The following is a 57,671-nucleotide window of genomic DNA, read 5'->3' as shown; positions in this document are numbered from 1 at the left end:
TTATATTTTGAAAGAAGCGGCAGTATTGGGAAATGGTAACACGTTGGGACCTTTAGGAGGGAAAATAGTAGCCGAAACTTTTGTGAAAATGCTTAAAAGAGATGCAAATTCATATTGGAATGTACCAGGAGGTTTTACGCCTTTTCTACCTTCACAAAACTCAGGTAATTTTACGGTAACCGATATCATTATTTTGTCAGGAGTATCTCAGCCTTGATACAATTTTAAAGTCGTAACTAACTGGCCTTAACCATTCAAATTCGAGTGGCTAAGGCTGTTTTTATTAGAATGAATTAAAAGTATTAAAAAATAATAATGTTTTTATTGTGGGAATAAATCAATATTATTGCAAGAACAACAGCTTGATAGTATTCTAATAGTTGTTGTGATGACAAAAACCTAAACCTCATACACATGCATTCTAACATTTATCAACCAAGTGGTAAATCCTCTGCTTTAATCTATGTGATTGCTTTCTTTTTCTTGCTTATTGGAGTTCCACTGTTAAGCTCCGTCTATTCACTGCTCCTTTGGTACATCCCATTTATTTATGTACACTTTCTTTTTACGGCTGGTCTCGGGATTGTTTTAGCCTTGACTTTGAACAAAATTCTTAAAATCGGAAAAGTCCGCAGCAAGAAACTAGCAAATTGTTTAGCTTTGATTGCGGCATTATTGGCGCTATATTTCGTTTGGACAAGCTATATTACACTACTTTTTAATGCAGGTGAAACTATTACCTCTAACTTAACTAGACATAAGCTTAGAGGAGGATTATCTATCACTAAAACTTTTTTTAACATTGAAGACTTCATTAATATTAGCCTAAATCCCCGTGTTGTATCTGAAACCATGTCATATTTGTATGCCGTAGGGGCATGGAGTATCTTTAAAATTACCGTCAAAGGATTTGTATTAGGTTTGATTTGGTTTTTAGAAGCGATTGTAATCGTAGGTTTTACATTTTTATTAGGAACAAGCCAAGCAGAAGAACCATTTTCGGAAGAAAGTAATGAATGGTTTGATAAAAAAATATTGCCTTATTTTATCAAACAACCTGAAAATCTTGAAGAATTTGTCGAAGATTTAAAAAATGGGAAAGCCTCAGTGTTGAGTTCATTGGAATATGATAGCCAAAGCAGCATGGATTATTATCAAATTACCACTTTCGCTCACTCTAATGAACCTGTTGCTTATATTAATTTTTCAAATGTTAAAGTATCTTTTGATGATAAGGGAAAAGAATCTCAAGATGTTCAGGATTTGGCAAAAAATGTGAAGGTATCTTTGTCTGACTTGCGAAGGTTAGAAGAACAATTTGCCTAAAAGAATCATTAGCTAAAAATTTTAAAATAACCGCAAAGAGTCTCGATTGTAGAATTTTTGCGGTTATCAATTACTTTATTTCTTTCCCAGTCGTATCAATCGTTAATTTTTTCATGCCTAACTCTACTTTTGCTTTGCCTTTTCGGAAATCGTTGGCTTTGGAGTATTGAAAAGGAATCACCAATTTACCTTCTTTATTGATATATCCCCAAAGTCCCACTCCATCTTGACAAACAGGGGCAAGACCTTCTTCTTCAGAAAACATCCCTATTTCACAAAAAGACGGTTGAACTAGAATACGTTTATCGTTGTCATCATCTTTCAATAATCCCCATTTTTCATCTATGTTGAATTTTTTTAAGAGAGGCTTAAGACTAATGATTTTTTGAGGTGCTTTGACCACTTCTGAGTTGTAATAATCAAATATTTGAGCTGATTCGGTATTGTCATTAACGATTCTTATATCATAAGTATTGTCATTGTCGAGGATGGGGTCAAAAAAAGCCAGTTTTTTAATATATACTTTCCATGCTTTTCTTTCTTTTTCTATTTGTAATAAAGCTGTTCTTTGTTGAGGAGACCGAAACGCAAACCCGTTGCGAGCTACCCCGTCGTAATAAATATCAAAAGTTGCTTTAATATATAAATAGTCTTGAGGAGATTTTTGCATTATTTTTTTAAAACCTATATCTGTTAGTCTTACTTTTTTGGTAGAGTTAGGGTTTTCTCCGTTATCACTTTCTCCAAAGTGTCTACTTATTTCTGAGAAATATTTTTCAACAATATAATCCCTCTGGTCGGGTCGTAAATTGGGAGTTTCGTCAATGAAAAAATCATTTTCAATAATCACAGAATCATTTACAAATTTACGCGCTTCAACAAAAGGCATTACTAAACTTTCTATTAACTTAGGTCGCTCATGGGAGGTAGAAAATAAGAAACTATTGTAATCATCTTCTAAGCTACGAATTAAATCATAAGCTTTTTCTTTGATTATTTTTTCTTCCGATTTAGTGAGTGTTCTTTCTACTTGCGCTTGCAATGAAAAGCTGCAAATGCTAAAAACTAAAGATAATAAAAACGCCTTTGTAGGAATAAAGATGTTGTCTAAAATAAAATAAAGAAAAATTGTACTGATTTTCATTTGGATTGGCTAACAGTGTTTTCTGAAAATTTGATTTCAACTCGCCTATTAAGCGCTTTTGACGATTCGTGGGTGTTGTCGGCAGCAGGAAAATTTTGTCCCATAGCATACCATTTTAATTGTGCTTCAGATACGCCATGTGAAACTAAATAATTGACCGCTACTTTTGCCCTAAACTCCGAAAGGGTTTTGTTTAACATACGGTCACCTACGTTGTCGGTAAATCCCGTTATTTGCGCTGTAATGGTAGGGTAAGTTGCTAAAAATAAGGCTATTGAGTCTAGCGATGTTTTGGCTTTTGGTAGGAGTTGATACTGACTTTGCTCAAAATGAATAACCATCATCGTCGGGATAGATGGCAAAGGCTGTGGGGCAACGGGCGGCTCGGGAACAGTAGTTGTTAGGCTTGTTTTGGGGATGTCTAACGAAATAAAATTAAGACCCTGCTTAGGTTTTATTTTTTGCTCAAAAGGCTGAGCGTTGAAATTGCCTTTTAGCGTATAAGTGTCGTCGGGTGAAAGTTCTAAAAAACCATTCGAGTTTCCGATTAAAGTAGGTCGGAGCTTTGCCCCTGTTTTGCTGATAAATTCGAGTTTTAAAAGGTCAGAAGATGCTTTGCTTTCAGTTGAGAATGCTACAAAAGTTTGCATTTTGCTCAATGCAATTTCATAGACATTACTTTTGTTGTCTAATTTATCAATAATCAGATTTCCGGTGTATGTTTGATATCCTTGAGCGTTGACGATGACCGCAATAATGTCTTCTTGATCAAATATTACTTTTTCGCCTTTGGAAGAAGGTAAATACGTAAAACATTTTTGATTGGCTACTTTTGTGTAAAGCAAACAAATTTCTCCCTTTACATTTTTTTTAGTTTGTACATCTATTAATTTAAAGTAGCGGGTGGCTGTGCCATTAGAGCTAGTGCCAGCATTTTCTAAAACAAGTTGACTTTGTTCGGATTGAAAATAAGGTTTATCACTCCCTTGCTTATCGACCGCATAAAGTTCTAGGTTGAGAAAATAAGCAGCCATTCTGTTGTTCCCAGAAATGGGTAACTCAAGCATTCTAAATTCACTTTTTTCTACGATTAAAGATGTTGCAGCGCAGGGTAATTGAATTGTAAAAGTGCCATCCTGAGTGCTAGTGCCTATGGATTTTCGATTTTCGCTGGTTCTGACCGAAAACCGTACCAATAATGGTTTTTTTGAAGATGCATCCACGATTGTTCCTTTTAATGTGATACATTGACCCAATATACGCGAAGAAAAATGTAGGATGATACTTAAAATTAGTACTGCTCGACCCATAGGTTGTTAATTGATTAATCGACCACTACATTTACATCACCAATCAAAATTTGATAGGTTCGTTCATTCTCTTTTTCTGCTTTTTTATAAGGTTGGAGTTTTATTTTATAATTTTTTTTGGTCACATCTCGGAAAACCCCTGCATCAAAAATCTGCTCACCCGTCACAATACCCCAGTGATTTCCTTTGTCGTCGGCTTCAAAATCTTCTACTACGGCTAGGTTAGCCATTGTTATTTCAATTTTGGGGTAATTCAATTTACTGAGTCGTACCAAATAATCTTCCACATTACGAGAAGTACGCTGCGAAGGGTCTTTTATTGAGCTTACCTGCATTTTAGAGCCAGGTACAAATATTTTTAAAGCTTCTCTGATAGCTTCATTTTTTTCTGATTGGCTCCGGCTTTTATCCACAATTTGATTGAGTAAGCGATTCAGCTCTTTTACTTTGTCAACGGACTTGGCTTTATAAAGTTTCTGCTCTTCGGGAGTCAGTTTTTGGGGTGATTTGGGTTCGACAACTTCGGCAATAGGCTGAGTAGGAACAACCGGTGGAGGGGTAGGAGCGGGTTTTGGAGTGATAGAAGGTGTTTTTTTTAGGGTTCGTAATTGCTGAATTTTGGCATAATTAGTCCTCAAATTCAAAAATACTTCAGGGGCTTCTGACTCCAATTGATGACTTCCGTCTTTTCTAATAATACCCAATAAATCCTCTTTGCTGATAGAAGCGGATTTTCCTTCCAAGGTAAGATAGTTGACCGCATCTTTTTCGCTTTGAATCGTGCAAGCAATGATTTCAAAAGGAGCTGCTTTTAGCAAAATATCATTCACAAATCCTTTCTTCTCTTCCCCATAAAAGGCATTGATTTGTTCTGCTGCTTGAGTCTCATCTGTGGCAAGGTCTCCAATAACTAAATAATTGCCCACTTGGTTGAAAGCTACTGCTACTTTGTCACGACCTGTATTCCAAGATTTGGTTCCTTCCAAGAGCATACCTATTTTCTCCTCATTGGCCGAAACCAACTTCCCAACGGTTTTAGAGCCTGTGTTGAAATATATATATTCCTGAGCTGAGCTTTCAGTCCAGAGACTTATAATGAGGAGAAGCCCGATGCTTATTTGTTGTAAAAATTTCATAATACATTTTGGGGTATTTTCAGTGGGTTATTTTTTTATTTTGAAGCGCCAAATTTGGTATTTTGAGGCTTTGGCACCACGGTCTGAACTAAAATAGATGAAGTCGTCGATAGACCAATACGGTGCAAAGTCATTGGATTTGTTGACGGTATATTGGCGTAGATTTTCTCCATTTACGTCGATGACATAGATGTCGGCATCGATTTTATTTTTTTTGGTTAATTGAAAAATGAGATTTTTACCATCGGGACTCCAATTGGGGTTGGTAGCATAGCCAAGACTAACATCTGTAATTTGGCGCGGAGAATCTCCTTCGATAGACATAATCCAGAGGGTTCCCATTTCTTTTGATTTATTTTTATCTAAATCGTATTTTACAAAAGTGATGTTTTTGCCATCGGGAGATATTTTGGGGAAGCTTCCTTCGCCAATCATTTTTAGCTCTTTAGTTTTGAGGTCTTTGATCCAAATTTGATTTTTTTTGACTGCTACGCCTTCATATCCTTTAGAGGTAGCCGAAGCGTAAGTGCGAGGGGTAGCGCCTTTCTCAAAAATAATCAGGTTGCCATCTGGTGACCAAGAAGGGTTGTATTCGTTTTCGTCGGTATTGGTTACTTGTGTGATAGCTTTTCCTTTTCCTGCTTCGATATAATAAATGTCGAAGTTGGTTTTATCAAAGTATTGAAACACGATGCGGTTGTTGGCATTACAAAAAGCGGGGGCTAAGTTTACATTTTTACCGCTGGTTTTTTGTACTACCGCTTTTGGGAGTACTTTTTCTTTCATGTAGAGATTGTAAGAACCGTCGTCTTCGCGCGAGACAAACACAAGATTTTCGCCCAAATCCCCTCCATAGGGATATAGACAAGGTTTTTCGGAGTCGCTTATTTTGGTAAGGGCGTCAAAATCTTCGCCTTCAGAGGTGATTTGAAAGGTTTTGGGGGCACACCCTACCAAGAGGGTAGATGTGAGTGCCACAGAAAGCACAATTTTTGAGAATAGCCGAGTGCAAGTTTGAAAAACAGGCTTGAGGGATAAAGGAGTCATCGAGCTTTGAGGTTGGTTATAATAGTTTGATTTCTAGGTACTTTAGTGTAAGGGATTCGTTGGGGGCATAGGCCTTAAAATAAAAGCCAATGTTCCAAGTTTTGGATTCTTTTTCGAACTGAGGGAACTTTACTTTGGCAAAAGGAAGTGCTTGGTCGTTGACCAAATAGATAAACTCATTGTCTGCTACTTTTTTCAAAGTTAATTTGAGGGAGGTGCTTGTTTGTTCGGGCAGCTGAGGCTTTACGCCTATCATCAAATTATCGGGGGTATTGTCGGTAATGTCGTTGATTTCGAAGGTTTTATTTTTTGTGTTTACTTTAAAATAGGCATAAGTTTTAGGGTCGGTGTATTGCCATACAATGCCTACTTCTGACATAGGCCGGGCATTAGACAATTCAAAAATGGCTTCTATTTCAAAGTTTTTTTTATAAAAATCGTGCGTTATGGGAGTATGCAAAAAGCCCACCTGCCCTTGTTGTCCGGGGGTACTGCGAATGGTGTATTGCTGATTGTCTCTAGAATGAGTAGTAGTAAAATAGCTGCTATTCGAAAACTTCCATAGTTTGCTGTATTCGGGATTACAGACAAAATCTTGAAATACAGCTTTGTATTTGTGGTCGTTTTCGGTCATAAAATCCCCTTGGTGATTGGGGCATCCTGCTATGTATTCGACAGAAGACCGAAGCTTGTTGTTCTGAAAAATTTGGCGAAGAGCTTTCTCTTGTCCTAAATCTGAATCATAACCTCCTATTAATGAGCCTATTTGCTTGCCATTGTTGTCGAAAATAAATTCTTTGAAGTTTTTTCGTTTCCCGTCAAAGAGGTACATTGCTTCAGCAATCTGCTGCCCTTCTTTATTAAATTGGAATTCTGCCTCTAGTCGTCCCTTACTGTATATACGAATGCTCTTGGCACCGTCTTCTTCATAAAACTCACATCGCCCGTCGTACTTGTTGTTACGGGCTTCGTCATCGTTGTTATAGCGTTCATACTGACCCTTAAATTTAGGCTTGTTGGTATCGCTATAGTAATCTTCCACCAGCCCTTTGGGTTGCTTTGTAATGGGGTCAAAACTTCCCTTCCTCACAAAATAAGCCTTTTCTTTATTGGTGTAGCGGTTTTGTTTTGTAAAGTACATGGTTTCTACCGCCGTAGGTGCCTGAAGTTCGGTTTTCACTCCCTCCACAGCCTGAAAAGCCAGGGTATTTTCAGTGACAATATTATTGACTTTGGGTTCTGGGGCTTTTTTCTTAGGAAGAACTACATTTTCATTTTTGACGGGCTGTGTAGGCTGTTTAGTCTCTGTACTCGCCAACTCTTTTGAATCACGGTTTTTTTGTTTTTTGGACGATTTTTTTGAGGAAATATTCTCTTTAGCGGGTGTTATATCTGTCGCTGGTTCAGCAGGAAGTGAGGTTGGATTTTCTTCAGTTTTTACCTCTGCCTTTGCTACTTGTGGAGAGGGATTTTTTTCGGTATTCGCTTTTTTTGCTCTTTTTTCAGGTTTGGGCACATTGTCGTTTTCAGCGTTTTTTTTGCTGACAACAGCAGGCGAAGTCTCGGACTTGGTTTCAAATAAAGGCAAAGTGTTGATTTGCTTCCAACCGCTGGTAGCAACCAATGTTTTTAGTTGCTCTTGGCCGATAGCCGAGTTACTAAAACACCAGATGAGGGTTACTATTTTGTAAAAAAGTTTCATTATTTTTCTATGATTCTAACATCCCAACAAGAGGCGTATAGAGCGTTTCATTGTTTTACAATTTTTTTGGTAACTGTTGTATTCCCGTCCTTGATTTTTAGATAATAGACCCCTATAGGAAGGTGACTCACCTGATAACTTTCACGGGCTTTTTGCTGACTAAAACGCTCAAGTTGTTGGCCATTTTCACTCCATAGTTCAATCGTAGTGGAGGTAGTATGCGCCTTATTTTCAATTGTTAGGGCTGTACTTATGGGATTGGGGTACACCTTCCAATCATCGTTGAGCAGAGGTGAGGCCGCCGTAGTGACATCCACATGATACACGAATGAGTACTTGGTGCCACAGCCGTTGCGATTGGCACGCACCATGTAGGCACCGGGTTTGGCACCTAAGAAGATACGACCCGTAGCTCCTGTTTCGAGGGTATAACCTGTGGAATCTGCTAAAGAACTAATACTGCCTGATTTATAATACCATTCATATTTACCGTCGCTGCTTTCGGAAGCTTCGAGGGTGTTGTAGTCTAAGACCGCAATGCTTGATCGAGCAGGTTTGAGGGTGAGTTTGTTGGTGGGAGAAGTGGCCTTGCAGCCGTCTTTGAGGATAGATACGATATAGCTTGACTCATTTCCTAACACGAGGGTATTGCCATCGTAGTTTATTACTTTGCCTGTAGTTAGGGTATTGGCTTTTAAGCCTTCATCCATTTTGACGGTGCGGGTATCTTGTTTCCATTCATATTTATAAAGCTCTGTATAACGAGGCTCGGAAAGTTGGGCAGTAAGCAGGATAGGGCGGTCGTCGCACAAGGCGGGTGGATTGGTAGGGGTGATATTGACGGCAAAATTGCTCAAGGCTTCGATAGCGATAGTATCGGGCGAAGTAGCTAGGCATATATTGTTGAAGTTGGCCGTGGCAAAATACCTTCCTGTTTGGGAGGGAGTATAGCTATTGCCTGAGTTGGTGCCAGGGGCGTTGCTGCCGTCGCGTTTCCAAGTAATGACCGCCGTGCTTAAATTGGAGGTGGCTTGGAGTACCATCGGAATGCCGTTTTCACCACTACAGACAATAATCGGCTTGGAGGTATTGGGAGGCGTAACGTTTACTTTTAGTTCTTCTTCTCGTGGGCTGACACTCGCCTGCGCATAACACGCGCCCCTCGTCAAATTGACGCTATAAGTACCTTCATTGGTTACAATATACTTAGAAGGGTCGTTGTTGGACTTGCCACCGCCACTCCATTGGTAGGTGGTTCCGGCGCTGCTATCACTCAGAACGGCGATTTCTAAGCCCGTAGCTTTGTTGCAAATAATGGCGGGATTGGGCGTGATTTTAACATTTTTGAAAGGAGGGTCAACGGCGATTTTGATGCTTTGGACCGTTTTTTTCTCCGCACAACCACTTCCTGTAAGGGTGACTTCTAGTCTATAAACCCCTGGTGTAGTGACCTGAAGGGTATTTTCTTTTTGATTGGTAAGTTCAGTATTGCTTTCTCCTCCCCCAAACCATTTGTAGGTAAAGTTTTCGGTATTGTTTGGAATATGGGTGCCTTCGATGGCTGTAGTGATGAGGGAAGATTCACCTCTACAAATCCGAATATCGGTAGGCGAACTAATGACCGTGCCTGTAGCAGCAATGCTGGGCACAAAAAATCCAGATTCAACTTTTACCGTAACGTCTTTGCTACATACGCCTCGATTGAAGATGACTTTATAATCTCCTGCTTGGCTTGCTTTAGCAACCGCCTCCACTGCCGTAACCCCCGGCCCTTGCCATTGATAAGTGATGTCGTTGGTGGGTGAGTCACTGACGGCTGTAAGGTCAATGGAAGTTTCGGGTGCTCCGCAGATGATGGCACGCGTTTTATTGGGGGGAAGTGTGATTTTTTGACCCGTAATAGCTCGGTCCACTCTTATCGCTACTTCAGATGAAATCTTTGCTTGACAGCCCGTTCCTTTGGTCGTAATTTCTACTTTATATTTAAAGGTACCAAGTTCATTGGGCAGAGTAAGGGTCGGGGCGTTGGTTCCGATATCGGCGTTGTCGCGTTTCCATTTATAATCAAATCTGTCGGGGTCGTTGGAGTTGGCGGTGAGTGTAATAGGGGCATCCGAACAAAATGCCTCAGGGGCCGACGCGATATTTTGATCGTAAGCATTTAACTCAATATGGATTTCTTTTTGCCTGAAGCAAGCTCCCCGATGCATGGATACCGCATATCGTCCAGGCTGACTTATGGTTAGGGTCTTGTTGGTGGCATTGCTTATACCAGGCCCCTCCCAGTTGTAGCTCACATTGTCTTGAACTGCGGTGAGTACGATAGAAGGTTCTTCTGGTGCTCCACAAATGATAGGTCTAGTTTTGTTGGTGGGGAGCAAAATACCATCATCTTTGATAGGCTCATCCGATGCGATGCGTTTGGGTTGGGAGGTCTTAGGCGAACACCCCGTACCCTTCGATTGGATTTCGACCGTAAAAGTCCAGGCACCGATTTCGTTAGGAGTGAGGGTTAGCGTGGGAGAATTGCCGCCTATATTATTACCATCGCGTTTCCATACATAATCGAAACGCCCGCCATCATCCGTATTGGCGCGTAAGGTAAGAGGCGAATCGGCACAATAGGCATCGGGTACAGAAGCGATGTTTTGGTCGTAATTGTTGTCTCGGATGTCAATGGCTTTTTGTCTAAAACAAAGCCCATTACGGTTCATGTTTACCACATATCGCCCTCCTTGCCCTACGGTGATGCTCTTGCTGTTAGGATTGCTTACGCCCGGCCCTTCCCATTGATAATTTACATTGTCTTGGGCAGCCGTAAGTACAATAGTAGAAGCATCGGGTGCGCCACAAATGATATTGTTGGCATTGGAGCTTTGGATTTCCCCGTCGGCAATGGGAGTTTCAAAATGGAGACTGAAAGAGGTAGAAGTTTGCTTAGAGGGGCAATTGACCGAAGGCTTCACCTCTACGCGGTATTGTCCGGGGTCGCGTGCTTGGATGGTTTGAGAATTGCCAACGGGCGTGCCGTCTGATTTTGTCCAAGCATAGCTAAATGAGCCTGAGCCATTAGGGTTTACTGTAAGGTCTATGGCCTCTCCTTGGCATTTGGCCGTTTGGGCGGGGGCGTTTATGGTAGGATTGAAGGTGAAAACTTCAACGTTAATGCTTTTGGTGACACTTGGACAGACACTATATCCATTTACCATTTTTTGAACAACTGCTCGGTATTCTTTCGTAGTGGGATTACTTATAGCAGCACCTCCATCAGGCCAACTGACGGTTGAATTGGCGGGATTGTTGATGCTCAAAGTAAGAGGTTCAACATTGCAAAGAGGAAGTACCTTGTTGGCCGTAATCGTCATGTTTGAAGGTAGGGGAGTACCTACCCATATGGTTCCACCTGAATTGCCATAAGGAGTTTCTATATCGATTGCAATTCCTTGATTATCAACATTGGGAAGAACGTAAGATACGGGTGTGAGTGCGTAGTTAAAACTAAAAGAATTATTGATGGGTAATGTTCCAATTTGACTTCCACGTGCTTTCACAATGGCATCACGAGGGCTATCTCCTGAAACATCAATAGTAACTACATTGCCTGCACAGCCAGCTACGTTAGATAAAATAATTCGAGGTAATGAACCAGCAAAATCTAAGGTAACAGTGGTTGAGCCACTTCCTGTATAAGCACCAGTCATTCTTACTGAAAGAGCACAAGTAATTCGGTTGGCTCCCGTAAAATTAATATTACTTAAGGTAGCTTGAAAATAACCTCTTCGCGAAGCATTGTCTGGGGGGCAATACACATAGCCGCTTGATTGTGAAAAAGTAGCGCTGTTGCCACTAATAGAACCTGTACGGTCATAATCCATAGGAGACCCAACACCGCTAATGGTAGAAGAAAATTCTGCCGCACTTCTGCTAGTAAATTTGACAGTGATATTAGAAATAGTTATGGTGGCATCAGTACAATCTAGCCCTCTAATCGTGAAACTAAAGGAGGGCGCACTTCCTCTATACTCTCCCGCAAGTGCTTGATAGCTTTTGGATAGGATGATTAGAGAAAATAATAGATTAACTAATTGAAGTTTCCTCGTAAACGTTTTCTTCATAACTATAAAGTTCAAAGCGAGTAAATGAGTAAAGTCGAGTGTGTATTTTATGATACAAGATTAGAGAAAAAGAAAAGGCCAAAAAATACGTCATTTGACGTATTTTTTGTTTTTAGGGATTTCTCGTATTTGCATTCACTTTGCCGAACTATGTTTTTTTTAATGTAAGTGTTGCGCTTTTTATGAAATATATAAGTAGATATAAGTCAGTTGTTTGGGGAGGGATGTTGGCACTTGTGGGGTGCGATACATTCCAAAAAGTGGATTTCCAAGAAGAACGCTGTAAGCAGGCACCCACAGGCGAAATTGTGGCGGCAAAAGGAGAAAGTTTACGCTGGGATTTTGAACTAAAAGATATAAGCAATACCACCGAAACAGAGGCTATCAGAGTAGTGTGGGACATCGACGGAAAAACTTTCGCGGCTCAACGCGTATCGTATCAGTTTGACAAACGCGGCGAGCAAAAAATTACAGTCATAATGACCAACCGATGCTTAATGCAAACTACCAAAGAAACCACCATAACCGTCAATTGATATGAACGAGTGGTTACTCTTTTGTATGGGGCTGTGTGTGATGGCGACGACCGTAATGGCACAGCCGCGTATCAGCAAAGTACGTTTTGGAATAGACCCCAAATCCAAAGTTGTTGAAATCAAATATGATGTATTTGGTATCAGAGCGTCTGATTCGGTGTATGTATCCGTGGCAGGAAAAAAATCTGGCAATATTGTTCCAAGGGCGTTGAGTGGGGCGATAGGACGAGGTATAAAGCCTGGTTCTGATCGAAAAATCGTGTGGGATGTGGTGGCCGATAGCCTCAGAATAAACGAAGAAATTGAAATCAAAGTCTTGTTGTCTTTAGGAGAACCTATGACGGTGGCATTGCGCGATACTACCAAGCGTGTGCCTAAGCCCGTAGTTAAAAAAGACCGAAAGCATCTCAACGGCGGAGCCTTGTTGCTATTGGGCGGAGGCCTTGCGGCAGGCGGGGGGCTTTATTATTGGAGTACATTGATGAAAACCAAAAGCATCGAATCATATGATCTTTACCAAGTGCGTAATTGGAATCATAAAGAAGACATAACGATTGGCTCTGATACCGAACTTCAACGACGACTCTCGGCGTCGATGGAGCAATCTAATGCCGATTTTAAAAAAGCAAAAACCCAACAAACTCTTTCTAAAGTAATGCTAGTAAGTGGTATTGTGATTGTGGTAGCAGATGCTTTTTTTACGATTCCTTCCCTGTTGCAAAAAGGCAATAATCGCGTCGGACTGCATCTAGAAATGAACTCGTGGGGAGTAGCCTCGGCAGGAGTAAAAGTTAAATTTTAAGCAGAATACCTATTTATGACCGCTGAAGAATTTTATAATCGTTTTGAATTTAATCCTTCTGTCTCAGGAAGTTTGCTGGGAAGAGGGGGCTTTAGTAGTGTTCATAAAGTGTACGATAAGGTTCGCAAAAGGTACGTTGCTGTTAAGCGAAGTGAAGTAGGCGTTTATCAGAAATTTGATTTGGAGAGAGAAGTCAAGCTTGCGCATGAGATAGATATTCATCCCAACATCATGCGTTATGAAAATGTCTATCGAATTTCAGATCGGGCGGGCGTTTTTGATTATGCTATCATGAAATTTTATGCGGAAGGAAATCTCGACGATGTATTGCGAAAATACCAGCTCAATGATACCGAACGTAAACAGATATTGAAAGGAATGCTGAAAGGACTGGCGCATTTGCACCAAGTGCCGATTATTCATCGCGATTTCAAAGCTGCTAACGTGCTCATGGACAGGGATATAAAAGGAGTCTGGGTGCCTATTATTACGGATTTTGGGTTGAGCCGCCTTATCGATCCCGATATGAGTTATGTCTCCAACAATTCTCAGATTGCCCACACGCCCAATTATGTTGCTCCCGAACAATTGCTAGATAATGCCGCAATCCGGCCTAATACTGATTTATGGGCGTTTGGGATAATTACGTATAAAATGCTCACGGGGCGTTTACCTTTCAGAGTAGAAGGGGTAAAAGGGGAATGGGATATTTCTAATAAACTGCGAAGTTTGATTCTGGAAAATAGGTTGCCTGCCGATATTAATACGCTTCCCGAGCCTTACAAAAGCATTATCTTGCGGTGTTTGGTAGCTGACCCTGAAAAACGTATCAAAGATGCAGAAGAAGTATTGCGTATGTTGGATAAGCGGCGTTTGCCTTCCGCACCCTTATCCACTCCTATTATTCCTTCTTCCATAGGAGACCAAACTGAGATTTTTATTGCCCCCGAAGAGCCTGTTTCCGCTCCCAAGGTTGTTGCACCTGAAGTGGTAAAGCAACCAAAACCCTTGTCGCCTCCCAAAAAGTTGTTGTGGAATTGGCTCGTTTTTGGGGGAATTGGAGTAATACTGCTAGGCGGGCTTGGTTATTGGTTGATTAATAGGCCAAAACCCAAAGAAGTAATACCTCCACCTATGATTGTAGAAGCAGACACTGTTGTAAAAACGGTGCCTGTCATTAAAAAAGATACACTAGCTCCCAAAATACAGCCTCTAAAGACTAGTCAAAAAGAAACGGATTTTGTCGGCCCTAAAAAACTAAAAGAAAAGGAAGAGAAACCAATTGCTAAGGGGTATTTGATTATCGAGACTGTCCATGATATGAATGTTTATATTGATGGACAATTACAACCCAAAACAGCGATGTCGGGTCTCAGAAATAAGTATGTTTTACCCGCAACGGGTCAGGGGACTTTATTGAAAGTAGAACGATTAGATCTGCCAGTAAGTCGTTCGGAAAGTATTACAATCGTAGCAGGAAAAACAACAGTCCGAAAATATGACGATTGATGAAGAGATTATAAAAAGTTGGCTGATACAATCAAGCTATCATTTCGGGATTCGTCTCACAAATTTGGCAATAGCTTCCCTACTTCCTTTTACTTGCAATTTTTCATAAATATGTTCTAAATGTTTTCTCACTGTTTTTTCTGAGACAAACAATGCGTCACTTATTTGGCGTACACTCATGCCTTTTACCAACAAATCTAACACGTCATTTTCCCGAGGAGATAGTTGCTCGGTTACGTTTATTTGTTTGGAGTTGTCGTTTTGTAATAATAATTCAAGGGCTTTTGAGGCAATGGAAGGCGACATCGGAATTCCGCCATCTAAGGTTTCGGAAATCGCATTAATCAACCTAGCAGGTTTTATATCTTTCAATAAATAGCCTGATGCGCCTGCTTTGAATGCTTCGAGCAGTTTGTCATCATCATCCAAAACCGTAATCATTAATATTTTGACGGAGGGGAATAGCCTTTTTACTTCTCTTGTGGTAGTAATTCCGTCCATGTTGTCCATTTCAATATCCATCAAAATCACTTCTGGTAAATTGTCATGGTCTAGGTAGTCAAAAAGTGATTTTCCATCAAAGACGTGAAAATTCAATGTCAACTCTTCGCTTAGGGCCAATTTGTCTTTAATGCCTTCGGCCAAAAGGTGATTGTCTTCAACGAGTCCTACTTTTATCATCATTAAGTTGCCAAATATTTTTTGTTAAATACAAAGATAAAACCTGTTATTATATGTTAAAATACGTCATTTGACGTATTTTAACATATTCGGGCGTTTGATTTCTGCCATCACATTGCGACAAAAATGTATTTATCTTTTTGTTAATTCCTGTGTTTTACAAACGCCTCTTTCAAAAGTGACGTTACTTTCCCAGGTGGTTCCGTCGTCAGCTACGGCTTTGAATCGGTAAGTTCCAGCGTTGAATTTTGCATTTACATTTCCGCTACCACAGTTGACGCCATTTGTGTGGTATTGCGTGATATTTCCTTGATTAACACCGTTGACAGTGACATTGATTTTTCCTACTTTTAAATCGCTCCTAGTCCAAAAAGTAATGGTACCGGTGTTGTCAACTTTTGTTAATTCTTGTGTTTTACAGACTCCCTTTTCAAAAGTTACATTACTTTCCCAAGTAGTTCCGTCGTCAGCTACGGCTTTGAATCGGTAAGTACCAGCGTTGAATTTTGCGTTTACATTTCCGCTACCACAGTTGACGCCATTAGTGTGGTATTGCGTGATATTTCCTTGATTAACGCCGTTGACGGTGACATTAATTTTTCCTACTTTCAAATCATTTCGAGTCCAAAAAGTAATAGTACCCGTGTTGTCAACTTTTGTTAATTCTTGTGTTTTACAAATACCTTTTTCAAAAGTTACATTATCTTCCCAAGTAGTTCCGTCGTCGGCCACGGCTTTGAATCGGTAAGTGCCAGCGTTGAATTTTGCGTTGACATTTCCGCTACCACAGTTGACGCCATTAGTGTGATATTGCGTAATATTTCCTTGATTAACACCGTTGACGGTGACATTGATTTTTCCTACTTTCAAATCATTTCTAGTCCAAAAAGTAATAGTACCGGTGTTGTCAACTTTTGTTAATTCTTGTGTTTTACAAATACCTTTTTCAAAAGTTACATTATCTTCCCAAGTGGTTCCGTCGTCGGCTACGGCCTTGAATCGGTAAGTGCCAGCGTTGAATTTTGCGTTTACATTTCCACTTCCACAATTGACGCCATTAGCGTGATATTGCGTAATATTTCCTTGATTAACGCCGTTGACGGTGACATTAATTTTTCCTACTTTCAAATCATTTCGAGTCCAAAAAGTAATAGTACCAGTATTGTCAACAACATTTGGAGCATTAACGGTAATGTCTATACTACTTGAAGTGGAGTTTGTTTTGTTATAGGCGGTAAGCTTTACTTTGAATGTCCCTGCTTTTGTAAATTCTTTGATAGGGTCAGTATTTGTGGAGCTAGTACCATCGCCAAAATCCCACAGATATGACTCCGCATTTTTTGAAGTATTGGTAAAATTAATTTTGATAGGAGCTGTTAAGTTTTGGGTAGGAGAATACGTAAAACTTGCGGTCAATTGGGGTGAAGTATTGGAGTTTGGGTCGTCTGCTACGGTAAAAGACCGCGAATAGGTGTCGCTCCCTCCTGCTCCTTTTGCAGTGAGAGTCATGGTATAAGTTCCCCCTTTTTTTATATTCCATACTACATCTTTGTCGGTGTTTGATAGTCCTGAGTTGGTTTCCCAAATATAAGTGTTGGCATATTTAGAGGTATTAGTAAATGTAATGTCAACTGGTGCGACTAGGTTGGATTTAGGGCTAAAATCAAAACTGGCAATAGGCTCTGGTTCAGGCTCTTTCTTGGATTTGCACGAAGCTAGACAAAGAGCAAAAATGAGTAGAATACTAAGGCTAGTAATATTTATAAAAGGCTTCATGAATTTAAAATTTTGAGTAGTTAATCATTTTTGTTGCCACTTAAATATGTTTCTAATTCTACTGGAGGAAGTTCAAAAAGAATGGCAGTGCCTGTGCTGTTTGAAACTAAAAATAGTTGTCCCCCCAATTCATCGCATCTCTTTCTTATGTTGTCAAGCCCGTAGCCTTTTTGTATTTTTGTTAATTCAAAACCTTGGCCATTGTCTTTTATTTCAATCCGTACTTTATTTGGCTTTTGATGGAAGTTGATTTCAATACAGTTTGCATTTGAATATTTTAAAGCATTGTTGACCACCTCTTGACAAATTCTGAAAATATTAATAGCAATGATAGGCGAAATCAGAAGTGATGAGCCTGTGTACATTGATATTTGCAGTTCGGGTTGTTCACGTTCTTGCCATAATTTATTTAGAAAACTTGAAATTCGTTTTTGAAGTAACGAATATTCGATACTTTTTTGGTTTAATACCCAAACTGTTTCGCGAAGAATTTGATTTGTTTCTCTTGCAAAATCACTTAACATTTCTAATTGCTTACTATCACTTGATTTTATGGCCAATATATCAAGTTTAGTAATAATGTGAGTCAACTGTGAGCCGATACCATCATGTAAATCTCTTGCGAGTCTTTCTCGTTGTATTTGTAATTGATTATAAATATTTGAAGATTCGTCTTTGTTGGACTTATTTAGGTTTGTTTTTAAAATTAAATTAGGCGTTTTGAGTAATATGTCCCGTGTTTTTATATAAATCCAATTTTGAGTAATAATGCTACTAATTGCCATCATCATAATAGTCACAAGAACAGTGAAAGATAGGGGTGAAGGTAAAAATTCAATATTGACTAATTTGGTATTGATAAATACCAAATTTATGACATAAAACACCAGTGTAGGTGTAATACTTAAAGTATAGAATGAAAGGGGAATAGATAAAAAATTGTATTTCTTTAGTCGTACATTTAAAAGAGGGTAACTTACTAAGAATAAAGATAGTGATTTGAGAAATGTGGCAGATAGAGGCTTGAGCGAATATCTTGAAAAGAGAAGAAAATGTTTGGGAAATAAAGGATATGATGCCTTTATATTTTCATGGAAAGCTATCATGAAAATATAGCTCTCATTGAAGAAATGCTGGGCTAGTAAGTAGCCGTTTTTTATGAAATATCCTTTAAATAAGCTTGAAGAAAATAAGTAGTAAAACTCCCCCATGATGCATCAGATAAGTTTATTGAGGCAAATGTATGAGGGGACAAATCATCATTCAACGGGAATTTTACCCTAGTTGGGGCGTTGTTTTCCCCTATTATATGAGGAGAAAAGCCTTTTGTAAAGTAGATGAGGTAAAACAAAGGGCAGTTAGAAGTTGTATTCTTTTCCACCTGCATTACATTAAAAGGATTAAACTTAAAGCCCTAAAGGGTATCAATATGAGTGAAAGCTGTCAGGCTAGCTGATGAATGGGGGCTACTCGTTGGGGATGCGTATAAACATTGAATCGTTGATGACGGGTAAAACCAATGAGGGTTTGTCCAAAACGAGCGGCTGTCTCAATCGCCAAACTAGAAGGCGCACCTACGGCGATTACGACAGGGATATTGATGGCTAAAGCTTTGTGTAATAACTCAAAACAAGCCCTTCCACTCAATACCAGTAGGTGGGCGTTGAAAGGTAGTTTTTTTTGGAGTAATGCCTTGCCCGCAATCTTATCGACAGCATTGTGCCGGCCAACGTCTTCGGCATGAAAAGCCAAACGACCTTCCCAATCAAAAACGCCAGCGGCGTGAATACCGCCCGTTTGTTCAAAAACGGATTGAACTTGGCTGAGTTGTTGGGGCAAGGAGGCAATCAATTCGGGCGACAAGGGCGGAAGTGTATCCACAAAGTTGAGATGTTCATACGAATATCCCAAGGCATCTAAGGAAGACTTACCACATACCCCACAGCTCGAAGTAGCGTAAAAATTGCGCTGAAGTTTCTGGAAATCAGGCTGAATGTCTTCTTTAAGTTTTACCGTGACAGTATTGTCCCAAGCTCCTTTGACGCTTTCTACTTCATTTGCTTCAATGATTCCTTCAGTTTTGAGAAAGCCTACGGCAAGGGCTTCGTCATCGCCAGGCGTGCGCATCGTAATTGAGACAGGTTTCGTAACCCAGCCCTTGTGAGAATCGTGGTATTGGAGTCTAATTTCGACAGGTTCTTCTATGACTACAAAATCGGTGGTGGCTTCGCTTGAATCGTTGAAGAAACGATTGATAGAGACAGATTGGATACTAGGATTTTGCATGGTGTTTGGGGAAATTCATGAACAATAAAAAATACTAAAAAAGTACCTAGAATGTTTTAGCCCTACCAAAAGTTTAACTTAAGGACGCAAGGCTCTTAAAACATCAGAATCGTAAAAATAGCAATGAGTGAGGAAAAAAACACCGTAGAAATTATTCTAACAACATGACACACCACAGAAGACGAAGATGTATCACAACGATTCTTTTCTTTCTCTTAAGGCTAGATTGCGGTATTTTGTGACTTCTCACTGGAATAGATGCCACAAACGTATTAGACTGTGAATTTTGAATTGAACCATAGGATATTCCGTCAAGTCGCTTAAATCAGCAAATTTGTCGATGAATGAGTGCCTTTTTTGAGAAAGTTATTATTTTTGGCAAAATGAGGTTCCAATGACTAGTGTGGCATTTCATTTTTTAAATACATTTCATCATCAAAACGAAAAACCTTTATTGCCTTCTCTACCGCGTCGATAAATCATTTCGACCGATAAGGTGTCAATAACCTTTCCAAACCAAATCACCCAAAAATAACCAAGTATGAAAAGAAGGGATTTTATTCAGCTTTCGAGTATGGGCTTGGGGGCTATGATGGGGGCTTCGATTCCCGTCTTAGGCAGCGTAGTTCCACTCGAACAAATGCTCGACCCTAAAGCTGATGCTGCTATGAAAAAGAAGATGGCCGATATTGCCCTCAATGCCGCCAAAGCCAAAGGTGCTACTTATACAGATGTGCGCATTGGTCGTTATCTTCAGCAGTATTTGTTTACGCGTGAAACCAAAGTTCAGAATATCGTCAATGCCGAATCGTATGGCGTGGGTATCCGAGTGATTGCCAATGGGACGTGGGGATTTGCTGCTACAAGCGATGTAAGTACTGACGGAATCGCCAAGTGTGCCGAAACAGCCGTGGCGATTGCCAAAGCCAATGCCAAGATTCAGACCGAACCGGTCGTATTGGCGCCCCAAAAAGGAGTAGGAGAGGTGGCTTGGAAAACCCCAATTCAGAAAAATGCCTTTGAAATTCCGGTACAGCAAAAAATCGACCTGTTGATGAAAGTCAACGGAGAGGCGATGAAAAATGGCGCTGGCTTCGTGACTTCCAATTTGTTTTTTGTTAATGAACAAAAATACTTTGCTTCTACCGACGGGTCTTATATCGATCAGGATATTCACCGCATTTGGCCTACATTTACGGTCACAGCTGTGGATAAGCAAGCCGGCAAATTCAAAAGCAGAGATGCCATCAGCTCCCCAATGGGCATGGGCTATGAATATTTAGATGGATTAGCAAGCGAAAAAATTGCGGGTCCAAATGGCTTAGTTGGTTATCGCAATTCGTACGATATGGTGGAAGATGCTATCATGGCCGCCAAGCAAGCCAAAGAAAAAGTAACGGCCAAGTCGGTAATACCCGGTAAATACGACCTTGTACTTGATCCCAATCACCTTGGGCTTACCATTCACGAATCGGTAGGCCACCCGCTGGAGCTAGACCGCGTACTTGGATATGAGGCCAACTACGCAGGGACAAGCTTTGCTACTTTAGATAAATGGAAAACCAAGAGTTTCAATTATGGCAGCAAACTTGTCAATATTGTGGCCGACAAAACCCAGCCCCATACTTTGGGTACGGTAGGCTACGACGATGAGGGCGTACCATGTAAAGAATGGGATTTGATAAAAGACGGAATTTTGGTCAACTATCAAGCCATCCGTGACCAAGTCAATATTTTGGGTGAAAACGAATCGCATGGCTGCTGTTATGCCGACAATTGGAACTCCGTACAGTTTCAGCGGATGCCCAATGTATCGTTACGTCCTGGTAAAGAAAAACTCAATGTCCAAGACATGATCAAAGGCGTTGATAAAGGGATTTATATCATAGGGCGGGGTTCTTATTCGATTGACCAGCAGCGTTATAACTTTCAGTTTGGAGGTCAGTTGTTTTATGAAATCAAAAACGGCGAAATTGTAGGGATGTTGGACGATGTGGCTTACCAGTCAAATACCCAAGAGTTTTGGAATTCGTGTGCGCAGATTTGTGATAAGGATGACTACCGTACATTTGGCTCTTTCTTCGACGGAAAAGGACAACCTTCGCAAGTGAGTGCGGTATCTCACGGAAGTGCTACCACACGTTTCAACGGTGTAAATGTCATCAATACTGGTAGAAAAATCGGATAACCCCCAAAACGACATTAAAAATGGCTATTTTAACCAAAGAAGAAGCTAAAAAAATCATAGATAAGGTGTTGGCATTTTCTAAAGCTGACGAAATGAGTGTAAGCCTCACAGGAAGCCGCACCGGGAATATTAGATACGCTCGCAATTCTGTATCTACAAGTGGGGAGTCGTATGACCTAGCCTTGGCTGTAACGGCCGTGTATGGAAAGCGCTCGGGGACTTCTACTATCAATGAGTTTGACGACAAATCGTTAGAAAAAACGGTAAGACGGGCCGAGGAGATTGCCAAACTTGCCCCCGAAAACCCCGAATATATGCCCATGCTAGGGCCTCATACTTTTGTAGAAAGCAATACTTTTGCCCAAAGTACGGCCAATATCGACCCCGATTATCGTGCCAAAGTGGCTTTTGATAGTATTGACCCTTGTAAAAAGAAAAACTTGACGGCGGCAGGATACTTGGAAGACACCACGGAGTTTGTGGCGATGGGCAATAGCAAAGGTCTTTTTGCTTACAACAAATCTACGTCGGTTGATTTTTCGGTAACAGTACGAAGCGCCGATGGCACTGGTTCAGGATATGTAGCACGTGATTTTAACGATAGCTCCAAGCTGAATGCAAAAGTTTCGACAGAAATTGCGATGCAGAAGGCCATGGCCTCGGTATCGGCCAAAGCACTTGAGCCAGGAAAATATACCGTGATTTTAGAACCTACGGCAGCTTTGGATTTGATTCAAAATATGATGCGCAGTATAGATGCTCGCAGTGCCGACGAAGGCCGTAGCTTCATGAGTAAAAAAGGAGGTGGTACGAGATTAGGAGAAAAACTGTTGGATGAAAGAGTCAATATTTATTCAGACCCTACCAATCCAGATGCACCTAATGCTGGTTTTTCAATGGACGGCCGTCCGCAAGAAAAAACGACTTGGATTGAAAACGGTGTTTTCAAAAACTTAGCATATACGCGCTATTGGGCGCAGAAACAAGGCGTAAAAGCCGTTCCTCCTCCTGGGAGATTTATTATGCAAGGAGGACGTCAGTCGCTTGAAGAATTGATTAAAAGTACCGAAAAAGGGATTTTAGTGACGCGTTTTTGGTACATACGCGCTGTAGATCCCCAAACACTCCTTTACACAGGCCTTACTCGTGATGGTACTTTTTACATTGAGAACGGTAAAATTAAATATCCTGTTAAAAATTTCCGTTTCAACGAAAGCCCTATCATTATGCTCAACAACCTAGAAGCAATGGGCGTACCTACTCGGGTAAGAGGGAATATGATTCCTCCCCTCAAAATCAGGGACTTTACCTTTACCAGTCTATCGGATGCGGTTTAGACAAATTCCAATGAGTCACCCCAAGCAAGACTTTTGTTCCCTTGCTTGGGGTTGTCGTTTGGCATTGATCTCGACCATTTATCAAAATCACCCCGATTGGGGGAGAAATTCGTCTATTTTTATCAAGATTTTTGCTTATTCTATAGACGATTGTTCCCTAGTGTCGTGAATAATCATGAATCCTGTGGCTTGCCACTTATTACCCATACAACCAACTTAAACACAAAAATTAGCCTTGAAAAGAAGAGATTTTATGCAACTCTCGGGCATGGGATTGGGTGCCATGATGCTCCCCAATATCCCTGTCATGGGGCGCTCAGTAGCCCCCGAAGCCCTCTTAGACGGTGGCGTGGATGTCGCCGTCAAAAAACGCCTAGCTGATGCCGCTCTCAATGCCGCCAAATCCAAAGGTGCTACCTATACGGATGTAAGGATTGGGCGCTATCTCAACCAATTTGTGGTAACTCGCGAAGACAAAGTTCAAAACATCGTCAATACCGAATCTTATGGGGTTGGCGTGCGAGTGATTGCCAATGGATGTTGGGGATTTGCTGCTATCGTAGATGCCAAAACCGAAGCTGATACCGCTAGAGCTGCCGAAGAAGCCGTGGCGATTGCCAAAGCCAATGCGCGTCTGATGAAGCAACCCGTACAGTTGGCTCCCCAAAAAGGCTATGGCGAAGTAAGCTGGAAAGCGCCCATTCAACGAAATGCCTTCGAAGTGCCTATTCAAGAAAAGGTAGATTTGCTGCTAGGAGTCAACGACGCCGCTCTTAAAAATGGAGCCAACTACGTCAATTCGGTGCTATTCATGGTCAATGAGCAAAAGTACTTTGCCTCCACCGATGGCTCTTATATCGACCAAGACATTCATCGGATTTGGCCTATTTTTGCCGTTACTACCATTGATCCTAAAACGGGTAAGTTTGAAACTCGTCAAGCATTAAGTGCGCCCGTAGGAATGGGCTATGAATACCTCCAAACCAATCCCAAAGATAAAATAACGGGCATCACTACCCGCTACAACAAAGGCTACGATATGTTGGAGGATGTAATTGCGGCAGCTAAACAAACCAAAGAAAAATTGGCGGCGAAGTCGGTAGAAGCGGGTAAATATGATTTAATCCTTGACCCTTCGCATTTGTGGTTGACGATTCATGAGTCGGTAGGACACCCACTTGAGCTTGACCGGGTGTTGGGCTATGAAGCTAATTTTGCCGGAACTTCTTTTGCAACTTTGGATAAATGGCAGTCCAAAAACTTTAATTATGGCAGCAAAGAAGTGAATCTTTTTGCGGACAAAACCCAAGTAGGCTCGCTAGGTGCGGTAGGTTGGGATGATGAAGGGGTACAAACCAAGAAATGGGATTTGGTGAAAGACGGTACCTTGGTCAACTATCAGGCTATCAGAGACCAAGTGCATATCATTGGCGAAAAAGAATCGCAAGGGTGCTGCTATGCCGATAGCTGGGGAACGGTACAATTCCAACGCATGGCCAATGTGTCGCTAGCAGCGGGCAAAACGCCTCTATCGGTCAGCGAAATGATTAAAGATGTAAAAAAAGGAATTTATATTATTGGAGATGGTTCGTTTTCGATTGACCAACAGCGTTATAATTTTCAGTTTGGAGGTCAGTTGTACTACGAAATCAAAGACGGACAAATCGCGGGTATGCTCAAAGATGTGGCTTATCAATCAAACACCCAAGAGTTTTGGAACTCCTGCGTGAAAGTATGCGATGAGCGCGATTACCGTTTGGGAGGGTCGTTTTTTGATGGTAAAGGACAACCTCAACAAGTAAGTGCAGTATCTCATGGTAGCTCTACGGCTCGTTTCAATGGGGTCAATGTGATCAATACAGCACGTAAAATCTAATCTCCAATCTCTAAACATCGAACTATCAAATGTCTGTTATATTAACTGAAGCAGAAGCCAAAGCCTTGTTGCAAAAGGTTTTGAGCTATTCTAAAGCAGATGAGTGTGAAGTGAATTTATTGGGAGAAACCCGTGGTAATCTTCGCTATGCTCGCAATGAAGTCTCTACAAGTGGTGCTTTGACCAACAAAAACTTAGCCGTTCAGTCTGCTTTTGGTAAAAAAGTGGGCGTTGCTACGATTGATGAATTCGACGATGCTTCCATCGAAAAAGTAGTGCGCCGTTCGGAAGAATTAGCCAAACTCGCCCCCGAAAACCCCGAGTACATGGGCGTACTCGAACCGCAGCAGTATATCAAATCGGACGGTTATTTTGAGTCAACGGCTAGTGTCACTCCCGACAAACGTGCCGATGCCGTAGCCAAAAGTTTGGCGCTATCGAGTGATAAAAAACTTACCGCCGCTGGATTTTTGGAAGATGCAAAAGGGTTTACGGCTTTGATGAATTCAAAAGGGCTCTTTGCTTATTATCGTAATACCAACGTCAATTTTTCACTCACCGTTCGTACCGACGACGGAACTGGCTCTGGCTACGTAGCTAAAGGATACAACGATTTTTCGAAGCTAGATACGGCAGCGGCTACCAAAATCGCCGTTCAGAAATCGCTGGGCTCGGTGGGGGCTAAGGCATTGGAGCCGGGTAAATATACCGTAATTCTTGAACCTACTGCGGCGGCGGTATTGGTTGAAAATATTTTCTTTGGCATGGATGCGCGTAGCGCTGATGAAGGTCGTTCGTTTTTTAGTAAACCAGGTGGGAAAACCAAACTAGGCGAAAAAATCGTGGACGAACGCGTTACTTTTTATTCTGATCCTACCCACCCAGACCTTCCGGCGGCAGCTTGGTCAGGAGATGGGCAGCCCCAAGGAAAAATGCTTTGGATTGACAAAGGGGTAGTCAAAAATCTTACTTATTCGCGGTTTTGGGCGCAAAAGAAAGGCGTTAAGCCCGTTCCGGGACCTAATAACATGATCATGGCGGGTGGAACAGCTACCTTGGACGAAATGATTAAAAGTACCAAACGTGGCATTTTGGTGACTAAATTGTGGTATATCCGTTCGGTGGACCCTCAAACATTACTTCTTACGGGGCTAACGCGCGACGGTACTTTTTATATAGAAGACGGTAAAATAAAATATCCAATCAAAAACTTCCGCTTCAATGAAAGCCCTATCATTATGCTCAACAACCTTGAGACTTTGGGCATTCCTGAAAGAGTAGTAAGTACCGAAACCAACCAAAACTATATCCTGCCTCCGATGAAAATCAGGGAGTTTACGTTTTCGTCGCTTTCGGATGCCGTATAACCATACCAAACCCTCCCGAAAGGGAGGGTTTTTAAACACCATTATTACACTTGAGACCTTTTGTTTTTACTCGGATTCAGTATGCCTCGGGAGATTGGGACACCGACCAACGGATGCCCTCTAATCTCCTCAATTCGTTGGTAGAATATACTACGATTCCGGTGGATGAAAAGGAAAAAATCGTACAACTTACCAGCGTCGAATTGTTCAGAAGTCCGTTTTGCTACTTAAGCGGTCATAAATTGGTGGAGTTTTCGGCGCAAGAAAGAACACACTTCAAAAAATATGTCGAAAACGGGGGTTTTGTTTTTGTAGATGATTGCAATCACGACATCGACGGCCTGTTTGCGAAATCTTTCGAACAAGAAATGGCAAGGACTTTTGGAGCACAAGCCCTTCAAAAAATCCCGAATGACCACCCCATTTACCATTCATTTTTTCATTTTGAAGGACCACCTACTACGAGTTTTGAACTCAACGGCTGGGGCGATGACTTGGTGCACGATTACCTGAAAGCCATTCAAATCAACGGTCGCATTGGGGTGTTGTATAGCAACAAAGACTACGGCTGCGAGTGGGATTATGATTTTCGAAATAAGCGCTGGCTCGCCGAAGACAATACTAAATTTGGAGTAAATATCATCAACTACGCACTAACTACTGTTTAGCTTTTGGAAACACAAGACTTAACCCACTTTAAATCGCTGGTATCAAAATTACCGCATCTCAAAAAAGAAATTGCTAAAATAATCGTTGGGCAGCAAGAGGTCATTGACGAAATCCTGATTGCGCTCTTGGCAGGTGGACATTGTTTGTTGGAAGGAGTGCCAGGACTTGCCAAAACGCTCATGGTCAAAACCATGGCCGAAGCTCTCGAAATGAAATTTAAAAGGGTACAGTTTACCCCTGACCTGATGCCGGGCGATATTGTCGGAACGGAGATATTGGAAGAAGACCACGAAACGGGGCGTAAGTTTTTTAAATTTAACCAAGGACCGATATTTGCTAACATCGTTTTGGCGGATGAAATCAACCGTACTCCGCCCAAAACCCAAGCGGCACTGCTCGAAGCCATGCAAGAATACAAGGTCACTTATGCCGGAACCAATTATGATTTGCCTCGTCCTTTTTTGATTATAGCCACCCAAAACCCCATCGAGCAAGCCGGTACTTATCCACTACCCGAAGCCCAACTCGACCGTTTTTTGTTGTACATCAAACTTGATTATCCTACCGAACAAGAAGAACTTGCGGTTTTGAAAAATACAACGGGCATGGTATCTAATCAGCTACAAAGAGTCTTGACTGACCATGAAATCATGGATTTGCAGAAACTTACCCGACAAGTACACATCAGTGATGAGCTAGTGATGAAAGTCAATCAGCTGGTAAGAGCGACACGCCCGCAAACTACCGCCTCCGACTATGTCAAAAAATGGTGTAGCTGGGGGGCTGGCCCTCGGGCAGGACAAGCCTTAATACTCTGTGCCAAAGCACGAGCAGTGCTTCAACAGCGTTTTTCGGTGATCCCCGAAGACATCCAAACCTTGGCTTACCCTGTACTGCGCCACCGAATCGCTCTGAATTTTAGGGCCGAAGCAGAAAACATCACCACTGACCATGTCGTAACCGAACTCCTTAAAAATGACGCTTCTAACCACCGAACTCATTAAACTCAACAATCTCCAATTGGCCGGTCGATTGGTTAGTGAGGAGTTGATGCTCGGGATTCATGGAAGTAAGCGCTCGGGTGTGGGAATTGAGTTTGAGCAATACCGTCATTATGAACCGGGCGACGACCCCAAGCGCATTGATTGGAAACTCTACGCCCGTACCCAAAAACATTTGGTGCGAGAATCGTCCACTGAAAGCAATTTTCACCTGCGTTTTGTGCTGGATTTGTCGGGCTCGATGAACTATGCCGAAAAGGGAGTTAGTCGGCTTGATTATGCCAAGATTTTATTGGCTTCGTTGGCGTATTTGGGCTACCGCCAAAGCGACCAAATGAGCCTTTATGCGCTCAAAAATGGGGGCTTACAGACGATTGTCCCCAGTGGGAAACAATCTTTCCAACGGATTTTGTACGAATTGGAAAAGGTAGAAGCGAGTGGTAGTTGGCAAAATGACAATCCCAAATTTCCGGAATTTCAACAAAAACAGAAGGAATTGCTGGTACTCGTGTCTGATTTTTTGCAAGTAGGCGACGAATGGCTCAAACTCATTCAGCAAGTTTCGAGTCCTCGTCGGGAGGTGCTTATTTTTCAGGTGTTGGGAGAAGAAGAAATGCACTTCAGCCTAAGCGGTTTTTATCGATTCAAAGATTTAGAGACCGGCAAAGAAATAGAACTTGAAGCGGCTACCATCCAAGCCGAAGTAAGAGAAAAAGCCCAAAAATATTTGGCAACATTGGAAGAAGCCTTGCTTATGCCCTATGTTTATTTGATTCGGCGTAGCCTCCAAACGCCTATTGCTCAGGTCATCATAGAGGCCTTGAGTAAACGCAAGTGATAATATAATGGTTGGAAAAAAGAGAAATTGAAGATGGAATTTTTAAACCCTTTGATGTTGTGGAGTGCTTTGGCAGTAGCGATTCCGATTGCCCTGCATTTTTGGCACCAAAAAAAGGGAAAACTACTACCTTGGGCTGCTACTCAATGGCTTATCGAAAAAGACCTGCAACCAGCGAAAGGTATTCGTTTGGACAATATTTTACTGCTTTTGTTGCGGTGTTTGTTGTTGTTACTGCTGGCGTTTTATTTGGCAAAACCTATATTAAAAAATACCGCTACTTCCGACCATCATTCTAAAATTCATTTGGTACAACCTAGTGAGTGGGTAGTAAATAACTTTCGATTTGAAATCGAAGGCGCTCTTACAAAAGGAGAAAAGGTATATTGGATAAGCGATGCGCCCACCCCGCTCGAAAATCTTACCGCGATACCCACGGTTTCGGACTTTGACCCTTTGGTACTGCAAACTTTTCTTAATGAAGTAGATGCTCTCCATAGTCCCGAAAAGGGAATCCAATATGAGCTTTATATGACCAATGATGTCAGCTTTGGTGATGCTTCCACTATTTACACCTCAAGCCCTATTTCTTTACATTCGGTGGTTGATTCTTCGCAAAAGGTGCTTCAAAATTATCTTTCATTAACCAATAATAAGAAGGTTTTTGTGAACAATGCGCAATTATTGACGGTGGGGGATGTGTTACCATCAAACCTGAAATTTGCAAATACAGCGGTTCATCAAGGAGTAATTGAAGTTTTGCTTGATACAAAAGATAGTCTTGAACGTCAGACGATTAAGGCCGCTTTCGAATCGTTGAAAGACGTATATCAGCTTGAATTTTTGGTGGATGAACACCTACAAAATTCCAAAAAATACGATATAGTTTTGACAGACAACAATGCCTTGCTTCAAAACCAAACGGCTTTTACGCCCCAAACGCTCTGTTTTGTATTGGGCAATGCCACAGGTTCTTTTGCGGAGCTGAATCAAGAGCGTTTTAGAGAAGTTGTTTCCCTTAGCGAACGTCTGACTCCTCAAACTTCTGAAATGGTTTATAACGGCCAACTTCCCGAATGGCTAGGGGAATGGCTAGTAAAGGACTTTGGATTGAATCGTTCGAGGGCTTTGCTTAGTGCAAAACAACTTCAGTCGATTTTTAAAGTTAGGTCAAAAGGAAATCAGGCACTACGGCAAAAATCAGCCGAAGGTGTGTTTTCAACATTAATTTTATTGTTGTTGGTATTGATAGTAATTATTGAACGTTGGTTATCCATTACAAAAAAATCATGAATCAACTTCAGCGTATCATTAGGCAAGCGATGTATCAGCTATATGCCAACGCATTGTTGAAATGCGTTTTATTGGCTTTCGCTTTTTTCTTGTTTTCATCTCTTATCACTTCTTCGATGGCTATTGCTGTCGTGGGGGCTTTGTTGGCTTTTGGCGTAGGGGCCTATTATACAGGCCTATTTCAAAACCAAAAACCAAGAGCAATTCGCTATATTCATCATCATTTGAGCGATACAGAATACAGCCTCGAACTGCTCGAATTACAAAGTCCCAACATCGCCGAGCAGCTTCAGTTGGAGAGACTAGGAGAAAAAATTCAGGAACAAAAATTGCCTCTTTTTGCCTTGGAGCGAATCGGGCTTTATATGTTGGGTGTTGCGATAGCGGGTGGGCTTTATTATGGAATTCCTTTTTTGAAAAAAGAAAAAGCTATTGAAGCTTTGAGTTCAGCTACCCAACTTCAAACTTCTGAAAGTCAGCCTCTAAAAGCGCCTACGTTTGTGTCAGCGACTTTGACCGTGACTCCTCCTGCTTACACGCAGCTGTCTTCCCAAACTACTACCGACCTCAATGCCACGGCAGTCAGTGGTTCTCAACTTAAGTGGGAATTGAAATTGAGTCAATCAGAAAAAGTGAGAGTTACGCTGACCAACAATCGAAACGAAGAACTGCCCTTTAAGCAGGTAGGCGAGCAATTTGAATACACTGACCAACTCTACAATTCGGGCTTGTACGGTATCAAAGCTTACTGGAAAGACTCATTGGTCTATCAATCAGACTTTTATCGTTTGGAAGCCGTGCCAGATTTAGCCCCCAAAATCGAGCCTGCCTCCAAAGAATTGTATCAATATCATTTTCTGAAAGACCCTAAAGTAATGCAAATCTCGGCCAAAATTTCGGATGATTTTAAAGTAAATCAGGCGTTTATTGTGGCGACGGTAGCGCGAGGCTCAGGCGAAAATGTGAAGTTTAGGGAGGTGAAATTTCCGATTGCACAAGCCAATTTTAAAGAAGCCAATATCTCCCAACGTATCGATTTGAAGGCTCTGAATTTTGCGCCCGGCGACGAATTATATTATTATTGGGCAGCTATCGACAACAAACGCCCCGAGCCTAACTTTTCAAAATCAGACACTTACTTCGTAGTATATAAAGATACCTCAAAAGTAGAAGAGGCCGAACTTGCCACGATGGCGATGAACATACTGCCTGAATATTTTAGAAGTCAGCGCCAAATCATCATTGATACCGAAAAGCTCATTGCCAAACAGAAAAAAATCTCAACGAAGGAATTCAATAGTACCTCCAACGAAATTGGTTTTGACCAAAAAGCGTTGCGACTGCGCTATGGCCAATACCTCGGCGAAGAATTTGAAACGTCTATTGGAGGAGGCAATGCCCTGCCCAAAGATGACCAAGGGGATGCGGTCGTAGGATTTGCGTTGCTGCATGGGTTTGTACATGCTCACGACCAAGGCGAAGGCGGCGAGTCGGGCGGGGGGCACTCGCATGAGGGGCATTCCCACGGAGAGGGCAAAAAAGATGACAGCGAAAAGGACCCCGTAGCGGCGATTTTGGAAGAATATGTCCACTCGCATGATGATGGCGAAGCCTATACTTTTTATGAACAATCGACTCGGTCGTTGCTGAAAATGGCGTTGGAGCAAATGTGGCAATCGGAGTTGCATTTACGTTTGTATGAGCCACAAAAAGCCCTTCCTTTTGAGAAAAAAGCCTTAGAGTTTCTGAAATCGGCGCAACAAAAAGCGCGCACTTTTGCCAAGAAAACGAGTTTTGACCCGCCTCCTATTAAGGAAAAAGAAAAACGAATGACAGGAGAATTGAAAAATTATAACGAGGCTTATCGGAGTCAAAAAAACTATACTTCTCAGCAAGCGGCTATTTTGATAGCGGATGTGATGGGGATAATCGAGACACAAAGCAAGGATGATAAATTAACTGCTTGGCAGAAGCGCAAAGTGTTGGAACTAAGCAATTATCTGACTCCTAAAGCCATCAACAGTGGAATGTCGCAGTGGGCTGTTTTGGGTACATTGCAAAAACTTGCCAGTGACAGACCTCTTTCTACTGACGAAAAAGTAGCTTTAAAAACAAAGTTACACGGACTTGTGTCGCAAAGCTTGCCGGCTAAAAATGCCGCCTCTAATACCTCTTTTTCAAGCGAGAAAAAACTTGAAAAAGCTTTTTGGCAGCATTTGAAATGAGTGTTAAAGCACAACGAGGCTACCTTGAATTCTGAAATTTCTTAATCGATGTTGGATTTATTTGTATGATGCTACTGGATTGGTTGATATATGGAGCTTTAGCGGTTTTGCTTGCGGTGCAAGTAGGGCTGATATGGCGCCAAAAAAATGTACTAAAATCTCGTTTTTGGATACGAATGGGTTTGAATGTACTGCTTTGGGTGGTATTGGTGGGGTGGGTCAAAAATCCGCAGTGGACCGTAAGTAGTAATACAAATCGGGTGTTGGTATTGGGAGAAAAATTACCCCAAGCGGTGATTCAAAAAAACAAAGATAGTTTGCAGATTACTGAAATTTTTGCCCAAAAAGACTTTGCCAAACGTCTAGCGCAAGACCCCATTTTTTCCAAACACCTAGGAGATGTTTATCTTTTAGGCCAAAGTTTTGACGGAGAATTGGTAAGTCAACTTACCCAAAACAAGTGGAAATGGCTTCCTTTTTTTGCAAAAGATAGCTTACAAACAATAAAATGGAAAGGAATACTCCGTAAAAATGAATTTCAAGAAATCACGGGTGCATTGGAATTGTCGGAGGCGGCAGTGCTTAAAATCACTTATGGGCAGCAAGTGTTAGACAGTGTTGCTTTGGAAAAAGGGTTTCAAAAATTTCGTTTACGATTCCCTGCTTTTGCCGTAGGACGTACGTATACTCAGTTGCTTCTGAACAACCAATTCCTCAAAAATGTCGCTTTCTATACTCGTAAGCCTAGTCCTTTAAGTGTTTATTTTGTTTTGCAAAATCCTGATTTTGAGAGCAAAACGCTGGCCGAATGGCTTGGCAAAAATGGAAGTAGGGTAGAGGTGTTGGCGACCGTTGCTAAAAATACCCAAAGCACCATTGCTATCAACAATGCGACCAACCAAAAGACCTTTGTGCCTGATATTGTGATCACCGACCCAAGCAATGCGTCACATTCCTTGGTGAAAAAAAATGTAAGTGAAGGCAGAAGTGTGTTGTTTTATAACTTGACCCAACCCGAATCCGAATTGAAGGGTATCAATCAAGCATTAGGTACCCAATGGTCTGTCCGAAAAATATCCAATGCCGAGCTTTTGCCACTTGAAAAAGGAATGACTGCTCTCCCTTTTGAACTGGTCAAACGTATGAATCAGAAAAAAGTGGAAGGATTTCCTATTGCCGTCCAAAAATCCGTAGGGCGGGTAGGCGTTAGTTTATTGAACGAAACTTTTCCACTCAAACTCAGTGGGGATACCCTAACCTATGAAAAGATTTGGGCGGGTGTTTTTCAACAATTAGCTCCTGCTTTGAAAGGAAATTTGGCAGTGGAAGCACCTATTTGGAAAGATACCAAAACGAGTTTTGTTCTTAATCAATGGAATCAACCGAGTATATCTCTAGCTAATGATACTGCCCAGCTCAATCCGTCTAATGTAAATCCTCAAACAGCTACCCTGTCGTATATTTTTAGAAGCACGGCCTGGCAATCTTTCCAAGATTCATTAGAAATATATGTAGAAACTGAAAAAGAGGGCCTTGGCAAGGTAAAGCAAATAACAGAACTTCTGGAAGCTCATAAAGTAAGTAATTTAGCTTCTCATAACACCACCCATCAAAATTTAATGGCTCAGTGGCCTGATTGGGTATGGGGAATGTTGATAGTGCTGTGCCTCAGTATGTTGTGGATAGAGCCCAAAATACCAACCCGTTTTTAGAAGACTTTCCAAGTTTGTATAAATCCATTGTCAAAACTTGGAAAGTCTAATCGGTCAAATCTTTCCAAGTTTGTATAAATCCATTGTCAAAACTTGGAAAGTCTAATCGGTCAAATCTTTCCAAGTTTGTATAAGTCCATTGTCAAAACTTGGAAAGTCTAATCGGTCAAATCTTTCCAAGTTTGTATAAGTCCATTGTCAAAACTTGGAAAGTCTAATCGGTCAAATCTTTCCAAGTTTGTATAAACTCGCTATTGTAACTTGGAAAGTCTAGTATAAAAAATAACCCCGCGTCTAAAAGCGCGGGGCATAGAAACGGCCGTAGATAGGTGAATGTTAATTTTTAAAGAAAAATTGACTAGGAGCAATTTCGGCTTTTACCGAGTCAACGAGCGTGCCATTTGATTGATAGCGAATTACATAACCTGCTTGTTTGAACGAAGGAACGAGTCCTGCATAAATAATGCCTGTTTGTGGATCAACTCCCAAACCTCCCGAAAAAAGACGATTGATGAAAGGCTTGTCGGCGGCGATTACTGTGGCGTCAATGGAGAAGCTGTAAGTTTCGCCTTTTTGCTTGTAGTCATCGGCCGGATCGTAGAAAGAATAGGTATAATAAATCGTTTTTTTATCAGCACTCAATATAAATGAGCTTGGCGATTTTGCGGCATTAGAGGATGTGATTTTAAGGCGAGTTTCGGCGGTTTTGGTTTGTGGATTAAATTTCACCAATTCGCTTCCGGCATAGAGCCAAAGTTTATTGTTGGCATCAAGACCAATAATATGCGGATTCCGACCCACTTCTACTTGCTGTTTTACGGCATCGGTAGTTATATCAATGACCGAAACTTGCGTTTTGCCGCTACCGGTATTCCCCACAAAAGCTTCGTTGCCTACCACTATGATGGTTTCAGCACCGTTTTGCACGGGGATTTTTTTTGATAATTTATTGGTAGTTGCGTCAATAACCGCTACGTAGCCAGGGTTTTTGTAGAAATTTGAATAGTCGCCAGTAGCATCCCAGCAAGTGACGTACGCTTTGGTATCACTTGCTTTGACTACTGCCCGAGGGTTTTCGATGTCGGTAGAAGGAATAGTAGCTACGCTCTTGAAAGTACGGGCATTGACAATTTCGATGAGGTCTTTTCCGGCGGTGGAATTATCGACCAAAATCACCCCTTTGTCATTGACTTCGGCGTATCCGCTCAAACCACCTGCCAACGAACGGCTGTTTTCTTTTTGGAAAATATCGTAAGAACCCGTCGTTGAGTTGCGTTGTAAGAGTGAAATAGAGCCGTTGTTGTCTAGAAAATTACCAGCGTTGATGACCAACACCCCGTTGTCGTAGGGTTGGGCAGGTTCTGGCTCAGAAGTACTACAGGCCGAAAACCCGATTACAAATACGCTAGCAAAAAGCAAAGAATTACGATTCATTGGATTGTTTTTTTGATTGAAAATAAAGAACAACATTGAGTGATACCGTCCGCAATGGCATGGCATTTTTCTTAAGATTAGGATAAACAGTATTGGTGAGATTACTGCCTTGAATGGCTATATCGGTGCGGAAGTTCCGTTTGTGTATTTGATAGTTTAAGATGGCATTGAGCAGATAGTAAGGCGCAAAAGGTCGCCCCGAATGGTCGAATGTGACGTAGCGCTTGGAGTTGAATTGCTGCTGAATCGTGAGCGAAGCTTTACCACGGGTGGCACTGATGGTACTTCCCAAAGCGTGACGAGGTACGTAGATAAGCTGCTTCCCAATAAAATCTTGGGTGTAAGGCCCGTAGGTTTTTTGTTGTGAAGAATGGGTCAGCCCATAATTGAGCAGCGCATCAAACTGAGTTTTGGCCCATTGTGCTTTGAGATTCCAACTGATTTCAATTCCTTTCGACAATACTTGCTGGAGGTTTTCGACGCGATAATTACGGTCGGGATTCCAATACGTCCAATCATCTATTAAGTTATGAAAACCATTGATTGTCAATTGCATTTGATTGTTGGAGGTTAATCTTTGTTTCCAACTAATGCCTACTTCCTTGTTAAAGCCTTTTTCTGGCCTTAAGTCGGGATTACCTAAATTGACCCAATAACGCTCATTGAGGGTAGGCACGCGGTAGCTCAATGAAGCATTGCCGTTTAATATTATTTTGGCATTTTTGAAAGTCATTGCGGTATATTCTACCCCTGCCGAAGGAGTAAAAGGAGGGCTAAAACGAGTGACCAACGCTTGGCGAAGATTGAGTGATGTACTGAATTTTGCCGAAAACTGATGTCGTAACAGTGCATAAAAGTCGGCTCTATTTTCACGAATCACTTCATTTCCATAGCCATCTACGAGGGCATTGTAATGTACTACTTCGGCACCTACTTTTAGATTGGTTCCTTTTTCGCAATCCCGAATCCACGAAAAATCATGCTCAGTACGCAAGATGAATCTGTCGATTTGGGTATGACTTGGTACTGCATTTTCACCTTTACTATAGTCAATCAGGTCACGAATAAAACCCGTTCTAATCAGGGTTTTACCAAGTTGATAAGACCCCAACACCCGATAAGCTTGCGTACGTGTTACTTCTTGCAGAGGTGGTTGTTGGGGTTGAATGGTGAGGTTATTGTCGGTTAGCCAGATATTTAGAGTTAATAAATTCCCCTTGTAATGTTGCCAATACAAATCTTGGACAATTCCTTTTTGGGTAGTTTGGGTGGGTTCAAAACTGTACGTGTCTCCTTGTCGATTACGACGAGGTTCGGCACTAAAGTGGTTGTTGAAAACACTTCCATAGAGCATGGTTTTGCCCGAAAATTTCCAATAATCGCTCAAGCTACGGTTAAAACGAAACCCTATTTGTGCACTATAATTTTCAGAAGTTTCAGCCCTGATTGCGGTGAGGAGTTGAAGTCCAGTGTTTCGAAATTCGGGAACCGAGCGCAGCTGAATACTTCCCCCTACGGCATCGGTGCCTACACAACTTGCGGCAGCACCGTATTGAATGCTCATCTGGTCAAAACCCGCAAGTGGAATGGTCGAAAAATCACTTTGGCCTAAAGAAGGTGCATTGATGTTGATGCCATTCCAAAGTACTGCCGTATGATTGGCCGAAGTTCCTCGAAAAGCAATACTTGTGGCTTGCCCTGGCCCGTAACTTTTGAAGGCTACGGGACTTTGAAATTGAAGGAAATCTGCTAAAGTGCTATAACGAAAACGCGTCAGTTGAGTGGAGTCGATGTCTTGCACTTTTTGCCCTACCATAAAGCGCTCAGGACGAACTCCCCGCACGGTGACTTCACAGAGACTTTGTTCTTTTTGAGCATAGCTGTGCACTATTACTCCTAAAAGTATAACTAAAGTCTTGAAATCGACAAACCGTAGAAGTTTGTTTATCAAGGTGTTGTGATTGAATGTGAATAAAAAATCGAACGCTCAATGAGGCTTCATTACCCGTAAAACTTCATTAAGAATGACATTTGGCAGGTCTCCTGACTTGTTTCATTGTCGCATGTCTTCCCATTCTTTTGATTAGAACAGTGACTAAGAGGTGCGCAACAACCATTAGAAACTTACAGTTGCGGGAACAGTTCCCGATTTTCACGGGATTCCCTTTTAAGCCATTCGGCTCGTGCTGAGACGAGCATCAGGCACCAAAAACTACGGCAAAGGTAAACGAAAAGTTTTCGCTTGTCAAACGCTTTTAAAAAAATAAAACCACCCAGAAACGGAGTGACACACAGCTAATAGGAGTGCTCTGAGTCTTGGTGGTTAGAAAACTAACATGGAAAAGGATCAAAAAAATTCTGATTAGCCTCCATTCTTTTGATTTCTTCTTCGGTGCATATGCAAGCGTTAAGTTCGGAGACAATCACTTCTTTATTAAGATCTTGGCCAATAATTACCAATTCGTTTTGACGGTCACCGAAACGCTTATCCCAACGAGATTCAATCAAAGACCGATTGTCGATGTAAGCCATATAACGAATCCTTTGGGCAAAAGGCATGCTCGCCCACCATACGCCAGCACTTTCGGCGCGGAGAGAGCCTCCCGCTTGACTCCAATTGAGGGCTTCGTCGGGGCGTGATGCAATCCAGAAAAGCCCTTTCGAGCGGATGATACCCGCGTGCCAATCGTTCGACAAATAATTCCAAAAACGCTCAGGATGAAACGGACGTCGGTCGCGAAATACAAATGAACTAATCCCGTACTCTTCAGTTTCAGGCGTGTGAGCAATTCCATTCTTTTGATTTTCAAGTTCTTGAATCCACCCCGCCGATTGTTCGGCTTTGTCATAATCAAAAAGACCAGTATTGAGTATTCGGGAAGGCGCTACTTGTCCAAAACTTGACTCGATGATTTGGGCAATCGGATTGAGCGAATGAATGATTGCTTTAAGTTCTCCTAAGGCAGTCTTCGTTACCAAATCAGTTTTGTTGAGAATAATAATATCGGCAAACTCAATTTGGTCAGTCAATAAATTGACAATCGTACGATGATCTTTGGGGTCTTCGTTGAGTTCTCTAGTTTGTAGGGTATCTACAGAACCAAAATCTTGTGCAAAATTATAGGCATCTACAACCGTCACCATGCAGTCGATTTGGGCAAAACGAGAGAGGTCGATTCCGTTTTCTTCGTCTTTGAAGGTAAATGTCTGCGCTACAGGAATAGGCTCAGAGATGCCCGTAGATTCGATAAGCAGATAGTCAAACCGTTTTTCTTTTGCTAGTTTTTCTACTTCTATCATCAAATCTTCGCGCAAGGTGCAACAGATACAGCCGTTGGACATTTCGACGAGTTTTTCTTCGGTGCGAGAGAGGGTATTTTCGCGTTCTACGAGTTGTGCATCAATGTTGACCTCACTCATGTCGTTGACAATCACGGCTACTTTTAAGCCTTCTTTATTGTGCAAAATATGGTTGAGAAGGGTGGTTTTACCCGCTCCCAAAAAGCCACTTAATACCGTTACGGGCAGTTTTTTAGGGTTCATTGTTCTGCTATTGGAGTGTTGAATGTTTTTGCAATAATGTTGCAAATATGGATTTGATTTATCTCTTTTGCAACATTGTTGCAAAAATAAAAACCTTTAAAAAAATGAAAATACTACTATGGGCAATGCTTGGACTGAGTCCAGTGTTGAAGGGGATTGGTCAGAGATGCGAGACCCATTCTGTGATTACTTGGGAGGCTTTAAAGGATGTCAAGTACAAAAAGAAGTTTAGCCTCGAAGTAGGGGATTATTATTTGTATCCCACTTTTGGTAAAAATGTGATGCAGCTCAATGGCAAACAAGTAAGTATTCATGGATACGTGATTCCTGTCGATACCGAAGGCAACTACTATGTGCTTTCTAAATGGCCGATGGCGCAGTGTTTTTTTTGTGGATTGGCAGGTCCCGAAACCATCATAATGCTCAATTTTAAGGGAAAACATCGCCGCTTCAAAACAGATGAGAAAATAACATTTTGTGGTCGTTTACGCCTCAATGCCAACAATCTTTATGAACTTAATTTCAACTTAGACGAAGCCATTTTGAGTGATTAAAAAGGCTTAGAATGAAAAACGATTTTTGTTAAAAAATGAATAAATTGTTTTGAATGAATCTAAATAAGGCTTATGTTTGTGTTTAATTTATAATTGTTCTAAATAAAAATAAACACTTCGGCTAACCTTACTAAATTCATTACATACCACTTTAATCTCAAAAACTTAAAATTATGTGCGAATATCGAACACTTCACTTAGACTCTAAGATAGGGTATGTTATTCAATGCGTTCATTGTAAGCGTATTACGATAGGATTTGGCATTTTGACGGTAAGTCGTACAGTGGATGAGTTTTACAAGTTATTGAGTGATGTCCATAGTTGTCATGAATATCATTCGTTGATTGTAACAGACCCCAAAGTCCGAACGATTCCATTTTGGCAGATGTCCGAAGCCACCTGTATGACCGTATCTCTGAACGACTTGCAGCAATTGGGTGAATTGTTGGATTTTGCCCATGCCAAATTGCAGCTTGAAAAAATGATTTCTTCCTTGCCTAAAAATTAAGCCTATGAAGTCATTGTGCTTTCGTACCAACATCGACTGTCCATTTCGGCTTCAGAAAGCTGCTTGTGGATTGGAGTGTTTACGGGGCCGGTATTGTCAGTTTAGCGTAGATTTGATGACCAAGCATCATTTGTTGACTATTAAATCTCATGAACTAAAACCCGAGGAAGTAGTGGAAGTGCTTAAGCGAGAGGGGATATGGTGTGAAGAACTCAAACAACCTTAATGAAGGCATGATATAGGTCATATTTTTAAGAGGCAATAATAGATATGTTTGCTGAAAACCCAATCTTAAAAACATGGCTGCTCTTAATGAATTTATTGACTCTGCAAAGGTATACCAATTGGTTTTAGAACGTTTTGAAGGCGGTTCTACAACTGGGGTATATTCCGAAAAAGGCCGGCAAGAAGTAAATCCTAGTATTGATATGAATCCAGAGCTGATTGAGCTTATCTTGGATTTGTACAATAATGATGAAGATTTTCCATTTGAAAAAATGCAAAAATTTTCGATCACAGAAATCCTAAATTATTTGCAAGCTACGCACCGATATTATCTCACAAAAAAACTGCCCGAGATAGAGCAATCATTGGTGCATATCTTTAGTAAATATGGACAAAGTCACCAATTGTTGGCGAGTTTAGCGTATTTCTTTAATGATTATAAGACCAAACTGATTGAGCATATTCGAATGGAAGAAAAAGAGCTTTTTCCTTACATCTCGACACTTATTCAAATTTCCCAAAAACCACAAGAAGACACAAACGTAGCTTCTATAAATGCAGCCTTTAATCTCTCTAAGTTTATGGAAGTTCATTCACCAATTGAAGATGAGCTGCAAGAGGTAAGCGAATTGATTAGAAAATATTCAGGAAATCAGTCGATGCCGTTGCCTTACAAAATCTTTCTGAATCAGGTGGAATTGTTTGAGATGGAATTGCGCAAACATGCCATTATCGAAGACCATGTACTGGTTCCTATGGCTTTAGAAATTGAGAAAAAACTGCTTGGCTAAACTTACACAATTGAGAGCTTCGTGCTTCTTAATAAGTAAATTTTAAGGGAAGATTGAGGGTATTTATTTGGCATGTAAATAAATTGAATTGGTGCTTGGTTTTAGAAACCAATGGTATGCAATTACTAAAAACAAATGCCTTTTTTGTGAATATCTCTATGGGTCTTAAAACGTAAACAATAACTCAGGCGAAAATCTAAAATCAGTTTAGATTCAGTTGAAAAGTAGAAGTGCACGTAGTTTTTGACTACTCAATCAAAACAATATCATTGTTTGGGTATACATGAGACTATTGTTGCACTTTCTCTATTTATGGATAGGCGATTTTTGTTGAAATCAAAGTGAGTAAGCTACATTTTACTTATCAAGACAAAAATGTGAATGCTAAAATATTTTCATGTCCACCTATTTGCCAGTAAATCAAGTTAATATCTATACTGTTTTATATAAATAATAAGTCTTATCAATGTTTTTCTAACGGCGTTAGATATTCTAATTGGTATATTTTTTGGTCAAAGACTGAAATTTTATTGAAAAACAATAAAAAAACCTGTGAAGAATACGCTCCACAGGTTATAATGGTCAAGGGTCTAAGTTATGCTTTTTTTATGAGTTTGTAGTCGATGATTGGGCGTCCTCTCGTACCTCCTTCGCTTGGGTGGAAACTAATAAACTTAAGTTTATAATAATTTCCATTGGGGTCTTTGATGACATAAAAGCGGTCTGTTTTGACGCCTACTGTGGCTCCACTTGTAGCCGTACGCCAGTTGCTTCCTATAGCCCAACGATTTTTGGAGAAGGTACTACTAGCGATATTAGCCTCGGCATAATTGTCATACGAAACGGTGCTTGTGAGTACTTCGGCTACTTCTACACCACCGAGGTAATTGATTGATACTAAATCAGAGAAATTGTAAGGGACATCACTTCCGCCAAAGGCAAACGTAAACACCGAGTAAGTCCATTGGATATCCCATGTTTTTTTCTTTGGTTCTACCTCTACAGCTCCTTTATCAAAAGAAACATACTTAAAATTGTAAGTGTCATCTTTGGCAATATCAATGGTTTTGAAAGTAGTTTCGTTGATGTTGGCATATTGTAAAGTATAGCCTCCCGAAGCATTTCTGAGGACTCTGATTTTTTTCCAAGCCCGAGCCGCAATACCCCCGCCAGTACCTCTGTTGATGATAATGACTTTGTTGTCGGCTTCGGTGGCCGACACTGCCGGAATAGCCGTCTTCGAAAGGTCTCCGGCTATATCGTCAAAATACGCGAAGTCGCTAGGAGAAGGGGCTGCTTGATTTACCGCCAAGGTGAGTCCCAGGGTATCGGCTGCTACTACGTCAGCAAGGCTAGTTTTGGTCAATACTTTTGCCCCTGCACTAGTGGTATTGTTGAGGATAACTCGGAAGTCGCTTCCTGAGAAAAATCCTAAATCCCAACTTGAGCGAGCTACTGGATATGCTTGGTTGTTGCTAAAATCAACATAGACAGCATTGCCAGCACTGGCACCACTTTCTGATCCTATGAGGCCATTCAAAGTGAAGTTTCCATTGCTACCAGATGATACAATGGAGGAGAATTTGACCGTAAGTTGTGATACGTCTCCAATCAAAATGGGGCTTGTTGCCGACGCAATTTTGAAAGTAATAGATTCGGTTCCGCTCAAAAATACATTGTCGGTTTTGCTTAATTGAAACGATGCTTCGCTGCTTTGTGCTGGAATGGTGAGCGAAATTGTATTGTTGGAAGCAGCTGGAGCAGTGGTAAACTCAGTACCATAAGTAAGACCTGTAGGGGTAATTTGTACTGAAACAGGAATGGCAACATCCGTAGCACGCGTTAGTTTGAGTTTTACCGTAAGGGTTTTGGTATTTGCATCTAAACCTTGTTCGGCGCTTTCAAATACAACTAGATTGTCGGGGAGAGGTGGTTCGTCTTCTTTGCACGAACTGACAACTCCGAGGAATACAAGGGTGAAAACAAAAGAATGAAATTTGTTCATAAAAATTAATTTTAAATAAAGAGTGGAATGTTAAGATTAGTGGCTCCATCGAGCATTAAGACCTAAAAAATAAGACCGTCCATAACTCATCGGTACAAAGCTGCCTCCTCTGTGAGCGCTTCCCGAATCGGTGGCCGTGTTGGTAAGTCGAGTTACATTGAGTATGTTTTTGACGCCTCCGTTGATGGTCAGGTATTTAGTGATAGGCTTGCTAAGGGTAAAGTCTGCCCAATGAAAATCAGCGACTTCGGCCAGTTTGACGTTGGGAGTTCCTGATGAAGAAAGGGTAGAAGTATAACTGGGTCGTTTGCCTGTATATTTATAAAAGAGATTGACCTTGGTGTTGATTTTGGGAATATCGTAAGTGATGTTTGAATTCACTTCAGGCGACCACAAAAAAGTAGCAAGGTTAGCATCGTTCTCAACCAGTGAATTGTAGCGCCCGATATAGCTGAAGCCCAATGTAGCTTGTAGATGTGGACGCACCAATGTGTTTTCTAAAGTAAGGCCTGTGGTCTTAAACTTATCGATATTGATTGTCATAGAGACTGTAGGCTCGTTGGGGTCAACACCGTAATTGATTAAGTTTCTAAATTCATTGTAAAAAACTCCTAATGTGCTCTTGAATTGACCATTGCCTTTGGTTTTTGATTGCCACGCTACCGAGCCATTGAAGCTGTTGGAGTATTCGGCTTTCAGGTTAGGATTGCCTTTAATGGAGTGACTTGCATCAAAAAAATTAAAATATAATTCACGCAATGCCGGAGAGCGAAAACCTCGTGCATAAGCAAAGCGAAGGTCGATGTGATCACTCAGTGTAAATTTGGTATTGAGCGACGGAATCGCGGGGGGAGCATCATACACTGAATTTTTAATGAATCGTAGGCCAGGTCGAATGCTTATTTTAGAAGTGGGAGTGATAGAAGATGAAATAAAAAAAGCAAAGTCGTTGATAGTAGGTGTACCCAAGATACGAGGCCCTGCTGTTGCATCCAGAGTAGCGTCAATGCCTGGTTGAAGAGATACCACCGAGCTTAGCTTATACTGAGCCGTTAGTCTTAGGGTTTTGGTATCGAAGGTCGATATGTCTTGCTCGCCCTGTCCCAAAGAAAGGGTACGCTTCCCAGTTTGAAAATCAATAATTGAGGTCTGGGTACGCCGCTGATAATCGGTATAGGAAAGTTGAGAATTGATTTGCAAATGCTCATTGATGCGCCAATCTCCTTGGAGTTGATGCATGTAGCGTTGGGTTATAAACTTCTGATCACGAGCTTGTTGTGTATTGGTGTTGATATTGCCTTCGTTGAGGATGGTTTCGTTAAGAGCATCTAATCGATACCAAATATTCCATTTTTTGCCCGTGTAGCCTATTTTGATATTGCCGAGCAATTGGTCTTTGGGAAGCCAATCTTTGGAGCGCTCGGTAGAATTGCCTTGCCATCCACCAAAATCATTGTTGGTTACCCCTGCCGAAATTCCCCATCCCTTTTTTTGCCAGCCTGCCGCAATACTATGATTGTGAAGTCCTTCTTTGCGCAACAGACGATAAGATTGATTGACGGTTTCTTCTTGCGCACGGGCATTGACCCAAATACGTTGGGTTTCTGATTTTTTAGTAATCACATTGATTACTCCGGCTAAAGCATCTGAACCATACGAAACCGACATCGGACCTTCTACAATCTCAATGCGTTCTATATTATTAATATCAATTTGGCTGAGGCTTTCTCGGGTGTCGCCTCGGTCTGTAAGAGGTATACCATCAAGCAAAATTTTGACATTACGACCGCTCATCCCCATCAATTGTACGTCTGTAGTGCCAAGTACCATATCATTCGAAAACCGAAAACCTAGCTCATTGTTGAGTACTCCCAAGATATTGGTAGCACCTCTTTGCTGAATTCTCTCGCTATTGATAACTCGTACTTGATAGACCGACTTTCTGATAGATTGAGGTTCGTATTGACCCGTCACTACTACTTCATTGAGTTGGTTTTGTTGGGTTTTTAGGGTAAGGGTAGGAATGGTGTGGATTTTGTATTTTACTTCAATTGGCTGTGAGACAGAGCGATAGCCAATCATTGAGAACTCAAGTTGATAAGTGCCTATCGGAACATTTGGAAATGAATATTCACCTTTTTCATTGGCTACGGCTACTCGCGTAGTAGATTTGAGCCGTACAATTGCAGCAGCTGCAGGCGAATTTTCTTCCAACATTACCACTCCTTTGATTTCGCTCAATGGAAGCTGAGCTATGGAAGTAGTGTATATTCCAAAGGTTATGATGATTACAAATAAATGTAGATACTTTACCATATCATTACTATTATAATGTATTTAGACTATTTCTAAATAATTGACAAAAGTAAAGTGTATAAAGTGAAAATGCAAGAATTAATTTAGACAAAATCTAAATTATCAAAAACTAGGAGCTTAAAGAGGTATGTGAGCCAAGCAATGAAGCAGAATTAAACTATACCGTTACTGTTTTGCGGTTTAACCCCGCGCCACATTGGCAATCCGACTTTAGGCGGGGGTTAGAATATAATACTTATTGTAACAATTAACGGTACATAAGCACTTCGTATTAATCTACTTCTTTTTCGATAGCTATGAAATGGGTAAATACACCCTCCTGGTTTTGCAAGGGATGAATCTTGATTTGACACCAATAAGGTTCACCGTTTTTTCGGTAATTAAGGAGTTTGGTTTCTGCTTCTGACCATGAAGCTAACTTATCTCTTACCATCATTCTACTTTTAACACTTGTATCAGGGCCTTGTAAAAAACTAGGAGTTTGTCCTAAGGCTTCCTCCAAATGATAGCCTGTCATTTTTTCAAAATTTTGGCTTGCCCATAAGATGTGTTTTTCTAAATCAGTAATAACAAGGGTGAAATTATTGCTCAACAAATGCCTAAAACTGAAAGGTAACTGCCAGCGATGTTGGGATTGCAGCTGCTCTAGGTATAATATATCTTCGGCAATTTGTTGCTTTTTCGCTAAAGAAGGATGAGCCACGTCCCAACAGAGTAATGGAGCTGCCTTGGTAATAGGCTGAAATTCATGAAACGAACGCCTTGAGGGAAGAGTAAACATAGCACATTTAGTTTTGGAGATAATACAAAACGTGCTACTTTTTTGTTTAAAAAAATATAAAAAAAGCATCCCAAGCCTTTTTGATAATGCTTGAGATGCTGCTTATACTATACTTTTTGGGCAACACTGACCCTTAGCGATTGAGCGGCTTGTACCATGTTTTTGAGAGCTACTTCTGTTTCGGGCCACTTTCTGGTTTTGAGGCCACAGTCGGGGTTGACCCAGAGGTTTTGGGCAGGGAGTACTAGCAGTGCTTTTTCGAGCAAGGCCACCATTTCTTCAACGGTAGGTACGCGGGGGCTGTGAATATCATACACCCCTGGCCCGATTTCGTTGGGATAAGCAAAAACCTTAAAAGCATCTAGGAGTTCCATTTGTGAACGTGACGTTTCGATAGTTATCACGTCAGCATCCATAGCAGCGATACTCTCTATGATGTCGTTGAATTCGGAATAGCACATATGAGTATGTACCTGCGTTTGGTTATCCACCGACGAAGAGGCAATACGAAAGGCTCTAACTGCATTGTCGAGGTAGGTTTTCCAATCACTCCTGCGTAGTGGCAATCCCTCACGTAGTGCTGCTTCGTCGATTTGAATGATTTTAATTCCTGCGGCTTCCAAATCTGATACTTCATCGCGGATGGCCAAGGCAAGCTGAAACATAGTGGTACTTCGCGGCTGATCGTTACGTACAAACGACCACTGTAAAAGTGTAATGGGGCCAGTGAGCATTCCTTTCACATAGTGGGAGGTAAGCGATTGAGCATAGGCTGTCCATTTGACCGTCATAGGGTGGGGGCGGTCAATATCACCATACAAAATGGGCGGTTTGACGCACCGGGAGCCGTAGCTTTGTACCCAGCCATTTTGAGTGAAGACATAGCCTTCGAGCATTTCGCCAAAATATTCGACCATGTCGTTGCGTTCAAATTCGCCGTGTACCAGCACATCCAATCCCAATGACTCTTGCCACGAAATGGCTTTTTGGAGGTGTTTTTCTATTTCTTTTACATAATCAGCCGAGGTAAGCTCCCCTTTTTTGAACCGCGCTCTTAGTTGTCTTACATCGTCTGTTTGAGGAAAAGAGCCGATGGTAGTGGTCGGAAACAACGGGAGATTGAGCAGGGCTTTTTGTATTTGCTGCCTTATCTCAAAATTGCTTTTTCGTACTGTATCACTAGGAGCAAGTGCCGCTAGGCGTTGCTGGACTTGGGGCTTGTGGATGAGCGGAGATACCTGACGTTGCTTAATAGCCTCTTGATTTGGCACAAGCAAGGCCTCGTCATGGGCCTGAAATATTGTGTAAAGATCGTTGACTTCGTTGAGTTTTTGCTTGGCAAAAGCCATCCATTGTTTAATTTCGGCAGAAAGTTGATTTTCGTCTTTTTCAAGTTCAAGATCGCAAGGAACGTGCAGTAAAGAACATGAAGGAGCAATCATGATACGATGTGAACCGAGTTTAGCAACTGCTTTCTTGATAAAAAGGAGCGATTGGGAATAGTCATTTTTCCAAATATTACGGCCGTCAATAATACCCAACGACAATGACATCGGCTCGCGGAGGGCCGTCAAAAGATCATCAAATTGGCTTGGAAATCTCACTAAATCTACGTGCAGCGCACAAACGGGCAAGTTGCTAACGGATAGAATATTGTCGCGCAGACCGTCAAAGTAGGTAGTAAGCAGCGATTTGAGTTGGGGGAAACGTTGACGAATAGCTTCATAGACAGTTCGTAAAGCTTCCTTTTCTTGATAGCTCAAATCTAACGCCAAGCAAGGTTCATCAAACTGAATCCAAACCGCTCCTGCTTTTTGGAGACGGTCGAGTATTTCAAAATAGACGGGTAATAGACGAGGAAGTAAGTCTAATCGATGAAAACCAGCTTCTTTTTCTTTGCCAAGCAGAAGATAGGTGACAGGGCCCAACAGGACAGGCTTAGTCAGAATCCCTGCCTTAAGTGCTTCTTCAAATTCATTGAATATTTTTTCGGAAGAAAGCTTGAACGTTTGGTCTTTCGTAAACTCAGGGACAATATAGTGGTAATTGGTATCAAACCACTTTGTCATTTCCATGGCCTTGATGTCAAGGTTATTTTTTTGATAGCCTCTAGCCATCGCAAAATAAAGGTCAAGATCGTTGTTGTGGGTATTGGCCGCCAAAATAGCTTGGTACCGCGCTGGGATTGCTCCTAGGCTTAGACTCATATCAAGTACATGGTCATAAAACGAAAAGTCGTTGGAAGGAATCAAATCGATTCCCGCTGCTTGCTGAATCTGCCAATGGTGAAGGCGGATACGCTGACCCACTTCAAGTAATTGATTTTGACTGACTTTGCCTGTCCAGTAAGATTCACAGGCTTTTTTGAGCTCACGGTGGCTTCCAATGCGTGGATAGCCAAGGTTGTTTTTGAGCATAAGAGTAAAAGGATTTTAGTGAAACAAAAAAGTTGAAAAACTTAATTGCTCTTTCCTTACCCACTGCTTGACCGTCGCTTTAATTCGTGAAAGCGCTAGTCAGTTCGTTTTTGGCAAGTGTCTCGACTCGTAATCTGGTGGTGATTACACACGGTTGCACGTCAGCTCGTGATTTACACACGATTCCTTTTTAATGCTGCCTCAGTACTTCTCAAAAATGTAGATGCCCTAAAATCATTGGAAAGCTAAGTGACAACAACCAAAAACGGCAATTGATTGAAAGAACTGCCACAAAGTTATGGAGTGTTATTTTAAGAAAGATATAATGTGTGTTTTTTGTTTCAATAAAAGTATTCAATATGTTTTTAATTTGTATTTATTAGATTATTTATCTTTAAAAAATATATATTTTTTATTTTTTGTCTTTTCAAGTAAGAGCTAATTTTTGTCTTTTATGGTTCATTAACTTGCTTCTTCTTTTGCTTATTTATAATATTTCTAAATAAATCCTTGCTTGTTGTTTTCTTGGTGCATAGTTTTGTGCGTTCTTTGTAATTAATCTAAATAATAATAATTTCATATGTACCTATTAGCTACATCATTGAAGAAAGTATGGAAAGTGGGGATTGTATTGCTGATTTCACATCAACTATACGCGCAGAAGGGGCTGGTAAAAGGCCAACTCACCACCACCGATGGCAAGCCCGCCGAATATGTAAACGTAAACTTAAAAGGAACTAATAAAGGTACTGTAACAAATGAAAAAGGAGAGTTTAGTATCGAAAAAGTCAAACCAGGAGCGTATGTTTTGCAGATGAGTTTTGTGGGTCTTGAAAGCCAAACCCAAAATGTGACCGTAACAGATGGTCAAACCACCGAGGCCAATTTTGTACTACGCGAAAATAGCCGTCAGTTGGATGAGGTGATTGTGTCGGCATATCCTAATAAATACAATGCTGATATGCCTTCAGTGACTTTACGATTGAAGACCCCCTTGATCGAAACGCCTCAAAATATCCAAGTGTTGACAAAAGCCCTCATCAATGACCAACAGATTTTTGATATGCTCGAAGGGATCACGCGCAATGTAAGTGGAGTGACCCGCCTAGAGCATTGGGATAATTACGCTCTTCTTAACATGAGAGGGTCGCAAATTGCCGCTTTCCGCAATGGAATGAATGTACAGATGCCCTGGGGGCCATTGGCAGAAGATATGAGCATGGTCGAAAGTATTGAATTTGTAAAAGGGCCTGCAGGTTTTATGATGGCCAATGGTGAGCCTAGTGGTTTTTATAATGTGGTTACGAAAAAACCAACTGGAATTACGAAAGGAGAGGCAACGATGACGCTGGGGAGCTTCAACACTTACCGCGCTACCGCTGATTTTGACGGTTTATTGAGCAAAGACGGCAAATTACAGTATCGCCTCAACTTAATGGGGCAGTTCAAAGGGTCGCATCGCGATTTTGAGTACAACAACCGCTATTCGATTGTGCCAGTCATTAAATACAAGTTCAATGACAAAACTTCATTGACTGCCGAATATACCTATCAATACATGCAAATGTCGATGATTGGTTCAGCTTATGCTTTTGGACAAAAAACGTACGGGGATCTTCCGGTCAACTTTACAACTACTGAACCTAATCTAGACCCTACCAATATCAATGACCAAAGTCTATTGTTGATTCTGAACCACCAAATCAATTCGCAATGGAAACTTACTGGGCAATTGGCCTACTTCAATTACAATCAAATCGGAAGTAGTATGTGGCCAAGTACTTTTACGGACGACAATGGTACCATGCAGCGTGGAATTAGTATCTGGGATGCCTTGGGAATCAACAAAATCGGGCAAGTGTTTGTGAATGGTGATGTAAAAACAGGGGGTATCACTCACCGTATTTTGGCAGGACTTGATATGGGACAGAAACAATATTTTGCGGATTGGTCGCAAGGATTTAATCTCAATGGCACCGTGCCTTTCAATATCTATAAGCCTGTATACGGGCAAGTTCCCGCTGATTCTTTACCAGTGTTTGACCGCTCGCGTAGTTTACGTAGTAGAGGCGTCAATTACAATCAAAGCTATTCGGCGCTGTATGTGCAAGACGAATTACGTTTTCTAAACGATAAAATACGCCTAACCTTGGCAGGCCGCTATACGACGGCGCAAGATGCTGATCCCTATTCTGGCTCAGTAAAAAGCAGCAAGTTTACGCCTCGTATAGGAGTGAGCGTTTCGCTCAACAAAAGTATGTCGGCCTATGCGCTGTATGACCAAGCTTTTATTCCGCAAGCAGGAGCCGATTTTACTGGTAAAGCTTTTGACCCTATCACTGGCAACAATACCGAAGCCGGCTTGAAAAAAGAATGGATGGGAGGACGCTGGAACTCAACCCTTTCTTTGTATCAAATCACAAAAAACAACGTACTCACTGCCGATCCTAATCATCTCAATTTTTCGATTCAGTTGGGGCAAACCAAAACCAAAGGAGTAGAGTTTGACATTAGAGGCCAACTCTTGCAAGGATTGGATCTTACTTTCAATTATGCCTATACCGATTCTAAAGTTACCAAAGATACCGACGAAAAGAAAGTAGGTGTAGCGGTAGCGGGAGCAACCAAGCACATCACCAACGCTTGGCTGTCGTATCGGGCAACACGTGGTGGACTCAAAGGTTTAGGGGCGTCATTGGGATACCAATGGCAAGTAGGACGCTCGTCTTGGTATGTGTTTGACGGTACCAACCAAGCCTTACCAGATTATTTTAGGCTAGATGGAGCTGTTTCTTGGCAAAGCAACAAGTTTTCGGTCGCGCTCAATGTCAATAATATACTTAACAAATATCTTTTCTCGGGAGCACCTTATACTTGGCTCAATGCCTACTACTGGCAGACAGAAGCCTTGCGTAACAGTAGAATCAGCATTGGTTATAAATTTTGATAAAGTATGAGTTTTAAAAAAGTCATTGGAAAAATCCACTTGTGGCTGGGATTAGTTTCGGGAGTGGTGGTATTTGTGATAAGTCTTACGGGGTGTTTGTATGCTTTTCAGGAAGAACTTCAAAACCTGACGCAATCTTATCGGTTTGTTGAACCGCAATCAAAGGCATTTTTACCCCCGTCGGTATTGAAATCTATCGCCGAAAAACAGCTTCCCGATAAGCACTTACATGCCGTTTTGTATATGGACAAAGGCAAAGCTGCCCAAGTAAGCTTTTTTCACTTTGAGCCGTCCTATTACTACATTGTATATCTCAATCCGTACGATGGTAAAGTGCTCAAAGTAAAAGATATGGATAATGATTTTTTTAGAATAGTATTGCAAGGTCATTTTTACTTTTGGCTTCCACCCGCTATCGGACAGCCGTTTGTAGCCTATTCTACGTTGGTGTTTGTGGTATTGCTTATTACGGGAATTGTGCTATGGTGGCCCAAAAACAAAGCCGCTACAAAACAAAGATTTTGGTTTAATTGGAAACAAAACCTAAAGTGGAAACGTAAAAATTATGACCTACACAATATCCTTGGGTTTTATGCATCGATTTTTATTTTGATATTGGCTTTGACAGGTTTGGTGTGGGGATTTCAGTGGTTTGCTGAGTCGGTATATGGATTGGCAGGAGGTAAAAAGTCGCTGCTATTTACAGAACCTATTTCTGCTCCAAAGCCTCAAAATCCGGTATTAAGTAGCCCTGCGATTGACCAAATATGGCACCGAATGCAAATAGAATATCCCAAAGCAGCGGTGTTGGAAGTGCATGTACCCGAATCAGATACTTCGGCGATTGCGGCAAGTGCCAATCCAGATCCTAGTACCTACTGGAAAACCGACTACCGATATTTTGACCAGTATAGTCTTCAAGAAATCAAAGTAGGACATATATATGGTCGCTTTCAAGAAGCTTCTGCTGCCGATAAGTTGCTGCGGATGAATTATGACTTGCACGTGGGCGCTGTGTGGGGCTTGGCAGGAAAAGTGCTTGCTTTTTTGGTAAGTTTAGTGGCTACGAGCCTGCCTGTTACGGGGTTTTTGATATGGTGGGGAAGAAGAAAAAAAGTGCCTAAAAAGGTAATGGAACCCACAAAAGCGACCAAAGCAAGTGATAGGGTAGTTTTAAAAAGTTAGAGTTCATGTTCAAGGAGGTTGTGGAAGGGTGCCTTTCCTTCCGCATAGATGAGACAGCGCTCGTGCCGAATCTTTCGGCGCGAGCCTTATTAAAAAGTGGTTAAGAAAAAGATGTTTATATAATTTATTTGTATTTATTCTAAATAAATCTAAATTTGCAATGATTATTACATTGTATTGTTTTTAGAAAATATGCAAAGCTCTCATTTACAGGCTGCTATCTTAAGACTTGATCAGTTTTTGGAACTAAAAGGCTACCGTCGTACGCAAGAACGGTATACTATCTTAGAAGAGATTTATTCGCATACGGAGCATTATCATTTTGACGCCTATCAGCTTCGTGAAATTTTGATGGCTAGCGGATTTCACATCAGTATGGCTACTATTTACAATACCCTTGATTTGTTTGTAGAAGCGGGGTTAATAAAGAAACATCAATTTGGAACCAATGCGTCTTTCAACTACGAAAGGGCGCTGGGAAGTGGGCAACATGACCATGTGGTTTGCTTAGACTGTCATCATATCAAAGAGTTTTGTGATCCGCGTGTTTCCAATATCGAAAATAGCGTAGGAGAGTGGTTTATGACCAGGGTTTTACAACATTCATTGGTGTTTTATGGACATTGTACCGACGAACTGTGCAGTCATAAGCTAGAGAAGAACCTTAACTAGTTATTTTTTTGGCTATTTATTTTTAATTAGTATAAATAAAATAAAAAATAAATTTATGAAAAAAGTAATTTTGCTAACGCTTGTTGGCTTTGGACTAAATGCAAACGCCCAAAAAACGGCTGATATAGAGGCTATTAAAGGGCAGTGCGGGTGTCAGGAAGTGACTTTTCAATATGCTGAGACATTTTCTCCCCAAAAAGATTATAAGTTTCAGGATCGTTATCATGCTAAAGGACTAGAATGGGTAGCGATAGATGAAGAATCAAAAGATAAGTTGGTATTGGTGCACTTGCTTGTTATCAACGACAAAACAGTCATCAAACATTGGCGTGAAGATTGGGAATATGAAAATACCAATGTGTTGGCTTATCAAAAAAACAAAGATTGGAAATCGGTAAAACTCCCCTCGTCGCAGATCAAAGGGCAATGGACTCAAAAAGTATTTGAAGTAGACGATAGTCCGCGTTATGAGGGTACAGCATCGTGGTTTCATAAGGACGGAAAACACGTCTGGGCCAATGTAACGGATGCGCCTCTTCCTCGTCGCGAGTATTCCAAACGCTCTGACTATCAGGTGATGCGCCGCAACAATCGCATTCATGTCACTAAAGAGGGATATTTGCATGAGCAAGACAACGACAAAATCATCCGAACCGAAAAAGGGGATGAGCTTCTAGCCCAAGAAAAGGGACTGAACGATTATCGTAAAGTCGATGAAAGTAAATGCGACGTAGCCAAAAGGTGGTGGGAAAAACACCGCTCATATTGGGGCGAAGTACGAGCGGTGTGGACAGAACTTATTGCACAAAACAAAGGAATCAGCCTGACAGACGAAAAAGTAGAAGGAAAATCGCTGGGACAAATGCTTGAAAACTTGTCGTATCGTTCCGACAATCCTGCTACTCGTCAAGAGATTAAGGCTACTATCCTCAAATTTGTCAAAAATCCAGAAGCCTACTCAATGCGCTAATGAGGATGGTTTTTCATCCATTCATCCATCGAAAACTTGCCTGACCCTGTCACTAAAAATACAAAGAGCAGCATCAAAGTGATAACGGAAAGCCACAACTCCGAATTAAGAAAAGAGAAACCTTTGGTAATGTTGACAAAGAAAACGGCTATGATCAAAATGGGAATTTGGAACATTACAGCCGTTCGGGTTTGGCAGCCCAGAGCAATCAAAAACCCGCCCATTAGGTGAGCAAAAGCTACATAATGAACCGCTATTACAGAACTCAAAAAGGAGTTGTGGTCGCTGATAAGTTGGGCAAGCCGCGACGTATCACTGATAAAACTCACTCCTTTCAAAAACAATAACAAGCCAAGAGCGATACGAATCACATCTAGCCAAGCTGGATGATGCGTATCGCCCCAATGTTCGATGCGTTGGAGCGTATTCATAGTATGAAAATGTTTGGTTTTCAGAAAGTTAAAAGTTTTATTTGATTTTGTCAAGAGTGATTTGTACTTTTTTGAATGTAATCAAAGAGCATTCTTATAAATTAAAGAAAAGCACGTCAGTTTTGATTATTGGCATTTCGGGCAAAGAAAAATGCACTTAATACAGGATAATGTTGAAACCACCGCACGGCTGTTTTAGCTTGCGGTGCGTTTTATTTTATCTTTACTCAAATGCTTCTTTTGTGGAACTACATTGATCAGATTGTTTTGCTGTTTTGCTTTGTGATTTCATATTTCACAACCATTCAATTTTTACGCCAATCTACCGTCCCGATTCGTAAAATGCCTGCCTTTTTTGTCGTGTTTGGTCCTGTTTCCATTGCTACTTTTATGGGATTAGGGCACCTTTTTGAAATAAGCTATCATGCCCTGGAACGGGTCTTGGACAAAAGCTTTGTGTTTGATTTTCGGTTTTATTCCTTGCTACTTTTGGGAGTGGTACTGCTATCACTTAGTGTACAAATGCTTCGTGAGATTAGAGATTTGTTTCGAGGTTTTCCGCGCCGACAAGCGATTTTCAAAACGGCCTTTTGGGTGATTGTTTTGAGTGCGCCAACAGGATTTTTTACGCCTATTGGCTATTTACCTACTATTGCTTGCCTGATTACCTTGGTATTTTTACCTGTTGTAATCAGAAAAGTGGAGAAAAATACGGTGGAACAAAATGTAGAAGTATTTTTTTGAAATAGTAAAAGTGGGTAGCAGGATGATTAGTAGATTTTTTGGGATTGCCTTTTTGGTAAAAATGCAGTAGGTAAACATGATAATTGTACCTTTACACCAAAAATCAATTTCCATTTATATATTCATATGTCAACACTTACTAAACCTGTACGAGTCCTTGTGGTAGGATGCGGAAACATGGGAGCTTCTCACGCTACGGCGTATCATACATTCGAGGGTTTTGAAATCTGTGGTATTGTCTCAACGGGAAAAAGCAAAGAAGTTTTAAACGAGAAATTGGGAGGCGGTTATGCTTTGTATTCCGACTATGCCGAAGCTTTGAAAGCCACTCAGCCCGACGCTGTGTGTATTTCAACTTACCCCGACACCCACGAAGCTTTTGCGATTATGGCCTTTGAACACGGATGCCACGTATTTATCGAAAAGCCAGTAGCCGATACGGTAGAAGGAGCCAAAAGAGTAGTAGAAGCGGCCGTGAAAGCCAATAAAAAACTCGTGGTAGGGTATATTTTGCGTCATCACCCCTCATGGGCTAAATTTGTGGAAGTAGCTCAAGAACTAGGTAAGCCGCTCGTAATGCGTATGAATCTCAACCAACAAAGCCACGGCTATATGTGGGATGTGCATCGCAACTTAATGAAAAGCCTAAGCCCAATTGTGGACTGTGGGGTACATTATATAGATGTAATGTGTCAAATGACCCGCTCGAAGCCCGTGTGGGTATCGGCGATTGGTGCGCGTCTTACCGAGGATATTCCAACGGGAAATTATAACTATGGTCAATTACAAATCCGATTTGAAGATGGTTCGGTAGGTTGGTATGAAGCAGGGTGGGGGCCCATGATGAGCGAAACCGCCTTCTTTGTAAAAGATGTAGTAGGTCCTAAAGGTTGTGTATCAATCGTGGCCAAAGAAGCAGGAGGCGCTGGTAAATCTGACAACGTAGACGCACATACTAAAACCGAATCTTTGCGAGTACACTATGCCGATTTGGATGCCAACAACGCTTTTGTGAAGGAAGATGAGTGGATTAATCTTACCGATGAGCCTGACCACCAAGAGCTTTGTAACCGTGAACAACAATATTTTTTGAAAGCAATCTTGGAAGATGTAGATCTTACCGACCACATGAATGATGCCGTAAATAGCCTCCAAATTGCTTTTGCGTGCGATGAATCAGTTCGTACTGGAGAAGTAGTGAGATTGTAAAAGTCTGTTAATCAGTGATTATATTATATTTTTTCCTAACTTAGGCAGACTCACTTGGGTCTGCCTAAGCTTTTTTATTAGCAATAGGCTTTATGCCATAAGCTAAAAAAGGTTTTGCATACGCAACAACTCTTCGGAGCCAAAAACATCGAAAAAAGCCTACTGCTTAAAGCTTATTGCCTAAGGCTAGTTGTTACGATAATTTTTTTGGACTTATGGTATCAGACAGAAACACTTCTTATGAAAATACAATTTGAAGAACTTCAAATAAACACGGATACGTCGTTTAAGATAATGCATAATCCTCGCATGAGTGACTTTTTCTTTTGGCATTTTCATCCTGAGTTTGAATTGGTGTACATCGAAGGCACCAGTGGTACCCGGCACGTGGGAAAACACATGTCGCTTTTTGAAGGAAGTGATTTGGTATTGATAGGTTCTTACATCCCTCATCTTAATTTTGACTATGGTGCCAAAACCCACTATGAAAAAATTGTGGTTCATTTTCGGGCTTCTTTCCTAGAACAGACCTTGGCAAATACGCCCGAATTTGAGCCCATATTTAAGTTGTTTGAGAGTGCCTCTAGAGGGATTGCTTTTGGGGCTGAAGCTAAAAACACGGTCAAAATACGTTTGCAAAAATTGCCTTATATGCAAGGAATTGAGCAGTTTTTGGAGTTGTTGAGTATTTTGTATGATTTGGCGGCTGCGGCGGAAAAGGAATTTTTGCATGACAAACCCGTTGAAAATCAATACAATCGCCGAGAGCAAGAACGGTTGCTGAAATTGTATCGGTTTATTGATGAGCAATACCAACGCAAAATAGACATTGAAGAGGTAGCGGAATTGTCAAACCTGAGCAATGCTGCTTTTTGTCGGTATTTTAAGAAAATGACGAGATTGACCTTTACTGAATTTTTGAACCACTACCGTATCAACCAAGCCAAAAAGTTGCTTTTGGTGGATAAAAACGTAACTGAAACCTGCTTCGAATGCGGGTTTGAGAGTCTTTCTTATTTTAATCGTACCTTCAAAAAAATAACGGGCCAGAACCCGTTAAGT

The 57,671-nt window shown here is 41.2% G+C and carries 44 protein-coding genes and 2 riboswitches (2 of these 46 cut by a window edge); of the genes, 26 read left to right on the top strand and 18 right to left on the bottom strand.

The window, feature by feature from the left end:
* Positions 1–217 carry the 3' portion of a heme peroxidase family protein gene (locus tag P1X15_RS25155; protein ID WP_277340897.1) on the top strand. Its footprint begins 1,460 nt before the window's first position, so 217 of the gene's 1,677 nt are visible here — the last part of the coding sequence; its start codon lies beyond the left edge, outside the window; it ends in the stop codon at positions 215–217.
* 197 nt (positions 218–414) lie between these two features.
* Complete coding sequence (locus tag P1X15_RS25150) at positions 415–1,326, top strand: hypothetical protein (RefSeq protein WP_277340896.1); 912 nt, start codon at positions 415–417, stop codon at positions 1,324–1,326.
* A 70-nt stretch (positions 1,327–1,396) separates the two neighbouring features.
* On the opposite strand, the gene P1X15_RS25145 is transcribed toward P1X15_RS25150, so the two are convergent.
* From P1X15_RS25145 to P1X15_RS25120, 6 genes are all read right to left on the bottom strand, one after another.
* Complete coding sequence (locus P1X15_RS25145) at positions 1,397–2,470, bottom strand: WG repeat-containing protein (RefSeq protein WP_277340895.1); 1,074 nt, start codon at positions 2,468–2,470, stop codon at positions 1,397–1,399.
* Positions 2,467–3,693: an OmpA family protein gene (locus tag P1X15_RS25140; protein WP_277340894.1), complete on the bottom strand. Its 1,227-nt coding sequence runs from the start codon at positions 3,691–3,693 to the stop codon at positions 2,467–2,469. Before P1X15_RS25140 ends, P1X15_RS25145 begins: the two co-directional genes overlap by 4 nt.
* Before the next feature lie 101 nt (positions 3,694–3,794).
* Entirely contained in the window at positions 3,795–4,916 is a 1,122-nt protein-coding gene (locus P1X15_RS25135; protein WP_277340893.1) for a hypothetical protein, read from the bottom strand.
* Positions 4,917–4,943: 27 nt separating this feature from the next.
* Positions 4,944–5,963, bottom strand: coding sequence for a hypothetical protein (locus P1X15_RS25130; protein WP_277340892.1), 1,020 nt, complete (start codon positions 5,961–5,963; stop codon positions 4,944–4,946).
* A gap of 16 nt (positions 5,964–5,979) precedes the next feature.
* Entirely contained in the window at positions 5,980–7,665 is a 1,686-nt protein-coding gene (locus tag P1X15_RS25125) for a hypothetical protein (RefSeq protein WP_277340891.1), read from the bottom strand.
* Positions 7,666–7,712: 47 nt separating this feature from the next.
* Complete coding sequence (locus P1X15_RS25120; protein WP_277340890.1) at positions 7,713–11,780, bottom strand: T9SS type A sorting domain-containing protein; 4,068 nt, start codon at positions 11,778–11,780, stop codon at positions 7,713–7,715.
* Between the two features lie 182 nt (positions 11,781–11,962).
* Here P1X15_RS25120 and P1X15_RS25115 point away from each other — a divergent pair, with 182 nt between their 5' ends.
* From P1X15_RS25115 to P1X15_RS25105, 3 genes are read left to right on the top strand one after another with little or no spacing between them, the layout of a single operon-like run.
* The gene (locus tag P1X15_RS25115) at positions 11,963–12,316 is read left to right on the top strand and encodes a hypothetical protein (RefSeq protein ID WP_277340889.1); all 354 of its coding nucleotides are present in this window, start codon (positions 11,963–11,965) and stop codon (positions 12,314–12,316) included.
* A 1-nt stretch (position 12,317) separates the two neighbouring features.
* On the top strand, positions 12,318–13,118 hold the full coding sequence (locus P1X15_RS25110; RefSeq protein WP_277340888.1) for a hypothetical protein: 801 nt from the start codon (positions 12,318–12,320) through the stop codon (positions 13,116–13,118).
* A gap of 15 nt (positions 13,119–13,133) precedes the next feature.
* Positions 13,134–14,627 carry a serine/threonine-protein kinase gene (locus P1X15_RS25105; protein WP_277340887.1) on the top strand — a complete coding sequence of 498 codons (1,494 nt, stop codon included), beginning with the start codon at positions 13,134–13,136 and terminating at the stop codon, positions 14,625–14,627.
* A 39-nt stretch (positions 14,628–14,666) separates the two neighbouring features.
* Here P1X15_RS25105 and P1X15_RS25100 read toward each other — a convergent pair whose 3' ends face one another.
* The 4 genes from P1X15_RS25100 to fdhD form a co-directional block, all read right to left on the bottom strand.
* The gene (locus P1X15_RS25100) at positions 14,667–15,311 is read right to left on the bottom strand and encodes a response regulator transcription factor (RefSeq protein WP_277340886.1); all 645 of its coding nucleotides are present in this window, start codon (positions 15,309–15,311) and stop codon (positions 14,667–14,669) included.
* Between the two features lie 129 nt (positions 15,312–15,440).
* The gene (locus P1X15_RS25095; RefSeq protein ID WP_277340885.1) at positions 15,441–17,084 is read right to left on the bottom strand and encodes a PKD domain-containing protein; all 1,644 of its coding nucleotides are present in this window, start codon (positions 17,082–17,084) and stop codon (positions 15,441–15,443) included.
* A gap of 20 nt (positions 17,085–17,104) precedes the next feature.
* Positions 17,105–18,295 carry a sensor histidine kinase gene (locus P1X15_RS25090; protein ID WP_277340884.1) on the bottom strand — a complete coding sequence of 397 codons (1,191 nt, stop codon included), beginning with the start codon at positions 18,293–18,295 and terminating at the stop codon, positions 17,105–17,107.
* Positions 18,296–18,527: 232 nt separating this feature from the next.
* Positions 18,528–19,370 (bottom strand): formate dehydrogenase accessory sulfurtransferase FdhD, encoded by an 843-nt coding sequence (fdhD, locus tag P1X15_RS25085; RefSeq protein WP_277340883.1) that lies wholly within the window; start codon positions 19,368–19,370, stop codon positions 18,528–18,530.
* Between the two features lie 541 nt (positions 19,371–19,911).
* On the opposite strand from fdhD, the gene P1X15_RS25080 reads away from it, so the two are divergent.
* The 10 genes from P1X15_RS25080 to P1X15_RS25035 all read left to right on the top strand — a co-directional run bounded on the left by P1X15_RS25080 (position 19,912) and on the right by P1X15_RS25035 (position 33,876).
* Entirely contained in the window at positions 19,912–21,558 is a 1,647-nt protein-coding gene (locus tag P1X15_RS25080) for a TldD/PmbA family protein (RefSeq protein ID WP_277340882.1), read from the top strand.
* Between the two features lie 20 nt (positions 21,559–21,578).
* Positions 21,579–22,895: a TldD/PmbA family protein gene (locus tag P1X15_RS25075; RefSeq protein ID WP_277340881.1), complete on the top strand. Its 1,317-nt coding sequence runs from the start codon at positions 21,579–21,581 to the stop codon at positions 22,893–22,895.
* 235 nt (positions 22,896–23,130) lie between these two features.
* Entirely contained in the window at positions 23,131–24,771 is a 1,641-nt protein-coding gene (locus P1X15_RS25070; protein ID WP_277340880.1) for a TldD/PmbA family protein, read from the top strand.
* A 29-nt stretch (positions 24,772–24,800) separates the two neighbouring features.
* On the top strand, positions 24,801–26,138 hold the full coding sequence (locus P1X15_RS25065) for a TldD/PmbA family protein (protein WP_277340879.1): 1,338 nt from the start codon (positions 24,801–24,803) through the stop codon (positions 26,136–26,138).
* A 50-nt stretch (positions 26,139–26,188) separates the two neighbouring features.
* Positions 26,189–26,806 (top strand): DUF4159 domain-containing protein, encoded by a 618-nt coding sequence (locus tag P1X15_RS25060; protein ID WP_277340878.1) that lies wholly within the window; start codon positions 26,189–26,191, stop codon positions 26,804–26,806.
* 3 nt (positions 26,807–26,809) lie between these two features.
* Positions 26,810–27,811 carry a MoxR family ATPase gene (locus P1X15_RS25055; RefSeq protein ID WP_277340877.1) on the top strand — a complete coding sequence of 334 codons (1,002 nt, stop codon included), beginning with the start codon at positions 26,810–26,812 and terminating at the stop codon, positions 27,809–27,811.
* Positions 27,783–28,646: a DUF58 domain-containing protein gene (locus P1X15_RS25050; RefSeq protein ID WP_277340876.1), complete on the top strand. Its 864-nt coding sequence runs from the start codon at positions 27,783–27,785 to the stop codon at positions 28,644–28,646. The genes P1X15_RS25055 and P1X15_RS25050 overlap by 29 nt, the downstream gene beginning before the upstream one ends.
* A gap of 33 nt (positions 28,647–28,679) precedes the next feature.
* A complete protein-coding gene (locus P1X15_RS25045; protein WP_277340875.1) occupies positions 28,680–29,939 on the top strand; it encodes a BatA domain-containing protein in 1,260 nt (419 codons plus the stop codon).
* Positions 29,936–32,164, top strand: a complete 2,229-nt coding sequence (locus P1X15_RS25040; protein ID WP_277340874.1) for a DUF4175 family protein — start codon at positions 29,936–29,938, stop codon at positions 32,162–32,164. Before P1X15_RS25045 ends, P1X15_RS25040 begins: the two co-directional genes overlap by 4 nt.
* A 65-nt stretch (positions 32,165–32,229) precedes the next feature.
* Entirely contained in the window at positions 32,230–33,876 is a 1,647-nt protein-coding gene (locus tag P1X15_RS25035) for a hypothetical protein (RefSeq protein WP_277340873.1), read from the top strand.
* A 336-nt stretch (positions 33,877–34,212) separates the two neighbouring features.
* Here the strand turns inward: P1X15_RS25035 and P1X15_RS25030 are convergent, their stop codons facing one another.
* The 3 genes from P1X15_RS25030 to P1X15_RS25020 all read right to left on the bottom strand — a co-directional run bounded on the left by P1X15_RS25030 (position 34,213) and on the right by P1X15_RS25020 (position 38,853).
* On the bottom strand, positions 34,213–35,310 hold the full coding sequence (locus P1X15_RS25030) for a DUF5074 domain-containing protein (protein WP_277340872.1): 1,098 nt from the start codon (positions 35,308–35,310) through the stop codon (positions 34,213–34,215).
* On the bottom strand, positions 35,300–37,261 hold the full coding sequence (locus P1X15_RS25025; protein WP_277340871.1) for a TonB-dependent siderophore receptor: 1,962 nt from the start codon (positions 37,259–37,261) through the stop codon (positions 35,300–35,302). Before P1X15_RS25025 ends, P1X15_RS25030 begins: the two co-directional genes overlap by 11 nt.
* 64 nt (positions 37,262–37,325) lie before the next feature.
* Positions 37,326–37,535, bottom strand: a riboswitch (cobalamin riboswitch).
* 106 nt (positions 37,536–37,641) lie between these two features.
* Positions 37,642–38,853 carry a GTP-binding protein gene (locus P1X15_RS25020; protein WP_277340870.1) on the bottom strand — a complete coding sequence of 404 codons (1,212 nt, stop codon included), beginning with the start codon at positions 38,851–38,853 and terminating at the stop codon, positions 37,642–37,644.
* Between the two features lie 104 nt (positions 38,854–38,957).
* Here P1X15_RS25020 and P1X15_RS25015 point away from each other — a divergent pair, with 104 nt between their 5' ends.
* The 4 genes from P1X15_RS25015 to P1X15_RS25000 all read left to right on the top strand — a co-directional run bounded on the left by P1X15_RS25015 (position 38,958) and on the right by P1X15_RS25000 (position 40,932).
* Complete coding sequence (locus P1X15_RS25015; protein WP_277340869.1) at positions 38,958–39,407, top strand: DUF3299 domain-containing protein; 450 nt, start codon at positions 38,958–38,960, stop codon at positions 39,405–39,407.
* A 173-nt stretch (positions 39,408–39,580) separates the two neighbouring features.
* The gene (locus P1X15_RS25010; RefSeq protein ID WP_277340868.1) at positions 39,581–39,916 is read left to right on the top strand and encodes a hypothetical protein; all 336 of its coding nucleotides are present in this window, start codon (positions 39,581–39,583) and stop codon (positions 39,914–39,916) included.
* Positions 39,917–39,920: 4 nt separating this feature from the next.
* On the top strand, positions 39,921–40,142 hold the full coding sequence (locus P1X15_RS25005) for a hypothetical protein (RefSeq protein WP_277340867.1): 222 nt from the start codon (positions 39,921–39,923) through the stop codon (positions 40,140–40,142).
* A 73-nt stretch (positions 40,143–40,215) separates the two neighbouring features.
* Positions 40,216–40,932, top strand: a complete 717-nt coding sequence (locus P1X15_RS25000; RefSeq protein ID WP_277340866.1) for a hemerythrin — start codon at positions 40,216–40,218, stop codon at positions 40,930–40,932.
* 595 nt (positions 40,933–41,527) lie between these two features.
* Here the strand turns inward: P1X15_RS25000 and P1X15_RS24995 are convergent.
* The 4 genes from P1X15_RS24995 to metE form a co-directional block, all read right to left on the bottom strand.
* Entirely contained in the window at positions 41,528–42,937 is a 1,410-nt protein-coding gene (locus tag P1X15_RS24995) for an HmuY family protein (protein ID WP_277340865.1), read from the bottom strand.
* A gap of 36 nt (positions 42,938–42,973) precedes the next feature.
* On the bottom strand, positions 42,974–45,253 hold the full coding sequence (locus P1X15_RS24990; protein ID WP_277340864.1) for a TonB-dependent receptor: 2,280 nt from the start codon (positions 45,251–45,253) through the stop codon (positions 42,974–42,976).
* Between the two features lie 271 nt (positions 45,254–45,524).
* Complete coding sequence (locus P1X15_RS24985) at positions 45,525–46,034, bottom strand: PAS domain-containing protein (protein WP_277340863.1); 510 nt, start codon at positions 46,032–46,034, stop codon at positions 45,525–45,527.
* A 107-nt stretch (positions 46,035–46,141) separates the two neighbouring features.
* Positions 46,142–48,451 carry a 5-methyltetrahydropteroyltriglutamate--homocysteine S-methyltransferase gene (gene metE / locus P1X15_RS24980; RefSeq protein WP_277340862.1) on the bottom strand — a complete coding sequence of 770 codons (2,310 nt, stop codon included), beginning with the start codon at positions 48,449–48,451 and terminating at the stop codon, positions 46,142–46,144.
* Between the two features lie 94 nt (positions 48,452–48,545).
* A riboswitch (cobalamin riboswitch) is annotated at positions 48,546–48,670 on the bottom strand.
* Between the two features lie 361 nt (positions 48,671–49,031).
* On the opposite strand from metE, the gene P1X15_RS24975 reads away from it, so the two are divergent.
* The 4 genes from P1X15_RS24975 (at position 49,032) to P1X15_RS24960 (ending at position 54,225) form a co-directional block, all read left to right on the top strand.
* Positions 49,032–51,398: a TonB-dependent receptor gene (locus P1X15_RS24975; RefSeq protein ID WP_277340861.1), complete on the top strand. Its 2,367-nt coding sequence runs from the start codon at positions 49,032–49,034 to the stop codon at positions 51,396–51,398.
* A 6-nt stretch (positions 51,399–51,404) separates the two neighbouring features.
* Positions 51,405–52,583: a PepSY domain-containing protein gene (locus P1X15_RS24970; RefSeq protein WP_277340860.1), complete on the top strand. Its 1,179-nt coding sequence runs from the start codon at positions 51,405–51,407 to the stop codon at positions 52,581–52,583.
* A gap of 192 nt (positions 52,584–52,775) precedes the next feature.
* Complete coding sequence (locus tag P1X15_RS24965; RefSeq protein ID WP_277340859.1) at positions 52,776–53,255, top strand: Fur family transcriptional regulator; 480 nt, start codon at positions 52,776–52,778, stop codon at positions 53,253–53,255.
* 55 nt (positions 53,256–53,310) lie between these two features.
* Positions 53,311–54,225 carry a DUF6607 family protein gene (locus P1X15_RS24960; protein WP_277340858.1) on the top strand — a complete coding sequence of 305 codons (915 nt, stop codon included), beginning with the start codon at positions 53,311–53,313 and terminating at the stop codon, positions 54,223–54,225.
* Here the strand turns inward: P1X15_RS24960 and P1X15_RS24955 are convergent.
* Positions 54,222–54,656, bottom strand: a complete 435-nt coding sequence (locus tag P1X15_RS24955; RefSeq protein WP_277340857.1) for a DoxX family protein — start codon at positions 54,654–54,656, stop codon at positions 54,222–54,224. The two genes, P1X15_RS24960 and P1X15_RS24955, sit on opposite strands and share 4 nt — an antisense overlap.
* Before the next feature lie 231 nt (positions 54,657–54,887).
* Here P1X15_RS24955 and P1X15_RS24950 point away from each other — a divergent pair, with 231 nt between their 5' ends.
* From P1X15_RS24950 to P1X15_RS24940, 3 genes are all read left to right on the top strand, one after another.
* A complete protein-coding gene (locus tag P1X15_RS24950; RefSeq protein WP_277340856.1) occupies positions 54,888–55,400 on the top strand; it encodes a hypothetical protein in 513 nt (170 codons plus the stop codon).
* Positions 55,401–55,526: 126 nt separating this feature from the next.
* Positions 55,527–56,609 carry a Gfo/Idh/MocA family protein gene (locus P1X15_RS24945; RefSeq protein ID WP_277340855.1) on the top strand — a complete coding sequence of 361 codons (1,083 nt, stop codon included), beginning with the start codon at positions 55,527–55,529 and terminating at the stop codon, positions 56,607–56,609.
* 240 nt (positions 56,610–56,849) lie between these two features.
* Positions 56,850–57,671 carry the 5' portion of an AraC family transcriptional regulator gene (locus P1X15_RS24940; protein ID WP_277340854.1) on the top strand. Its footprint extends 30 nt past the window's final position, so only the first 822 of its 852 coding nucleotides appear in the window; it begins with the start codon at positions 56,850–56,852; its stop codon lies off the right edge, out of view.

The organism is Runella sp. MFBS21 (assembly GCF_029433105.1).
GTDB lineage: Bacteria > Bacteroidota > Bacteroidia > Cytophagales > Spirosomataceae > Runella.
Note: the sequence above shows the minus strand (reverse complement) of the source record. Positions and strands in the feature narration are given on the sequence as shown.

Coding starts and splice junctions, on each gene's coding strand:
- P1X15_RS25150 (WP_277340896.1), top strand. CDS start 415: ATGCATTCTAACATTTATCAACCAAGTGGTAAATCCTCTGCTTTAATC.
- P1X15_RS25145 (WP_277340895.1), bottom strand. CDS start 2,470: ATGAAAATCAGTACAATTTTTCTTTATTTTATTTTAGACAACATCTTT.
- P1X15_RS25135 (WP_277340893.1), bottom strand. CDS start 4,916: ATGAAATTTTTACAACAAATAAGCATCGGGCTTCTCCTCATTATAAGT.
- P1X15_RS25130 (WP_277340892.1), bottom strand. CDS start 5,963: ATGACTCCTTTATCCCTCAAGCCTGTTTTTCAAACTTGCACTCGGCTA.
- P1X15_RS25125 (WP_277340891.1), bottom strand. CDS start 7,665: ATGAAACTTTTTTACAAAATAGTAACCCTCATCTGGTGTTTTAGTAAC.
- P1X15_RS25120 (WP_277340890.1), bottom strand. CDS start 11,780: ATGAAGAAAACGTTTACGAGGAAACTTCAATTAGTTAATCTATTATTT.
- P1X15_RS25115 (WP_277340889.1), top strand. CDS start 11,963: ATGAAATATATAAGTAGATATAAGTCAGTTGTTTGGGGAGGGATGTTG.
- P1X15_RS25110 (WP_277340888.1), top strand. CDS start 12,318: ATGAACGAGTGGTTACTCTTTTGTATGGGGCTGTGTGTGATGGCGACG.
- P1X15_RS25105 (WP_277340887.1), top strand. CDS start 13,134: ATGACCGCTGAAGAATTTTATAATCGTTTTGAATTTAATCCTTCTGTC.
- P1X15_RS25100 (WP_277340886.1), bottom strand. CDS start 15,311: ATGATGATAAAAGTAGGACTCGTTGAAGACAATCACCTTTTGGCCGAA.
- P1X15_RS25095 (WP_277340885.1), bottom strand. CDS start 17,084: ATGAAGCCTTTTATAAATATTACTAGCCTTAGTATTCTACTCATTTTT.
- P1X15_RS25090 (WP_277340884.1), bottom strand. CDS start 18,295: ATGGGGGAGTTTTACTACTTATTTTCTTCAAGCTTATTTAAAGGATAT.
- fdhD (WP_277340883.1), bottom strand. CDS start 19,370: ATGCAAAATCCTAGTATCCAATCTGTCTCTATCAATCGTTTCTTCAAC.
- P1X15_RS25080 (WP_277340882.1), top strand. CDS start 19,912: ATGAAAAGAAGGGATTTTATTCAGCTTTCGAGTATGGGCTTGGGGGCT.
- P1X15_RS25075 (WP_277340881.1), top strand. CDS start 21,579: ATGGCTATTTTAACCAAAGAAGAAGCTAAAAAAATCATAGATAAGGTG.
- P1X15_RS25065 (WP_277340879.1), top strand. CDS start 24,801: ATGTCTGTTATATTAACTGAAGCAGAAGCCAAAGCCTTGTTGCAAAAG.
- P1X15_RS25050 (WP_277340876.1), top strand. CDS start 27,783: ATGACGCTTCTAACCACCGAACTCATTAAACTCAACAATCTCCAATTG.
- P1X15_RS25045 (WP_277340875.1), top strand. CDS start 28,680: ATGGAATTTTTAAACCCTTTGATGTTGTGGAGTGCTTTGGCAGTAGCG.
- P1X15_RS25040 (WP_277340874.1), top strand. CDS start 29,936: ATGAATCAACTTCAGCGTATCATTAGGCAAGCGATGTATCAGCTATAT.
- P1X15_RS25035 (WP_277340873.1), top strand. CDS start 32,230: ATGATGCTACTGGATTGGTTGATATATGGAGCTTTAGCGGTTTTGCTT.
- P1X15_RS25030 (WP_277340872.1), bottom strand. CDS start 35,310: ATGAATCGTAATTCTTTGCTTTTTGCTAGCGTATTTGTAATCGGGTTT.
- P1X15_RS25020 (WP_277340870.1), bottom strand. CDS start 38,853: ATGAACCCTAAAAAACTGCCCGTAACGGTATTAAGTGGCTTTTTGGGA.
- P1X15_RS25015 (WP_277340869.1), top strand. CDS start 38,958: ATGAAAATACTACTATGGGCAATGCTTGGACTGAGTCCAGTGTTGAAG.
- P1X15_RS25010 (WP_277340868.1), top strand. CDS start 39,581: ATGTGCGAATATCGAACACTTCACTTAGACTCTAAGATAGGGTATGTT.
- P1X15_RS25005 (WP_277340867.1), top strand. CDS start 39,921: ATGAAGTCATTGTGCTTTCGTACCAACATCGACTGTCCATTTCGGCTT.
- P1X15_RS25000 (WP_277340866.1), top strand. CDS start 40,216: ATGGCTGCTCTTAATGAATTTATTGACTCTGCAAAGGTATACCAATTG.
- P1X15_RS24995 (WP_277340865.1), bottom strand. CDS start 42,937: ATGAACAAATTTCATTCTTTTGTTTTCACCCTTGTATTCCTCGGAGTT.
- P1X15_RS24990 (WP_277340864.1), bottom strand. CDS start 45,253: ATGGTAAAGTATCTACATTTATTTGTAATCATCATAACCTTTGGAATA.
- P1X15_RS24985 (WP_277340863.1), bottom strand. CDS start 46,034: ATGTTTACTCTTCCCTCAAGGCGTTCGTTTCATGAATTTCAGCCTATT.
- metE (WP_277340862.1), bottom strand. CDS start 48,451: ATGCTCAAAAACAACCTTGGCTATCCACGCATTGGAAGCCACCGTGAG.
- P1X15_RS24975 (WP_277340861.1), top strand. CDS start 49,032: ATGTACCTATTAGCTACATCATTGAAGAAAGTATGGAAAGTGGGGATT.
- P1X15_RS24970 (WP_277340860.1), top strand. CDS start 51,405: ATGAGTTTTAAAAAAGTCATTGGAAAAATCCACTTGTGGCTGGGATTA.
- P1X15_RS24965 (WP_277340859.1), top strand. CDS start 52,776: ATGCAAAGCTCTCATTTACAGGCTGCTATCTTAAGACTTGATCAGTTT.
- P1X15_RS24960 (WP_277340858.1), top strand. CDS start 53,311: ATGAAAAAAGTAATTTTGCTAACGCTTGTTGGCTTTGGACTAAATGCA.
- P1X15_RS24955 (WP_277340857.1), bottom strand. CDS start 54,656: ATGAATACGCTCCAACGCATCGAACATTGGGGCGATACGCATCATCCA.
- P1X15_RS24950 (WP_277340856.1), top strand. CDS start 54,888: ATGCTTCTTTTGTGGAACTACATTGATCAGATTGTTTTGCTGTTTTGC.
- P1X15_RS24945 (WP_277340855.1), top strand. CDS start 55,527: ATGTCAACACTTACTAAACCTGTACGAGTCCTTGTGGTAGGATGCGGA.